The sequence below is a fragment of the Chromohalobacter sp. 48-RD10 genome, from assembly GCF_029889785.1.
Classification (GTDB): domain Bacteria; phylum Pseudomonadota; class Gammaproteobacteria; order Pseudomonadales; family Halomonadaceae; genus Chromohalobacter.
The window spans coordinates 172,185-229,455 of the sequence record NZ_JARANX010000004.1 but is presented as its reverse complement, the minus strand read 5'-3'; the positions used below and the strand labels follow the sequence as shown (position 1 = coordinate 229,455).

At 60.8% G+C, this 57,271-nt stretch carries 53 protein-coding genes (2 of these 53 only partly in view); 27 read left to right on the top strand and 26 right to left on the bottom strand.

The window, feature by feature from the left end; genetic code table 11:
• From OP496_RS07295 to OP496_RS07260, 8 genes are all read right to left on the bottom strand, one after another.
• A protein-coding gene (locus OP496_RS07295) for a DDE-type integrase/transposase/recombinase (protein ID WP_280562863.1) crosses the window boundary here: on the bottom strand, window positions 1-804 show its 5' portion. 63 nt of this gene lie to the left of the window's left edge; only the first 804 of its 867 coding nucleotides appear in the window; it begins with the start codon at window positions 802-804; its stop codon lies off the left edge, out of view.
• Between the two features lie 74 nt (window positions 805-878).
• Window positions 879-1,151 (bottom strand): DUF1153 domain-containing protein, encoded by a 273-nt coding sequence (locus OP496_RS07290; protein WP_280562861.1) that lies wholly within the window; start codon window positions 1,149-1,151, stop codon window positions 879-881.
• 179 nt (window positions 1,152-1,330) lie between these two features.
• Entirely contained in the window at window positions 1,331-1,783 is a 453-nt protein-coding gene (locus OP496_RS07285) for a hypothetical protein (RefSeq protein WP_280562859.1), read from the bottom strand.
• Window positions 1,784-2,107: 324 nt separating this feature from the next.
• Window positions 2,108-3,685, bottom strand: a complete 1,578-nt coding sequence (gene guaA / locus OP496_RS07280) for a glutamine-hydrolyzing GMP synthase (protein WP_280562857.1) — start codon at window positions 3,683-3,685, stop codon at window positions 2,108-2,110.
• Between the two features lie 171 nt (window positions 3,686-3,856).
• Window positions 3,857-5,326, bottom strand: coding sequence for an IMP dehydrogenase (gene guaB, locus OP496_RS07275; RefSeq protein WP_280562855.1), 1,470 nt, complete (start codon window positions 5,324-5,326; stop codon window positions 3,857-3,859).
• A gap of 73 nt (window positions 5,327-5,399) precedes the next feature.
• Window positions 5,400-6,491, bottom strand: coding sequence for an ABC transporter substrate-binding protein (locus tag OP496_RS07270; protein ID WP_280562853.1), 1,092 nt, complete (start codon window positions 6,489-6,491; stop codon window positions 5,400-5,402).
• Entirely contained in the window at window positions 6,491-7,897 is a 1,407-nt protein-coding gene (locus OP496_RS07265) for a sensor histidine kinase (RefSeq protein ID WP_280562852.1), read from the bottom strand. The genes OP496_RS07270 and OP496_RS07265 overlap by 1 nt, the downstream gene beginning before the upstream one ends.
• Window positions 7,894-8,562 (bottom strand): response regulator, encoded by a 669-nt coding sequence (locus OP496_RS07260; RefSeq protein ID WP_280562851.1) that lies wholly within the window; start codon window positions 8,560-8,562, stop codon window positions 7,894-7,896. The genes OP496_RS07265 and OP496_RS07260 overlap by 4 nt, the downstream gene beginning before the upstream one ends.
• Window positions 8,563-8,711: 149 nt before the next feature.
• Between OP496_RS07260 and OP496_RS07255 the strand changes: the two genes are divergently transcribed.
• From OP496_RS07255 to OP496_RS07235, 5 genes are all read left to right on the top strand, one after another.
• A complete protein-coding gene (locus OP496_RS07255; RefSeq protein WP_280562850.1) occupies window positions 8,712-9,701 on the top strand; it encodes a tripartite tricarboxylate transporter substrate binding protein in 990 nt (329 codons plus the stop codon).
• Window positions 9,698-10,147, top strand: coding sequence for a tripartite tricarboxylate transporter TctB family protein (locus tag OP496_RS07250; RefSeq protein WP_280562849.1), 450 nt, complete (start codon window positions 9,698-9,700; stop codon window positions 10,145-10,147). Before OP496_RS07255 ends, OP496_RS07250 begins: the two co-directional genes overlap by 4 nt.
• Before the next feature lie 12 nt (window positions 10,148-10,159).
• Window positions 10,160-11,662: a tripartite tricarboxylate transporter permease gene (locus tag OP496_RS07245; RefSeq protein ID WP_280562847.1), complete on the top strand. Its 1,503-nt coding sequence runs from the start codon at window positions 10,160-10,162 to the stop codon at window positions 11,660-11,662.
• Between the two features lie 153 nt (window positions 11,663-11,815).
• The gene (locus tag OP496_RS07240; protein WP_280562846.1) at window positions 11,816-12,355 is read left to right on the top strand and encodes a hypothetical protein; all 540 of its coding nucleotides are present in this window, start codon (window positions 11,816-11,818) and stop codon (window positions 12,353-12,355) included.
• Entirely contained in the window at window positions 12,345-13,274 is a 930-nt protein-coding gene (locus tag OP496_RS07235) for a nucleotidyl transferase AbiEii/AbiGii toxin family protein (protein ID WP_280562844.1), read from the top strand. Before OP496_RS07240 ends, OP496_RS07235 begins: the two co-directional genes overlap by 11 nt.
• 287 nt (window positions 13,275-13,561) lie before the next feature.
• Here OP496_RS07235 and OP496_RS07230 read toward each other — a convergent pair whose 3' ends face one another.
• Complete coding sequence (locus OP496_RS07230) at window positions 13,562-14,365, bottom strand: amidohydrolase family protein (protein ID WP_280562842.1); 804 nt, start codon at window positions 14,363-14,365, stop codon at window positions 13,562-13,564.
• Between the two features lie 88 nt (window positions 14,366-14,453).
• On the opposite strand from OP496_RS07230, the gene OP496_RS07225 reads away from it, so the two are divergent.
• The 5 genes from OP496_RS07225 to xseA all read left to right on the top strand — a co-directional run bounded on the left by OP496_RS07225 (window position 14,454) and on the right by xseA (window position 19,460).
• The gene (locus tag OP496_RS07225) at window positions 14,454-15,191 is read left to right on the top strand and encodes a GntR family transcriptional regulator (protein WP_280562840.1); all 738 of its coding nucleotides are present in this window, start codon (window positions 14,454-14,456) and stop codon (window positions 15,189-15,191) included.
• Window positions 15,192-15,252: 61 nt separating this feature from the next.
• A complete protein-coding gene (locus OP496_RS07220) occupies window positions 15,253-16,239 on the top strand; it encodes a TRAP transporter substrate-binding protein (RefSeq protein ID WP_280562839.1) in 987 nt (328 codons plus the stop codon).
• A 17-nt stretch (window positions 16,240-16,256) separates the two neighbouring features.
• Window positions 16,257-16,712: a TRAP transporter small permease gene (locus tag OP496_RS07215; protein ID WP_280562838.1), complete on the top strand. Its 456-nt coding sequence runs from the start codon at window positions 16,257-16,259 to the stop codon at window positions 16,710-16,712.
• On the top strand, window positions 16,712-17,971 hold the full coding sequence (locus OP496_RS07210; RefSeq protein ID WP_280562837.1) for a TRAP transporter large permease: 1,260 nt from the start codon (window positions 16,712-16,714) through the stop codon (window positions 17,969-17,971). The genes OP496_RS07215 and OP496_RS07210 overlap by 1 nt, the downstream gene beginning before the upstream one ends.
• Before the next feature lie 142 nt (window positions 17,972-18,113).
• Window positions 18,114-19,460 (top strand): exodeoxyribonuclease VII large subunit, encoded by a 1,347-nt coding sequence (xseA, locus tag OP496_RS07205; protein ID WP_280562836.1) that lies wholly within the window; start codon window positions 18,114-18,116, stop codon window positions 19,458-19,460.
• 9 nt (window positions 19,461-19,469) lie between these two features.
• Here xseA and glrR read toward each other — a convergent pair whose 3' ends face one another.
• The 6 genes from glrR to OP496_RS07175 all read right to left on the bottom strand — a co-directional run bounded on the left by glrR (window position 19,470) and on the right by OP496_RS07175 (window position 27,414).
• Complete coding sequence (gene glrR, locus OP496_RS07200) at window positions 19,470-20,870, bottom strand: two-component system response regulator GlrR (protein WP_280562835.1); 1,401 nt, start codon at window positions 20,868-20,870, stop codon at window positions 19,470-19,472.
• 28 nt (window positions 20,871-20,898) lie between these two features.
• Complete coding sequence (locus tag OP496_RS07195; RefSeq protein WP_280562834.1) at window positions 20,899-21,429, bottom strand: hypothetical protein; 531 nt, start codon at window positions 21,427-21,429, stop codon at window positions 20,899-20,901.
• Window positions 21,426-22,982 carry an ATP-binding protein gene (locus OP496_RS07190; protein ID WP_280562833.1) on the bottom strand — a complete coding sequence of 519 codons (1,557 nt, stop codon included), beginning with the start codon at window positions 22,980-22,982 and terminating at the stop codon, window positions 21,426-21,428. Before OP496_RS07190 ends, OP496_RS07195 begins: the two co-directional genes overlap by 4 nt.
• Before the next feature lie 896 nt (window positions 22,983-23,878).
• A complete protein-coding gene (argA, locus tag OP496_RS07185; RefSeq protein ID WP_280562832.1) occupies window positions 23,879-25,192 on the bottom strand; it encodes an amino-acid N-acetyltransferase in 1,314 nt (437 codons plus the stop codon).
• Between the two features lie 219 nt (window positions 25,193-25,411).
• Window positions 25,412-26,683 (bottom strand): inorganic phosphate transporter, encoded by a 1,272-nt coding sequence (locus OP496_RS07180; RefSeq protein ID WP_280562831.1) that lies wholly within the window; start codon window positions 26,681-26,683, stop codon window positions 25,412-25,414.
• A gap of 50 nt (window positions 26,684-26,733) precedes the next feature.
• Window positions 26,734-27,414 (bottom strand): TIGR00153 family protein, encoded by a 681-nt coding sequence (locus tag OP496_RS07175; RefSeq protein WP_280562830.1) that lies wholly within the window; start codon window positions 27,412-27,414, stop codon window positions 26,734-26,736.
• 118 nt (window positions 27,415-27,532) lie between these two features.
• Between OP496_RS07175 and OP496_RS07170 the strand changes: the two genes are divergently transcribed.
• From OP496_RS07170 to OP496_RS07160, 3 genes are all read left to right on the top strand, one after another.
• Complete coding sequence (locus tag OP496_RS07170; RefSeq protein ID WP_280562829.1) at window positions 27,533-28,381, top strand: CYTH domain-containing protein; 849 nt, start codon at window positions 27,533-27,535, stop codon at window positions 28,379-28,381.
• Window positions 28,382-28,402: 21 nt separating this feature from the next.
• Window positions 28,403-29,293 carry an ion transporter gene (locus tag OP496_RS07165; protein WP_280562828.1) on the top strand — a complete coding sequence of 297 codons (891 nt, stop codon included), beginning with the start codon at window positions 28,403-28,405 and terminating at the stop codon, window positions 29,291-29,293.
• A gap of 131 nt (window positions 29,294-29,424) precedes the next feature.
• Window positions 29,425-30,246: an HAD family acid phosphatase gene (locus OP496_RS07160; RefSeq protein ID WP_280562827.1), complete on the top strand. Its 822-nt coding sequence runs from the start codon at window positions 29,425-29,427 to the stop codon at window positions 30,244-30,246.
• Window positions 30,247-30,286: 40 nt separating this feature from the next.
• On the opposite strand, the gene OP496_RS07155 is transcribed toward OP496_RS07160, so the two are convergent.
• Together OP496_RS07155 and OP496_RS07150 are read right to left on the bottom strand one after the other, a co-directional pair.
• Window positions 30,287-30,907 (bottom strand): L-threonylcarbamoyladenylate synthase, encoded by a 621-nt coding sequence (locus OP496_RS07155; RefSeq protein WP_280562826.1) that lies wholly within the window; start codon window positions 30,905-30,907, stop codon window positions 30,287-30,289.
• A gap of 106 nt (window positions 30,908-31,013) precedes the next feature.
• Window positions 31,014-31,907, bottom strand: coding sequence for a PHP domain-containing protein (locus OP496_RS07150; RefSeq protein ID WP_280562825.1), 894 nt, complete (start codon window positions 31,905-31,907; stop codon window positions 31,014-31,016).
• 110 nt (window positions 31,908-32,017) lie between these two features.
• On the opposite strand from OP496_RS07150, the gene OP496_RS07145 reads away from it, so the two are divergent.
• The 5 genes from OP496_RS07145 to OP496_RS07125 all read left to right on the top strand — a co-directional run bounded on the left by OP496_RS07145 (window position 32,018) and on the right by OP496_RS07125 (window position 37,454).
• Complete coding sequence (locus OP496_RS07145) at window positions 32,018-32,587, top strand: septation protein A (RefSeq protein WP_280562824.1); 570 nt, start codon at window positions 32,018-32,020, stop codon at window positions 32,585-32,587.
• The gene (locus OP496_RS07140) at window positions 32,587-32,886 is read left to right on the top strand and encodes a YciI family protein (protein WP_280562823.1); all 300 of its coding nucleotides are present in this window, start codon (window positions 32,587-32,589) and stop codon (window positions 32,884-32,886) included. The genes OP496_RS07145 and OP496_RS07140 overlap by 1 nt, the downstream gene beginning before the upstream one ends.
• A gap of 157 nt (window positions 32,887-33,043) precedes the next feature.
• Window positions 33,044-35,134, top strand: coding sequence for a bifunctional tRNA (5-methylaminomethyl-2-thiouridine)(34)-methyltransferase MnmD/FAD-dependent 5-carboxymethylaminomethyl-2-thiouridine(34) oxidoreductase MnmC (gene mnmC, locus OP496_RS07135; RefSeq protein WP_280562822.1), 2,091 nt, complete (start codon window positions 33,044-33,046; stop codon window positions 35,132-35,134).
• Entirely contained in the window at window positions 35,131-37,188 is a 2,058-nt protein-coding gene (gene ligA / locus OP496_RS07130; protein ID WP_280562821.1) for an NAD-dependent DNA ligase LigA, read from the top strand. Before mnmC ends, ligA begins: the two co-directional genes overlap by 4 nt.
• A complete protein-coding gene (locus OP496_RS07125; RefSeq protein WP_280562820.1) occupies window positions 37,185-37,454 on the top strand; it encodes a YheU family protein in 270 nt (89 codons plus the stop codon). Before ligA ends, OP496_RS07125 begins: the two co-directional genes overlap by 4 nt.
• Window positions 37,455-37,580: 126 nt before the next feature.
• On the opposite strand, the gene OP496_RS07120 is transcribed toward OP496_RS07125, so the two are convergent.
• Window positions 37,581-38,897: a 2-hydroxycarboxylate transporter family protein gene (locus tag OP496_RS07120; RefSeq protein WP_280562819.1), complete on the bottom strand. Its 1,317-nt coding sequence runs from the start codon at window positions 38,895-38,897 to the stop codon at window positions 37,581-37,583.
• A 207-nt stretch (window positions 38,898-39,104) separates the two neighbouring features.
• Here OP496_RS07120 and dcuS point away from each other — a divergent pair, with 207 nt between their 5' ends.
• Both dcuS and OP496_RS07110 read left to right on the top strand, forming a co-directional pair.
• Entirely contained in the window at window positions 39,105-40,730 is a 1,626-nt protein-coding gene (dcuS, locus tag OP496_RS07115; protein ID WP_280562818.1) for a DcuS/MalK family sensor histidine kinase, read from the top strand.
• A 21-nt stretch (window positions 40,731-40,751) separates the two neighbouring features.
• A complete protein-coding gene (locus OP496_RS07110; protein WP_280562817.1) occupies window positions 40,752-41,492 on the top strand; it encodes a response regulator in 741 nt (246 codons plus the stop codon).
• 119 nt (window positions 41,493-41,611) lie between these two features.
• On the opposite strand, the gene zipA is transcribed toward OP496_RS07110, so the two are convergent.
• Both zipA and smc read right to left on the bottom strand, forming a co-directional pair.
• Window positions 41,612-42,904, bottom strand: coding sequence for a cell division protein ZipA (gene zipA / locus OP496_RS07105; protein WP_280562816.1), 1,293 nt, complete (start codon window positions 42,902-42,904; stop codon window positions 41,612-41,614).
• 195 nt (window positions 42,905-43,099) lie between these two features.
• A complete protein-coding gene (gene smc / locus OP496_RS07100; RefSeq protein WP_280562815.1) occupies window positions 43,100-46,594 on the bottom strand; it encodes a chromosome segregation protein SMC in 3,495 nt (1,164 codons plus the stop codon).
• Between the two features lie 183 nt (window positions 46,595-46,777).
• On the opposite strand from smc, the gene OP496_RS07095 reads away from it, so the two are divergent.
• From OP496_RS07095 to OP496_RS07080, 4 genes are all read left to right on the top strand, one after another.
• Window positions 46,778-47,251, top strand: coding sequence for a LexA family transcriptional regulator (locus tag OP496_RS07095; protein ID WP_280562814.1), 474 nt, complete (start codon window positions 46,778-46,780; stop codon window positions 47,249-47,251).
• A complete protein-coding gene (locus tag OP496_RS07090) occupies window positions 47,251-47,871 on the top strand; it encodes a YigZ family protein (protein WP_280562813.1) in 621 nt (206 codons plus the stop codon). Before OP496_RS07095 ends, OP496_RS07090 begins: the two co-directional genes overlap by 1 nt.
• A 78-nt stretch (window positions 47,872-47,949) precedes the next feature.
• Window positions 47,950-48,921: a tRNA-dihydrouridine synthase family protein gene (locus tag OP496_RS07085; protein WP_280562811.1), complete on the top strand. Its 972-nt coding sequence runs from the start codon at window positions 47,950-47,952 to the stop codon at window positions 48,919-48,921.
• Window positions 48,922-49,050: 129 nt separating this feature from the next.
• The gene (locus OP496_RS07080) at window positions 49,051-49,755 is read left to right on the top strand and encodes a phosphatase PAP2 family protein (protein ID WP_280562810.1); all 705 of its coding nucleotides are present in this window, start codon (window positions 49,051-49,053) and stop codon (window positions 49,753-49,755) included.
• 67 nt (window positions 49,756-49,822) lie between these two features.
• On the opposite strand, the gene OP496_RS07075 is transcribed toward OP496_RS07080, so the two are convergent.
• Both OP496_RS07075 and OP496_RS07070 read right to left on the bottom strand, forming a co-directional pair.
• Window positions 49,823-51,004 carry a GGDEF domain-containing protein gene (locus OP496_RS07075; RefSeq protein ID WP_280562809.1) on the bottom strand — a complete coding sequence of 394 codons (1,182 nt, stop codon included), beginning with the start codon at window positions 51,002-51,004 and terminating at the stop codon, window positions 49,823-49,825.
• A 241-nt stretch (window positions 51,005-51,245) separates the two neighbouring features.
• On the bottom strand, window positions 51,246-52,343 hold the full coding sequence (locus OP496_RS07070) for a GGDEF domain-containing protein (protein WP_280562808.1): 1,098 nt from the start codon (window positions 52,341-52,343) through the stop codon (window positions 51,246-51,248).
• Window positions 52,344-52,671: 328 nt separating this feature from the next.
• Between OP496_RS07070 and OP496_RS07065 the strand changes: the two genes are divergently transcribed.
• The gene (locus OP496_RS07065) at window positions 52,672-53,076 is read left to right on the top strand and encodes a DoxX family protein (RefSeq protein ID WP_280562807.1); all 405 of its coding nucleotides are present in this window, start codon (window positions 52,672-52,674) and stop codon (window positions 53,074-53,076) included.
• 30 nt (window positions 53,077-53,106) lie between these two features.
• Here OP496_RS07065 and OP496_RS07060 read toward each other — a convergent pair whose 3' ends face one another.
• Window positions 53,107-53,796 carry a uracil-DNA glycosylase family protein gene (locus OP496_RS07060; protein WP_280562806.1) on the bottom strand — a complete coding sequence of 230 codons (690 nt, stop codon included), beginning with the start codon at window positions 53,794-53,796 and terminating at the stop codon, window positions 53,107-53,109.
• A 93-nt stretch (window positions 53,797-53,889) separates the two neighbouring features.
• The gene (locus OP496_RS07055; protein ID WP_280562805.1) at window positions 53,890-54,330 is read right to left on the bottom strand and encodes a VOC family protein; all 441 of its coding nucleotides are present in this window, start codon (window positions 54,328-54,330) and stop codon (window positions 53,890-53,892) included.
• 116 nt (window positions 54,331-54,446) lie between these two features.
• On the opposite strand from OP496_RS07055, the gene OP496_RS07050 reads away from it, so the two are divergent.
• The gene (locus OP496_RS07050) at window positions 54,447-54,986 is read left to right on the top strand and encodes a DNA-3-methyladenine glycosylase I (protein ID WP_280562804.1); all 540 of its coding nucleotides are present in this window, start codon (window positions 54,447-54,449) and stop codon (window positions 54,984-54,986) included.
• Between the two features lie 43 nt (window positions 54,987-55,029).
• A complete protein-coding gene (locus OP496_RS07045; RefSeq protein ID WP_280562803.1) occupies window positions 55,030-56,103 on the top strand; it encodes a metal-dependent hydrolase in 1,074 nt (357 codons plus the stop codon).
• A 62-nt stretch (window positions 56,104-56,165) separates the two neighbouring features.
• Here the strand turns inward: OP496_RS07045 and OP496_RS07040 are convergent, their stop codons facing one another.
• On the bottom strand, window positions 56,166-56,780 hold the full coding sequence (locus OP496_RS07040) for an NAD(P)H-dependent oxidoreductase (RefSeq protein WP_280562802.1): 615 nt from the start codon (window positions 56,778-56,780) through the stop codon (window positions 56,166-56,168).
• A gap of 130 nt (window positions 56,781-56,910) precedes the next feature.
• On the bottom strand, window positions 56,911-57,271 hold the final stretch of the coding sequence (locus tag OP496_RS07035) for a C-type lysozyme, inhibitor (protein ID WP_280562801.1). 428 nt of this gene lie beyond the right edge of the window; 361 of the gene's 789 nt are visible here — the last part of the coding sequence; its start codon lies beyond the right edge, outside the window — the gene reads right to left on this strand; it ends in the stop codon at window positions 56,911-56,913.

The window sequence follows — 57,271 nt, the reverse complement described above, 5'->3', positions numbered from 1 at the left end:
GCCCTGTACCCTGGTTTCTGCACACCCTACGCCGTTAATGTGGGGTGTGCTCGGGGTGCCACGTAGTCCAGAGACTGATATGGCCGTTCTTCGTTGTAATACCGGATCCAGCGACTGATCACGACCCTGGCTTGGCCCAGCGACTCGAAGCGATGGAGCCAGATGCACTCCTCCTTCAAAAAGCGGAAAGCGCTCGACAAGCCCGTTCTGTTCCGATGTATACGGAGTCGTGAACGCCTGCGTGAGGCCATAGGCCTTCACCGTGACGGTGTGGTGACGACTGCTGAAAACGAGCCCGTTATCTGATCGAAAGGCCAACGGCTGCTGAACACGTCCCAGCGCCCCCAGCCGATAGATCCGTCCTTCCTCCAGCGCCACCTCAGCGGTCTTGCTGCTGCCATTGTCCGATAATCGCCAACCGAAGATCTCTCGTGTGCAACAGTCGATGATGCCCGCCAGGCTGGCTCGCCGATCCTTACAGCACCACACATGAGTCAGATCCATGGCCCAGCGCTCATCGGGTCGTGAAGTAATCGACGGCAAGCTTCTGGCGCGAGGTCGGAAGCCTTGCGGTCGCTTGCGCACCTGCCAGCCTTTGAGCTGCAGGATGCGCTGGATTGGCTTCCGGTTCTCACCCAGCACACACGCCAGCCGGCGATAGCCGTAGCTGGGAAAACGTTCCAGCGTCAGCTTCACCCGGACCGTCAGATCCGTATTCACGACACGCTGCCGCGCCTTGGGCCGGTCATACAGACTTCGCCGGGGAAAACCCAACCAGCGGCAAAGTTTGGCAAGTGATACCACCTGGCCTTCCTGGGCCATTTCCGCCTGCAGCGACCTTACGAGTTCTCGTCCTCGTCGAGCAGGCGACGCCACTTTTAAAGCGCGTAGATCTGCCGTTGGGCCTCGCCCAGCGCCTCCTTGGTTTCCCGCAGGTCGGACTCGTATTGCTCGCGGATATCCTTGGGGCGGGCCTTGAACCCGTTCTCCATGTTGCGCTGGGCTTCATCGATCCAGCCTTCGACCTCGGAGACGGTGAGGTCATGCTGTCGCGCGACCTCAGCGACCGTGGTCTTGCCTTTGAAGATGTCCATGACCACGGACGCTTTGCGCTTCGCGGTCCACCGCTTGATGGGGTTATCGTCGCTCATCCTGTTCTCCTGATGACTGCACTATAGCCTGTGCAGCTCTGGAGAGGAGACTTCAGGTAGCTTATTTCTGCTGACGTCAAAGTAAAAAACACACCATCTTTCTTTTTAAAATACTGGAAACTACAGGCGCTAGCATAAGAAGTGCAGACTTCCGGACTATAAGTAAGCATTCAAATGCTTCAAGAGGGAATATTAAAATCGCTCAACTCAAGGAAAAAATATGGCTTAAGTATTTCTAACTCAAAAACACTTAATTCACTCTTAGGTACCTGCGTAAAAGTGGAACGGTGGTTTGGTGCCCACCATTTTTCCGGTCCGTCGTAATAGTCCCACGAGCGACTTGCCTTGATAAGACGGTAAGGGCGGTCTAGCCAACCACTCTCCATTGATGTAAAAACGTTAGCAGGACCAGTAAACTGACCAAGCAAATAGATCCCTTCGTTGCCATTAGTTAAGTAAAAATAGTCACCAACTGGAGCATCCACAAATGCCTTACCTTGGCGAACGCTCGATTTTCCTTTAGCGGGCGTATCTTTATGAACATATACAAGTTTTTCATGCATGGCAGTGATCATATCTTCCGCTCCAAAATATTCCACACCATGCGAAATTTTCCAAAAAGTAGGTATCATGCTACCCTTCCCTTTTTAGCATTTATAAATTTAAAAACGTAACCACGCCTAAATATCAATCCAATATTTAATTTAAAATAAATTTTTACCTAAATTAAATAATCCTACGGAGCCTGTGGTCCAAGGCATACTACCATCCGGGCAAAAAATCCTATCCCTGCGACATTTTCCGCGTTGTTCTCTCCTTCTCTTTTCTATCAGCCATAGCCTCGTTAACTTAATCCAAATTAGCCTTAGCTTGGTAACGTTGTGCAACAAAAAAGCCTGCCGATCAAGGCAGGCTTTCGTATGAGGCAGGTAATGCGGCGGAGCTAATTGGTCAGCTCACTCCCACTCTATCGTCGCGGGCGGCTTGCTGCTGACGTCATACGTCACGCGGGAGACGCCGCTGATCTCGTTGATGATGCGGTTGGAGACCTTCTCCAGCAGCTCATACGGCAGGTGGGCCCATCTTGCGGTCATGAAGTCGATGGTTTCGACGGCGCGCAGGGCGATGACCCATTCGTAGCGGCGGCCGTCGCCGACGACGCCTACTGATTTGACCGGGAGGAAGACGGCGAAGGCTTGGCTGGTCTTGTGGTACCAGTCGAAGTTGTGCAGTTCTTCAATGAAGATGGCGTCGGCTTCACGCAGGATATCTGCGTACTCTTTCTTCACTTCGCCGAGAATGCGCACGCCGAGGCCCGGTCCCGGGAAGGGATGACGGTAGACCATGTCGTACGGCAGGCCGAGTTCGAGGCCGAGCTTGCGCACTTCGTCCTTGAACAGCTCGCGCAGCGGTTCGACCAGCTTGAGCTTCATGGTCTCGGGCAGGCCGCCGACGTTGTGGTGTGACTTGATCACGTGGGCCTTGCCGGTCTTGCTGGCGGCGGATTCGATCACGTCCGGGTAGATGGTGCCCTGGGCGAGAAAATCGACACCCTCGATCTTGGCGGCTTCACGGTCGAAGACATCGATAAAGGTGTTGCCGATGACCTTGCGCTTGGCCTCGGGGTCGTCCTCGCCTTCCAGCTTGGTGAGGAATTCGTCTTCGGCGTCGACGCGGATCACCCGCACGCCCATGTGTTCCCCGAAGGTTTCCATCACCTGGTCGCCTTCTTTCTTGCGCAGCAGGCCGTTGTCGACGAACACGCAGGTCAGTTGGTCGCCGATGGCCTTGTGCAGCAGCGCGGCGACCACGGAGGAGTCTACGCCGCCGGAGAGCCCCAGCAGCACGTGGCGGTCACCGACCTGTTCGCGTACGCGCTCACAGAGGTCTTCGACGATCTGCGCGGGGGTCCACAGCCGCTCGGCCTGGCAGATATCCAGCACGAAGTGCTCGAGAATGCGCTGGCCTTGCAGGGTATGGGTTACCTCGGGGTGGAACTGCACGCCGTAGAAGTGCTTCTCTTCCCAGGCCATGGCGGCAATCGGGCAACTCGGCGTGGAGGCGGTCACGGTGAAAGTCTCCGGCACCTGGCCGACCTTGTCGCCGTGGCTCATCCACACGTCGAGCAGCGCACGCCCGCTATCGTGATCGACATGATCCTTGATGCCCGAGAGCAGCGCGTTGTCGGCGTCGATACGCACCTGCGCATAGCCGAATTCCTGTTTCTGCGAGCCCTCGACTTTACCGCCCAGTTGCTCGGCCATGGCCTGCATGCCGTAGCAGATCCCCAGCACCGGCAATCCCATCTCGAACACGCATTGCGGGGCGCGCGGCGAGGCGAGTTCGGTGACGGATTCCGGTCCCCCGGCGAGGATAATGCCGTTGGGGTTGTACTCGCGGATCTCTTCTTCGCTGATATCGAAGGCGCGCACTTCGGAGTAGACCCCGATCTCGCGCACGCGGCGCGCGATGAGCTGGGTGTACTGGGAGCCAAAGTCGAGGATCAGGATCTTATGGGCGTGAATATCTTGCATGAAATGGGCACCGCCGTTGTGGGCTCAAACGTCGAGGCCTGGATCCTTGCCTCGAAAATCGAGAGGGAAGAATGAAGACGTAAGAGGCGGTATAGCCCGCCTCTTTTCTTCTCTCTTCCCTCTCATCTCTTCTTTCTTACCTCTTCTTTACTTCCCCCTTGAGCGAGCGCGTTAGCCCGCCCGGTAGTTGGGGGCCTCTTTCGTAATCTGCACATCATGCACGTGGGATTCGGCGAAGCCTGCGCCGGTGATCTTCACGAACTCCGGCATGGTGCGCATCTCGTCGATATCGTGGCAGCCGGTGTAGCCCATGGAGGCACGCAGCCCGCCCATCAGCTGGTGGACGATGGCGCTCATCACGCCCTTGTAGGGCACGCGGCCTTCGATGCCTTCCGGCACCAGCTTCTCGACGCCGGCGTTCTTGTCCTGGAAATAACGGTCGGACGAGCCCTGGGTCTGGGACATGGCCCCCATGGAGCCCATGCCGCGATAGGCTTTGTAGGTCCGGCCCTGGTAGAGCTCGATTTCGCCCGGTGCTTCCTCGGTGCCGGCCAGCAGCCCGCCGATCATCACCGTGCTGGCGCCGGCGGCAATGGCCTTGGAGAGGTCGCCGGAGAAGCGAATGCCGCCATCGGCAACCAGCGGGATGTCGAATGGCTTGAGCGCGTCGGCCACATCAGAAACAGCGGAGATTTGCGGCACCCCGACCCCGGCGACGATGCGCGTGGTGCAGATGGAACCGGGGCCGATGCCGACCTTGACGCCGTCCACGCCGGCTTCGGCGAGTGCCTTGGCGGCGGCGGCAGTGGCGATATTACCGGCAATCACCTGCACCTGCGGATAATGTTCCTTGACCCAGCGCACGCGCTCGATGACGCCCTGAGAATGGCCGTGTGCGGTGTCGACCACGACCACATCCACTCCCGCCTCAGCCATCGCAGTGATACGATCCGACGTTTCCGGCCCGGTGCCCACGGCGGCGCCGGCCAGCAAGCGGCCGTCGCTGTCCTTGGCGGCGTGCGGATAGGTGCGCGCCTTTTCGATGTCGCGAACGGTGACCAGGCCACGCAGGCGGAAATTATCATCGACCACGAGGATCTTCTCGATGCGGCTTTCCTGCAGCTTGGACTTGATGACATCCAGCGAAGTGCCTTCAGGCACGGTGACCAGCTTTTCACGCGGGGTCATGATTTCCGCCACGCTATCGCCCTTGTCCGGGCGGAAACGCATGTCGCGCCCGGTGACGATGCCCATCAGGGTGTCGCCTTCGACTACCGGGAACCCGGAATAGCCATACTCATCGGCCATCTCGAGCAGATCAGCCAGCTTCGCCTTGGGGCTGACGGTCACCGGGTCCTTGACGATCACACTCTCGTGCTTTTTCACCTTGCGCACTTCCGTCGCTTGCGCGGCGATGGTCATGCTCTTGTGAATGATCCCGATGCCACCTTCCTGCGCCATGGCAATCGCCAGGCGGGCTTCGGTCACGGTATCCATCGCGGAAGAAAGCAGCGGGATATTGAGGTAAAGGTCGCGTGTCAGGCGGGATCTGAGGCTGACATCCTTGGGCAGGACGTCGGAGTAGCCGGGGACGAGTAAGACATCATCGAACGTAAGAGCTTCTTGCGCTATACGTAGCATGTTGCGACACCTGTGGGGAAAGCGGGTGCGGGGAAAGATTAATCCGCCATTATAAACCCCTATCCCCTTCCTCTCAACGTTGAGGAAATTTGTCAATGTGAGATTCGCCGGATTGTTCGCCCTGGGACGGTTCGGGTCGCGACAAACGGTGGAACTCCCGCTGCCAGCGTTCCATGAACGACGCACGCCGCGAGGGATCGACGAAAGCAAGTAACGACGCGTTCAGCGGAATCGGGTACAGGCGCTCCCCGACCTGATCGCGCAGTCGCTGAGCTGTGTAGGGCCCCACGACATCCGAGCGCACGCTGAATAGCGGCGTCTCGCCGGCGATGACACGCTGCCCTTCGCGGCCCAGCAGAAAGTCGAGAAACGCACGGGCCGCTGCGGGGTGCGGAGCATCGCGATGAATGAACGCCATGCGCATCATGACCAGCGAATAGTCCTGCGGCACCTGCACGAAGACCTCGGGATGCGATTGCGCCCACACCATGGCGTACGAGCCCAGCAGGTTGTAGCCCAGCCAGTAGCGCCCCTCGCTGAGCCCTTCGAGCATGGACCGCGTATTGGCCTCGAGATTCGTACCGGTCGCGCCCATGGCGGTCACGAGGTCCCAGAACCGGGTGGTGTAGCGTGCATCCTGCTGAAAGAGCGAGTAACCAACGCCGCTACGCACGGGTGAATAGCTCGTCACCTTGTCGCGCAGCGTTTCGCGGTGCTGCGTGAGTAGCGTATGCAGGTCGGCATGGGTCTTGGGCGGCAACATATGGCGCGCCAGGTCCAGCCGGTATGCCATGACGATGGGCTCGAAAGTGAAGCCGAACACTTCATCGCGCCACTTGGCCCACTCCGGCCAAGCGCGTGCCTCCGGCGACTCGAGACGCTGGGCATAGCCTTCATTCACCCGTGACATCTGCCAGGGCATGGCGGAGCTGATGACGACATCGGGTGGGTTGTCCTCATCGGCGACACGGGCATCGACTTCAAGCGTCGAGTGATCGCGGAAGGTCAACTGGATGTTCGGATGGGCCGCCTCGAAGGCGTCCAGCAGGGGCGCCGCGACCTCTCTGTCGAGCGCGGCCTCGACGACGAGCGGGTTATCGGCCCAGGCGAGGCTCGGTGCCAATGCCCCCAAAAGCCAAACGAGCGCCACACGGCAAATCGGCATCACCCCTCCTCGTGTTGGGTGAAATAAGGAAAAAACAGGCGCACTATCAGCCCGCCCTTCTCGTCCGGCGACTCGACCTGCATCCGCGCTTCGTGACGACGCACGATCGAGTCCACGATGGCCAATCCCAGGCCGGAGCCCTCGGTGTCCTGACGACCACCGCGTTCGAAGGGATGGTGCAAGTACGCCAGTGTCTCGGATGACACACCAGGCCCGTCATCTTCGATATATACCTCCAGCGTCTGGGCATGACACACCGCGCCCAGGGTAATAACGCTGCCGGGAGGCGTATAACGCAACGCATTGTCGATCAAATTGCCTAACAATTCTCGCAAGGCCCATGTCTCGCCCTGGATGTATTGCGGTGATGCTGGAAGAGACGCCAAGCCAATGTCATGGGCTTGCGACACATCACGTTGCGCCCAGTCAAAAGCCGTTTCATGCAGTAGCGCCAGCGCATCGATACGCGCTGTGGCGCTTGCTTCCATGGCATGGCGCAGGCGCGCCAGACTCAATAGCTGGCTGGCTAGACGGCTGGTACGTCCCGCACTGCCATGCACCTCGGCTAGCGCCTGCCGCCAGGCGTCGGGGCTATCGCTTTGCAAGGCCAACTCGCTCGTGGTCTGTAATCCCGCGAGTGGGGTCTTGAGTTGATGGCTGGCATCGGCGGTGAAACGTAGCAGCGCTTCTCGGCCCTCGCGCTGTCGCGTGAAGAGCGAATCCAGCGTTTCTGCCATTTCACGCATTTCCTCGGGTACTCGCGTATCCAATGGGCGCATGTCGTCGGCATCGCGCTGGCGCAACTGGTGGCGTAGTCGTCGGATCGGCGAGAGGGCCACACGCATCGCCAGCAGCATCAGAATGCCTGCCAGTAGCACCATGATCACGAAACGCGTGACCGCATGCTCGAAGAGAACCTCCGTCAACGCTTTACGCCCCGACATCGTGTGGCCGACCCAGATCTGCACCGGATCCTGGGTTTCCCAGCCGGCGGAATCGAGCTCCCGTCCATAAAGACGCCACTGTGTGCCATGGTACGCGTCATTCAACCATGTCGGCTGTGAGGACACTCGGCGGCGCCAATCGGGAGAAATACTGAGATCCAGGTTACCCGACACCGTATGGCCGTCGGCATCCAGAACGGCGTAGAACACGCGCTCCTGGTGGCGCGTCGCCAGAATCTGCAACGCCGCCGAGGGGACTTCCACCACTGGCTGGCCACCTTCCCACCGTATGGCCTCGGCAATCGTCAAGGCAGCGGCTTCGAGCTGGCTGTCATAGGCACGTTCAGCCGCGCGCTGTGAGCTGAAATAGGCTTCGACCAGCAGCAATACGCCAAGCGCACTGACGGTCGCCAACAACCAGAAGGCCAACCGGGATTTCAGCGTGCCATCCACCTCGATCACGATGTTTCTTCCTCGAGCCGATATCCCAGGCCGCGAAACGTACGAATGCGCAATCCGCTGTCTTTAAGCCTTTTGCGCAGCCGGCTGATATAGACTTCCAACGCATTGGGGCCCACATCCCCATAACCGAACAGGCGATTTTCCAGCGCCTCACGGGGCGTGATGCTACCGGCATGCAGCAGCAATCCTTCCAACAACAGCAGTTCGCGACGCGGCAAGTCTAGAACCCGTTCATCAAGCGTAGCGACGCCCGAGGCGGCATCGAAGGCCAGCGGCCCGAACATCAGGCGATTGTCGGCGCGTTGTTGGCTTCGGCGCAGCAAAGCGCGTACCCGGGCTTCCAACTCGGCGAGCGAGAAGGGCTTGGCGAGATAATCGTCGGCGCCGAGATCCAACCCTTCCACGCGATCATCGATGCCGTCACGGGCCGTCAGGATCAATACAGGCGTGGTATCACCACGCTGGCGCAGCTCGGCCAGCAACGTCAGGCCGTTGCCGTCGGGCAATCCCAAATCCAGCAAGACCAAGTCGAAATGTCCGCCCTGCAAGGCTTCGCGTGCCTGCGCATGGTGCGTGAACACGTCGACGGTGTTGCCCAGCGGGGTGAGTGCTTGCTCCAGCGAGCGCGCAATCAAGGGGTCATCTTCGATAACCAGCAGGCGCATACGACCAATGTCTCATGTAGATGAACGTCAGGTGACAGGTTGATGAAAGGTTGACTCTCTAGCATCGGCATTCGTCATCCGTGGCGATGACATCGGCACCATTCTCGTCATTCCTAATGCAGCGCAAAACAAGAGAACAGGAGTTCGCCATGAAGATCAACAAGGGGCTTTCCACGTATGCCAGCATGCTGATGCTGGCGGGCGGTATCTTGGCCGCTAGTGGCGTGCAAGCGCAATCCGACGCGACCGAGTGCATCGCGCCTGCCAAGCCGGGTGGCGGCTATGACCTCACCTGCCGCCTGGCCGCCAACGGCCTGGAAAAGACCGGCACGATCGACAAGCCCATGGCCGTCAGTTACATGCCGGGCGGCATCGGGGCCGTGGCCTACAACCACGTCAACGGCGTGCGCGACGACGACCCCAATCTCATCGTTGCCGCCAGCACTGGCGCGGCCGTTAACTTGGCGCTGGGCAAGTTCGGCGAATACGACGCCGATGACGTCCGCTGGCTGGGCGCCCTGGGCGTCGACTATGGCGCCATCGTCGTCAACGCCGACGCACCTTGGCAGTCGCTCGACGAGCTGATGGAAGACCTCAAGGACAACCCAGGCGATATCGCTTTCGGCGCGGGCGGCACCGTCGGCAGTCAAGACTGGATGAAGGCCGCGCTCACCGCCAAGGCTGCCGACCTCTCGCCGCGCAAGCTCAAGTACGTCTCCTTCGAGGGCGGCGGCGAAGCCCTGGCGGCGTTGCTGGGCAATCACATCCAGGTCTTCACGGGCGACCTCTCGGAACTCCAGTCACAGCTGGAAAGCGGCAAGATCCGCGTGCTCGCCTCGCTGTCCGAAGAGCGCATGAGCGGTCCTTACGCCGACATTCCCACCGCCAAGGAACAAGGCTATGACGTTCAGTGGCCCATCTGGCGCGGCTATTACATGGGGCCCAACGTCAGCGACGAGGCCTACCAGAAGTGGGTAAAGCGTATGAAAGCGCTCTCCGAGTCGCAAAAGTTCGCTGAATTGCGTGAAGATCGTGGTCTCTTCCCGATGTCGCGCTTTGGAAACGAGTTCAATGACTACGTGCTGGAGCAGGTCGACCAGTTCGAATCCCTGGCTAAAGAAGTAGGGCTGAAGCAATGAAACTCGCCGCCGACCGGTTGTTGGGCATTGTCCTGATCGGTCTGGCGGCGTTCGTCGCCGTCCAGGCCATGCAACTGGAAGTGCCCTTCAGCTACGACCCCGTAGGCCCCCGCGCCTTTCCGCTGGGTCTTGCCATCATTCTAGCCGTGCTTTCCTGCGTTTTGATCGTAAAGCCTGGAAGCAACGAGACGTGGCCCGGTCGCCAGCTCGGCATGAAGTTACTGCTGGTGCTGGCCACGCTCTTGGTCTATGCCCTGCTCTTCACCAAGCTCGGTTTCATCATCACCTCGCTGCTGGCCGTCACGAGCTTGTCTCGCATCTTTGGTGCGTCATGGGGTAAGGCACTGCTGACAGGTGGGCTCATGGCCGTCGTCAGCTATTTCCTTTTTACGCATGCCTTGGGGATCTCGCTGCCTAGTGGTTACTGGGTCGAGCCCTTGCTATAACGGAGCCTCCTCATGTTCGATTTCCTGATCCATGGCTTCGATGTTGCTCTGAGTCCGCTGAACATCGGCTTGGCTGTGCTCGGGGCGCTTCTCGGCACGCTCTTCGGGTCGCTACCCGGTATCGGTCCGATCAACGGGATCGCGATTCTGATGCCGCTGGCCTATACGCTCGGCCTGCCCGCCGAGTCGGCGTTGATCCTGCTCGCCGCCATCTATACGGGGGCCGAGTACGGCGGGCGCATGTCGAGCATTCTGCTCAACGTGCCCGGCGATGCCGGGGCCGTGATGACCACGCTCGACGGCCACCCGCTGGCCAAGAAGGGGCTGGCCGGGCCGGCGCTCGGATTGTCTGCGATTAGCTCGTTCGTCGGCGCGACCATCGCCATCATCGGTCTGACGCTATTCGCGCCGCTGCTGGCGGAAGTCGCCGTGATGTTCGGGCCCGCCGAATTCTTCGCGCTGATGGTGTTCGCCTTCGCCTCCATGTCCGTGATGATGGGCAAGGATCCCATCAAGACCGCCATCGGCGCCGTCTTGGGGGTCTTGATCGGCACCGTGGGCGTCGATTCGAGCACCGGCGTGCTGCGCTATACCTTCGACCTGCCCGAGTTGTACGACGGCATCGACTTCGTGGTCATGATCATCGGCCTGTTCGCGATCAGCGAGATCCTCCTGATGCTGGAACACGCCAACCGCAAGGACGGCAACGACGGTCTCCCGCCACTGGGACGCGTCTTCGTCAGCCTCAAGGAAGTAGTGGCCTGCAAGTGGACGATGGGCCGCTCGGGCTTGATCGGTTTTATCATCGGCATCTTGCCAGGAACCGGTGCGTCGGTGGCCGGCGCGGTCGCCTATACCACGGAGAAGCGCCTGAGCGACAAGGACAATTCATTCGGAACGGGTAACATGCGCGGCCTGGCGGCGCCGGAGGCAGCCAACAACGCCTCAGCGGCGGGCTCGTTCGTTCCCATGCTGACGCTGGGGATTCCCGGCTCCGGCACGACGGCGGTGCTACTCGGCGCGTTGATGCTCTACAACATCACCCCCGGGCCCATGATGTTCAGTGAACGTCCGGAGGTCGCCGGTGGACTGATCGCCTCACTGTATATCGGCAATATCGTCTTGCTGGCGCTCAACCTGCCACTGGCCGGCGTCTTCGCCCGCGTGTTGACGATTCCACGCTGGGTGCTGGTTCCGGGCATCGCGATTCTGGCCTTCGTCGGCGTTTTCCAGCTTCATTCCAATCTCGCAGCCATTTACCTGATGCTCATTATTGGCATCTTCGGCTACTTGCTGCGCAAACTGGGCTTCTCGCTGGCCCCCGTCATCCTGGGCTATGTCCTCGGGGGATTGATGGAGCAAAACCTGCGGCGCGCGCTCTCCATCAGCGGCGGCGACCTCGGCATCCTGTGGCAATCCGGCATTTCGCTCGGCCTCTGGATCGCAGCATTTGCTTTGCTGGTGCTGCCCTGGCTGCTACCCAAGCTGTTGCAAGCCAAGACCCGCAAGGCCTGAAACGTCGGGGTCTGACACGGCAAGACCTGAACCGACTGGCCCCGTGCCGCCCTCTCGGGCGCACGGGGCAACGATATTCTGTACAACAGGCGCTACTTGCCACTCCTCAAGTCTACACATAAACTATCTATAAATAGCATTTGTGTAGACTTGATGAATCAGATCACCGCCCGTGAGCGTCTCGACTACTGGGACCGCCAACACCGATCTTTATTTACTCTCTCGGACCTAGCCAAGATCTTTCCCGAAGACAGTCCTAAGACGCTTCAGGAGGGAGTCAATCGACTACGTCGACATGGCATGCTCGAGGCAGTCAGCCGCGGCGTGTATATCTACAAGCTGTCACGCAACTATGATCCCGATCTTCTCGAACGAATCGCCAAGGCCATGCGCCGTGGCGAGTACAGCTATGTCAGCCTCGAGTCCGCACTCTCGGAATATGGTGCGATCTCACAAATCCCTGTCGATCGGCTGACGATCATGACCACAGGCCGCAAGGGAGAATATCGAACCCCTTATGGCACCATTGAGTTCACCCATACCAAACGATCCGTACCCCAATTACTTGATCGGATGCGCGACGTCGGGCGCCCCTTGCGGCTAGCAACGCCCCAAGTCGCCTGGGCCGACCTCAAGCGTGTCGGGCGCAATACCCACCTTGTCGATGAAGCGAGCCTGCCGAATGCACACTGAACGCGCCAACTTCGATGAACTGGTCGCGCGCGCGATGGCGCAACCCGGCCGAACCGCTATGCGCCCAGTCATCGAGAAAGAACTACTGCATCTCGACATCCTGTTCGCACTCGAACGAGAACGGCTTCTGGATCGGCTTACCTTTCAAGGAGGAACGTCGCTTCGCTTGTGCCAGGGCTCGCCACGCTTCAGCGAAGACTTGGATTTTGCCGGCGGTTGGGATTTCAGCAGCCAGTATCTGTCCCGTATCCGCGAGTGCATCGAGGATTATGTCAGCAATCGCTATCAGCTCGAGGTTAGCGTCAAGGAACCGAAGGAGCTGCGCGAAGAGCCTGGCTACCGGGACATTCGCATCGACAAATGGCAGGTTTCCGTCTTGACGGCGCCAGCTCGAAAGGATGTTCCCAAGCAGCGTATCAAACTGGAAGTGGCCAGCCTCCCGGCGTATACACGGGAAGCGCATTCGCTCCAGGTCCACTACCCTTTTTTACCCGATGGCTACGATGACTTGCTGGTCGTGACGAAAAACCTAGAGGAAGTCATGGCGGATAAGCTGATTTCACTGGTCAACACGACAAAATATGTGCGGCACCGTGACATCTGGGACCTGGCATGGCTCAAGCAGCAAGGGGCATCTCCCAACGTCGAGCTCGTCAAGCGCAAGATTCAAGACTACACCGTTGAGCATTACCCTGACCGAGCCAGGGACATGCAAGCACATCTGGCCGGCATTGTGTCGGGTACGGCGTTTCAGGGTGAGATGACCCGCTTCCTGCCCACCGAGACCATCGAGCGCACGATAAGAAATCCCCACTTTGCTGACTTTCTAGCTCGCGAGATCACAGCGATGCTGGATCAAGCAATCCTTGCACTCGAGGGCCCGGCGCCAGGATCGCCCAGCCCGGAATTCACCCTCTAGGAAACATTGCTCGCAGAAGCCGTCTATCAATTGGCAGAGATGCCTAAGCGCGGCTTCCACGGTTCCGCTCTGTAGCTTGCCCTTGTGGGAGGCGTACCAAGATACAAGGTATTCCCGATGGCGGCGGCAAGGCGGCTCCCGGGCACATTCATCGCGAACAAGTTCTCTCCCACAACATTCGGGCCAATCTGCTGGCCTATGACCAAAAGGTAGCGCTCCCTTGCCCCCAGATGGCGCAGTGATTCCAAGCGGAGCGTTGCTGGTCCTCAAAAGGCTCAGAGCGTGCTCTAAAGCCGTAACTCGCCATCGAAGCCGTAGAACCTTCGCGGCGTCTCGCCCATGACCGTGGTCAGGTCAGCGTCGGGGATCCAGCGCTCGGCATCGTGCAGGGCCTTCTCGAAGCTGTAGAGATGTTCATGCTCCGTCCAGGGCCAGTCGCTGCCCCACATCAGCCGGTGCGGCCCCAGTTCTTCCAGCAATCGCTTGCTCACATCGACAAGGTCGTCGCTACGGCCGCGATAGGGCGCTGAACACTTGACCCAGTAACGCTGATCGCCGGTTCCCGCACAGAGTTGGTCGATAACGGGATCCCGCCAGGCGTTGGCCTGGGGACGACCAAAGTGGTCGATCACCAGGTCCAGATCCCAATTCTGCAGCACATCGAGAATCGCCATCAGGGTGCCGCCCTCCGCCTGGACCTCCACGTGCCAGCCGCGCAACTCAAGCCGCGAGAAAAGCTGATGCCATTCCTTTGCCTTGAGCTCATCGACGTTCCGCCCGATCCAGTTGAGGCGTGTGCCCCGAATACCAAGCGTCGTCATCTCGTCGAGAGTGGCATCCGCAACCTGCGGGTCCACCACCGCCACCCCCTTGAGCCGATCCGGATACCGTCGCAGGCAGTCCATGAGGTAGTCGTTGTGGGTGCCAAGAAAGCTTGGCTGAACCAGCACGCCCTTCGCGATCCCGAAGCGGTCCAGCAAATCGAGATACGTCTCCAACGGAGCCTCGTAGTGAGGCCGATGCCGGGGATTTCTAGCGGCCTGGCAATGGTGGGTGAAGACGTGGGCATGGGTATCAATGATTCTAGACATTGGTCGAATCCGGGTTGTGCTCATAGGCTTAGCGTGTCATAGATATCTACACTTATATAAGACCATAAGTACACTAGAGTATATATCAATGCAAGCCAACGCCCAGCAAGACGAAACTCGCAGCCCGCGCTACTACCGCATCTACGAGGCGCTGCTGAACGAGATCAAGCATGGCGCCCTCAAGCCAGGCGATGTACTGCCATCGGAAATGAGCATTGCAAAATCGCATGGCGTGGCGCCAGGCACCGCCCGCAAGGCAATCGACATGCTGGTCGATCGCGGCTGGGTGGAGCGCCAGCATGGCAAAGGCACCTTCGTGCGCCGTGCTGACTTCAGCCACTCACTGGCTCGCTTCTTTCGCCTGACGGACCACGAAGGCGTGCCACTGCACCCGAAAAGCGAACTCCTCGGCATTCGTACATGCGAGGGGCCGGCCGGCATTTGCCGCCAGCTCGAGATTCCCAACAAAAGCGAGCTGATCGAAATCGAGAGGATTCGCCGCGTCGATTCTGCGCCGCTTTTGCACGAGGTGATCTACTTGCCGAGCAAACGCTTCGCCCCCTTGCTCAGCCTACCCACCGAGGAGTGGGGCGATTTGCTCTACCCCCTGTATGAAGAACTCTGTGGCGAGGTGGTCTTTCGCGCTACCGACACTCTTTCCGCAGGCCCGGCACCAGAGGGCCCGGCACATTATCTGGAACAGGCGCCAGGATCGCAGGTAATAGAAATCACGCGTCTGGCCAGGGGCTATGACGAACGACCGCTGGAGTGGCGACTAAGCCGAGGTCGACTCGATCTATTCCATTACAGCTTCGATATCCGATAGGAGGTGAGGGCCACCTCTCTTCTCCTGAAACACCAAACTGACTCCCTCAAGGAGCTACGCCATGATCAACAACAAGACAGTAACACTGACCAGTTTCGCCGGCATGGGGCTGCTCGCCATGAGCCTGAATGCTCACGCTGCTCAAGAAGTCCGCATCGCAACGCATGTGTCAGCAGAGTCGCCACTGGCCAAGCAGATGGAAATGTTCGCGGAACGCATCGAGGAAAAACTCCCCGGAGAGTTCGACTTCGAGCTCTATCCGAATGGCCAGCTCGGTAAGGAATCGGCGCTTATCGATAATTTACAACTCGGTACCATCGAAATGGTCAATGTTGCCTCCGGTGTCTTGAAGGTGGACGACAAGCTGGGCTTCTTCGATCTTCCATGGTTGTTTCAGGATCGCGAGAACGTTCAGCGCGCCATGGCAGCTGGGCTGGAACAAGAACTGTCCGACACCGTAGAGGACAACATGAGCGCCAAGGTGGTAGGCGTTTATGAAAACGGCTTCCGCCACATCATCAACTCTCGCCACCCTATCGAGACACCCGCCGACCTGGATGGCATGAAGATACGCATCTCCGGTGGCGACTTCCGCCAGCAGATCTTCGCCTCGTTGGGGGCCGTACCAGCCAAGGTCGCCTGGGGTGAGACCTTTACCGCCATGCAAACCAGCGTGGTCGACGGCGCCGAAGCCGCGACCTACGGCTTCTATGGACAGAAAATGTACGAGGTGCAGGATTATCTATCATTGACCCGCCACGTTTACACACCGTCGTTTCTCCTGGCCTCTCCTGGGTTCTGGGACTCGCTGACTGAAGAGCAGCAGGCAGTCTTCGCCGAGGTCGCCGACGACATGCGCGACGACGCCTATGCGCAAGCCGCCGAGCTCGAGCAAACGAATCTCGATGCCATGCGCGATTCCCTGGAAGTCAATGATGTCGACTTGGCGCCGTTCCGCGACAAGGTCGAATCCGTCTACGAGAACTACGTGAACGAGTATGGCGATGACTGGCTCCAGATCGTGCGCCAGACCGCTGAATCGTCATAATCGCTGGAGTCAAAACGATGCTGAAATATTTGGATCGTTTGGTCGAAACCGTCGTGGGGGCGCTGGTGGCCTTCACCACGATCGCCGTGTGCTTGAACGTCTTTTTCCGCTACGTGCTTGGCTCCGGGCTGGTGTGGGCCGATGAAGTGCCGGGGTTCCTGCTGGTATGGATCGCCTTCCTGGGGGCTTATATCGCGGCAAGAGATCAAGGGCATATCGCCTTTGACATGCTGATTGAGGCTTTCCCTCCTCTGCTTAAACGCATCGTACAAGTCGTCGGGGAAACGGCGGTCATCGGGTTTTTCGTGCTGCTCGGCATCAAATCATGGCAGATGATCGACCGCGTTGGAGGGCGGTCCATTGAGACCCTACCCATCGCGCAGGGTGTATTCATGAGTGTACTCCCCATCGCCAGCACCCTGATGGTGATCGCATTGAGCGTTCGCCTTTTCCAACGTTGGAGGAATTACTGATGGCTTGGGGCGTAGTCGCAATGCTGTTCGGCATCATTCTATTGGGTGTGCCGGTAGGATTTGCCTTGATGATCACCGCGACGATCTCGATGTGGATCGCGGACATCAACTTGCTGATGATTCCCGTGCAGACCTTTTCGGGTACCAACTCGCTGGTACTACTAGCAATCCCACTATTCATCCTCATGGGCGAGCTAATGAGCGCGACCAGCATCGCCCAGCGCCTGATCGATTTTGCGGCATCCTTGGTGGGATGGATGCGTGGTGGTCTGAGCCATATTAACGTCGTTACCTCGATGTTCATGGCGGAGATGAGTGGTTCGGCGGTGGCCGACGCGGCCGTGATGTCCAAGATCTTCGTACCGCAGATGGAAAAGCGCGGTTATCCAAAAGGGTTCGCCGCCTCCATTACGGCCGTCTCGGCAACGCTGGGCATCATCATCCCGCCGTCGATTCCCATGGTGCTTTACGGCGTGACCACAAACACCTCGATTCGCGACCTGTTCATCGCCGGCATAGTGCCGGGCTTGCTGTTGGCAACGACCTTCATGGTGACCTCCTGGCTGTTCGCCCGTCGTGAGCACCATCCCCGCGAAGGAAATTTTGAGCTCAAGGCGCTCGGCACCGCCTTCAAGGGGGCATTGATTCCGCTGGCGATCCCGGTAATCGTCGTCGGCGGTCTGATCGCCGGCATCTATACGCCGACCGAGGCGGCGGGCATTGGAGTGATGATCGCCTTGCTATTCGGCCTACTCGTGACACGCGACCTCGACTACCGGATCATCTGGCAACTGATGGTGACGACGGCACGCCAGACGGCTGTGGTCATGATGATTGTCGCCGGTTCAGCCATTCTGGGGCAGTACCTCGCCAACGAGCAGCTCCCCCAGCAGATCGCCAGCGCCCTCGGCGGCATCACCGACAGTTACATCCTCAACCTGCTGATCATCAATGTCTTCGTATTGCTGCTGGGCATGTTCCTGCATGCCAGCGCGGCGATCATCGTCGTCGTGCCACTGCTGCTTCCCATGGCGACCGACTTGGGTATTGATCCAGTGCATTTTGGCGTCATCGTCTGCCTCAATTTAGGCATCGGACAGCAGACGCCGCCCGTGGCGAGCGTGCTACTAACCGTGTGCTCGACCACCGGCATGAAGATCGAGCAGGTCATGGGCTACTGCAAATGGTTCTTACTGGCCATGTTTTCGGTTTTGCTGTTCGTGACATTTACGCCTATGACGGCGCTATGGTTCCGTTGATCTTCTCCACCATGCCTTCTTTTCGCCCGCCTTCCAGGCGGGCGCCTTGCCTGCCAATCAACGAACCCTAGATAGTCGACATCGGGGTACAAGCGACAAGCGTGTTAGTCTAAGCGGCGTTCCAATCAAGGATGCCGTCGCCATGTCCGCCCCAGCCCCCACTGCCCTCAGCGTCAGTGAACTCAACCGCCAGGCCCGTTTGATGCTGGAGCGCGGCTTCGGCGAGTGTTGGGTGGAGGGGGAGATTTCGGGCGTGGCGCGGCCGGCGTCGGGGCATATCTACTTCACGCTCAAGGATGACCGCGCGCAGTTGCGCTGCGCGTTCTTCCGCAACCGGGCGCGCTTGATGAGTGCGACGCTCAAGGATGGCGACCGGCTGCGGGTGCGCGGGCGCGTGTCGGTGTTCGAGCCGCGTGGCGATTATCAACTGATCGTCGAGGCGGTGCAGGCATCGGGGGAAGGCGAGCTGCTGGCGGCGTTCGAGCGGCTCAAGGCGAAGCTCTCCGCCGAGGGGGTCTTCACCAACGCGCGGCCGCTGCCGAGTCCGCCGCGCCATCTGGCCATCATCACCTCGCCCACCGGGGCAGCGATTCGTGACGTCCTGGCGGTGTTACGCCGCCGTTGGCCGGCGTTGGAGGTGACGATCTTGCCGGTGCCGGTCCAAGGCCGCGAGGCGTCACCGGCGATCATTCGCGCCATCGCCCAGGCCAATCAGCGCGCCCAGACGCCGCAAGACACCGTCGATGCCCTGCTCATCACGCGCGGCGGTGGCAGTCTGGAGGATCTGTGGGCGTTCAATGACGAGCACCTGGCGCGGGCGATACATCATTCCCGGCTGCCGGTGATGTCGGCGGTGGGGCATGAGGTCGATGTCACGCTGGCGGATTTCGCCGCCGACGAGCGCGCCCCCACGCCCTCCGCCGCCGCCGAACGCCTGGCGCCCGACTGGCGCGAGCGCCAGGCCCAGTTGCAAGCCGCCGAACGCGGCCTGACACGCGCCATAAAGGCGCGGCTGGAACGCGACGGCCAACGTCTCGATCATGCTCGAGCGCGGCTGCGTCATCCCGGTGAGCGCCTGACCGAGCAACGTCGGCGCCTGGAGAGCTGGGAAACGCGCCTACGCCTGGCCATGCGGCGGCGGCTCGACCGCGAGCATCAACACCACGAGACGCTGACACGCCGCGTGGAACGCCAGGACCCACGCCTTGCCATCGCTTCGCTACAGCAACGCCTGACGACCCTGGAACGTCAACTACATGCCGCCCTGCCTCGCCGCCTCGATCAATCCCGGGAGCGGCTCGAAGCGCTGACGCGTGAGCTCAATGCGGTCAGCCCGCTGGCGGTATTGGGGCGCGGTTATGCGATTCTCGAGGACGACGAGCGCCATATCGTGCGCAATGCCCACGACACCCAACCCGGCCAGGCCCTCACCGCACGGCTCGGCGAGGGACGGTTGAAGCTCGAGGTAAAGCGACGTTTCAAGCGTTGAGGACACGCCTCAACGCTGGGCGCGGCGCGACTGGGCGTCGTCGTTCTGCGCCGATTGCGGTTGGGTGCTGGGCTTGAAGCTGCTGGGTTCCAGTTCGTGGCGTGCCAGCAGCTTGTAGAAGTCGGTACGGTTGCGCCCGGCGATGCGCGCGGCCTGGGTGACGTTGCCTTCGGTGATCTTGAGCACCTTGACGAGATAGCTGCGCTCGAAGCCCGCGCGCGCCTCGTTGAACGACGGCAAGGCGTTTTCCTCGGCCGCCAGCGCCTGCGCCACCAACGCCTCGGGAATGATCGGCGAGCTGGTCAGCGCCACGCACTGCTCGACGACGTTGACCAGTTGACGCACGTTACCCGGCCAGGCGCTGGAGGCCAGCAGGTTGAGCGCTTCCGACGAGAATCCCTTGACGAAGGGCTTGTGGCGCTCGGCGGCTTGCCCCACCAGATACTTGGCCAGCAACGGCACGTCCTCGGCACGTTCCTTGAGCGCCGGCAACTTGAGGTTGACGACGTTGAGGCGGTAGTAGAGATCCTCGCGGAAGTCGCCCTCATGCATCGCGCGGTCGAGATCGCGGTGCGTGGCGGAAATGATACGCACGTCGATGGGCACAGAGGTAGTCGAGCCCAGCGGACGAATCTGACGTTCCTGCAGCGCACGCAGCAACTTGACCTGCAAGGTCAGCGGCATGTCGCCGATTTCGTCGAGGAACAAGCTGCCCCCATCGGCGGCAAGAAACAGCCCGTCGTGCTGGCTGACCGCGCCGGTAAAGGCGCCCTTGGCATGGCCGAACAGCTCGCTTTCCAGCAATTGCTCGGGCAGTGCGCCGCAGTTGATCGCAACGAACGGCTTGTCGGCGCGACCACTGGCCCGGTGGATGGCGCTGGCGAGCAGTTCCTTGCCCGAGCCGGAAGCCCCGGTAATCAGCACGCTGACATCGGACGCCGCCACCATACGCGCCTGCTCGAGAATACGCTCCATCTGGGGGCTGCGGGTAATGATCTCGGCGCGCCAGGCATCGTCGCCGACGCCAGGCGTACCCGGCGTCTGCGACAGGGCTTCATCGATGGCGGCGAATAGTTCATCGCGGTCCACCGGCTTGGTGAGAAAACTGAACACGCCCTGGCGCGTAGCACTCACGGCATCGGGAATCGAGCCATGCGCGGTAAGAATGATCACCGGCATGCCCGGCGCACGGCGCTGCAATTCACGAAACAGCGCCATGCCGTCCATTTCATCCATGCGCAAGTCGGAAAGTACCAGGTCGGGGCGGTCTTCGGCCAGACTCTCCAACGCCTGCCGCCCACTTTCGGCAGTGGTCACACGGTAACCTCGGCTTTCCAGGCGCATGCCCAAAAGCTTGAGGAGGCTGGGGTCATCATCGACCAGCAGAATATGGGCGGCGGCGTGCTTCACGAATCTCTCCTTGGTAACCGTCGCGACATCATGGCGATTGTTCATGGCGCGAGTTGATGCTCTGTTCGATGGCCGTCAGGGCGTCGAGTTTCTCGGCGAGCTCATCGCGCTCGCGTCCCAGCGCCTGGCGGCGCGATTCGCTCTTGGCGAGATCGCTGGCCAAGTCTCGGCGTGTCTCGAGCTCGTTGAGCCATTGCCGCAGCAGGGGCTGCAAGCGGCTCGGCGCCGCCGAGATATCGGCCTTGTAAAGCTCGGATGCCTGTTCCCAGCCGTCGCGTTCCCCCCATGCCAGTACCACGGCGCGGGCCAGCTTGAGGTGCGGCATATCACCCTGGAGACGCGACAACATGGTGCCGCGCCACTCGCTGTCACCGCGTTGTGAGGCGAGGCCGAAGTCGATCCAGTCATCCACCAGGCAGACATTATCGGCCAGCTTGGGGATGTCGTCATTGCAGGAAGTGACCGGGGCTGCCGGAGCGGACGTCTCTTGCGTCATCCACTGGCACCCGGTCAGCAGCGAGCCAGCGCATAACGCCGCTAGCAGCATCCGGATGTTCATGCGTTCGAGTTCCTTGCGTTTAGCGCCGGCGTCGTCGTGGCCGGCGTCGTTATGGAAGCGTCGTCGCCATCGGCTCCTTCTTCCGGCGACGTCACCTCGGGCAATGTCAGTCGGAAGCAAACCGGGAAGGTGTCATCCTCGACCAACTCCAAGCGTCCATCTTGAACCTTGGCGCAATCGGCGGCCACCGACAAGCCGATACCCGACCCCTTGAGGGTACCCTGGCGGCGCATGCGGCCCTGATAAAACGCTTCGAAAAGATGCGCACAGTCGCTGTCGTCGATAGGCTCGCCGGTGTTGGCGACTTCGACCACCAGCCATGACGCATGTTGCCAGGCACGTAGTGCCAGCTGGCCACCATCCTCACCGTAGGCGATAGCATTGGATATCAGATTGTCGAGAACGCTGGCGGTACGCTCGCGATCGGCTTGCCAGGGCAAGGGCGTGTGCCGAGGCCAATCGACATGCATGCCCTTCTTGTCAAGCGCCAAACGATGCTTGGCGAGCACCTCCTGGATCACCGTGACCAAGTCGAAACGCACCACCTTGAGTCCCCGGCTGTGCTGCAACAGATTATAGTCGAGCAACTGCTCGATCAGGGTTTGGAGTTCCTGACCGCTGACATCGATCAAGCCCACGATTTCCCGCTGACGCTCGCTGAGTTCGCCGACCACGCCGTCGGAAAGTAGCGCCGTACCCTCGCGCACACTGGCCAGCGGGGTCTTCAGTTCGTGGGACATATGGCGCAGAAACTGCTGCTTCTGCGCCTCGAGTTCGGTGAGGCGTCCGGATAGCCAAGTCAGCCGCTCGCCGAGCCTGACCAGTTCCGCCGGCCCCTGGATATGCTGCGGCGAGGCCGGTTCCATACCGCCGCCCAGACTGAAGATTCGCCTCTCGAGCTGACGTATGGGACGGGTGATCAGCCAGGTGAAGACCAGCATCAGCCCCAGACTGACCGAGACCAGCGCCGCCGTCTGCATCCACAGCTGACCACGTACGGTGCTGGCACGCTCACGAATGTTCTCGATACGCTCATCGATCACCTGATTGGTGGCCTGGCGCACATTATCGGTCCGCTGGGAAAAGTCGTCGAACGCCGCCAGCTGCTCGCGAAACTCGTCGATTGGCTGGTCCGGCAACGCCTTGAGCTCGCTCACTTGCTCACGCAGACGCGGGATATCGGGATCGTCGGGCAGCAAGGGGGCGTGCTCGTCGAGCAGTTCCGCGTAGCGTTGGGCCTTCTCGGTATAGATGCTGAGCAATCCTTCCTGCTCGAGCACTGCGTACTGACGCGCGCTGCGCTCCATTTCCAATGCTAGATTGCTCAACGTACGGGCACGGCGGGTTTGCTCCACCGCTTGGCGCGCGCTGACATCGGCCAGCGACGAGAGCTCGGAGAGTGCTTGGCCGGCCTGAAACATGAGCACAGCGATTGGCAGCATCACCATCACAAAGGCGAGCATTACCAACTGCAGTAACGAACGAGGACGCCAGCGGCGGGAGACCTGAGTGGTCATGAGCGCGATTCTGTGCAGAAAGAGAGTGGATGCCATGTCAGCTTATCCGCATAGGATAACAGAGTTACGTACGTATGCCGGTTTTCGCATCGCCGCACCGATCGAAAGCGAGTAGGACGTCCCATCCAGCAATGAGCACCCGACGCATCCGCTAGACACACCACGGCGGCCCACAAGACGCGCAAAAAAATGGGCCGGAAGGTCCGGCCCAAGGTACGCAGGGAACTGAAGGGTCAAATGAACACTCTCGAACATCCACCTGGCTGAATTCTCGAAAGTGATCGAAGGGCTCGAAAGCCCACGAAGCCATGAGGTCCATACATTGCCAGGAAAAGGCCCTCATGTTGGCGGCGCAGCCGCCACTTCGTTTGGTGTGCCGCGTCGCCAACGCGGCGCGGCAAAATTAGCCCCCGAAGGGGTGGCATCCATGCCTGGGCATCCTTGCCCTTCTGGTACCTTTCCATGCCCGTAGGCGGTACCCGTCTCATCGCAACCTAAGTCACACATCGCGTGGAGCAGACGCTGATCAATCTAGCCGGGACATTACGCACAGGGTTGTAGTCGAAACGCCCTGGCTTGATCGATCGAGAAACGGCTCGAGCCGTATTGAACCGTTTCCCGTTGCTCACCCTATATATTGCGATAGCCGTGCCAATTTTTAAAAAAATATTTTAAAACAACAAGTTAAAAACATATTCTATAGGCCAAAACCGTACGACAGGCTATGACACCGAGAATCGCGGGCATTTTGACGCTCATAATGTCGCCAACTACCAACGCTCTTTCGCCCTCATAATAAAAAAACAATAAAAACAGCTACTTATTACGTCTCTTTTTGGAGACACCGCACCAGGTGGGAGCGACACTGCATGTCGCCGGACGAGGAAGTCTCGGTGCCGCCTTGCCATTGAGCGGCGGCACAGGGCAGGCGCTCAACCGAGGGGTTTGAGCAACACCTTGGATTGGCGCGCATGGTTATAGGAATCGCGCCTCAGGTGCGGCAACACTTCCAGACCATCGAGGCGAAAGCCGTGCTCGAGAAACCAGTGCGTGGTGTGGGTGGTGAGGGCAAACAAGGCGCTGTAGCCACGCCGACGGGATTCACGCTCGACCTCGGCCAATAGCAGATCGCCGCGCGCGCCGCCACGATAATCGCCATGCACGGCGACACACGCCAGTTCTCCCATGCCCGCCTCGGGGTAGGCATGCATGGCACTGCAACCGATGATCATGCCGTCGCGCTCGATCACCCAGTAGTCGTCGATCTGATGTTCGAGCCGCTCCCGTGAGCGCGCCACGAGCATGCCGCGCTCTTCCAGCGGGCGCAGCAATTCGAGCAGGCCGCCCACGTCTTCCAGCGTTGCGCGACGCAACTGCTCGTAGCGATGCTGCGTGATCATGGTCCCCACCCCATCGCGGGTAAACAGCTCGCCGAGCAAGGCGTCGCGATCGTGCCACGTCAGCAGGTGGGTGCGGGCCACGCCATGGCGCGCTGCTTCGCACGCCGCGCCCAGGTGGCGCGCCAGCTCGCTGCCCGGCGCGGCCTGACGCCGTAACGGCTCGGCCTCCAGCGGGGTAAGCTGGCGCTGCAGCATGCCGCTAGCATCGTGCAGTCCCGCCGCGTCGCCAAGCAGAATCAGCTTATCGGCACCCAGCCCCATGGCGACGTGCTGGGCGACATCGGCCGCATCGAGATCGAACACCTCACCGGTGCTCGAGTATCCCAGCGGGGGCACTACGACCAGCGCTTCCTGACGCAGTAGTCCAGCGATAGCATCGCTGCGCACCCGACGCACTTCGCCGCTGTGATGAAAATCGATGCCATCGCGTACACCCAGCGGTTTGGCAGTCACCAAATTGCCGGAAACCACCGTTAGCTCGACGCCATGCAGCGGCGTGTTGGGCAGTCCCAGCGACAGCCGTGCCTCGATCTTGAGCCGCAACTCGGCAGAAATGCGCTCGACATGACGCATGATCGACTCGTCGGCCACCCAACGCCCTTCGATCCGGCGCGGCTCGATCCCCGCCTCGCTCAGCGTCTCACCCACCTGCGGACGAATACCAAAGACCATCACCAGGCGGACGCCCAGGGTATGCAGCAACGCCAGGTCCTGAAGCAGCGGCTCCCATCGCTCGGATGCCAATGCCTCGCCTTCGAGGAGCACCACGAACGTACGCCCACGGTGCGCGTTGATATACGGAGACGATTTACGAAACCAATCGGCGAAGGGAAAGCGAGTATCCAAGGCCGCACTCCGGCAGCAGGTGAACGGGAAATCCTGACTATAACAGAGCGACGAAAACGGCGGCACCACTGTCGTGGCACCGCCGCTTCGGGCTTCGGGCTTCGGGCTTCGGGCTTCGGGCTTCGGGCTTCGGGCTTCGGGCTTCGGGCTTCGGCAACATTTTAGCTCGTAGCTCGTAGCTCGTGGCTCGCAGCTCGTGGCTCGTTGGCCCGTAGCTCGTCAGCCGAAGAAGCCCTTGAACATGAAGAAGAACATGATCGACAGCAACGCCCCGGCCGGCAGCGTAATCACCCAGGACAACACGATAGTGCCTAGCACACGCAGGTTGAGCGCCGTAATCCCGCGGGCCAGACCGACCCCGAGCACCGCACCGACCAGCGTCTGCGTCGTGGAGACCGGCAAACCGGTTCCGGAAGCCAGCACCACAGTCGTCGCCGCTGCCAGGGTCGCCGCGAAACCGCGACTCGGCGTCAGTTCAGTGATCCCCGTGCCCACCGTGGCGATGACTTTGTGGCCATAGGTAATCAAGCCGACGACGATACCGCCGCCGCCCAGCACCAGCACCCACCACGGCAATGCGGCGGCACCACCGACGTCACCGTTCGACTCGACGACGCTGATGACCGCCGCCAGCGGTCCCACGGCGTTGGCGACATCGTTGGAGCCATGCGCGAATGCCATGGCGCAAGCAGTGAACATCATCAGCACGCCGAACACACGTTCGACGCTATTGAAATCGAACGCCGAGTTGCCGCGCTTGCGTTTGGCGCGATCGACGCGATTTTCCATCAGGATTCCGATGACCATTACCACCAGGCCAATCCCGATCGCGATCAACAGGCTATCGCCAAAGCTCATTTCCAGCCCGATATGAGAGAGTCCCTTGACCAGGGTGACCATTGCCACGATGAAGCCGACCAGGAAGATATAACCGGGCACATAGCGTTTGGCGGCGGCGAAGGGATCGCGATTCTCGAAGATCAAAAGCTGCACCGACTTGAACAGCACGAAGGCGATGGACCCCGCCAGCAGGGGCGACACCACCCAGCTCGCCGCGATCTGACCGACCTTGGTCCAGCCGACAGAGTCGATCCCCAGCCCGGCGATGGCGAAACCGACGATGGCCCCGACGATGGAGTGCGTCGTGGATACCGGCCAGCCGCGCATGGAGGCAATAAACAGCCACACGCCCGCCGCCAGCAACGAGGCCAGCATGCCGTAGATCAGCAACTGCGGGTCATCGGAAAGCAAGCTAGGATCGATGATGCCCTTGCGAATGGTGTCGGTGACCTGTCCCCCGGCCAGCCACGCCCCGAGAAATTCGAATACCACGGCGATGAGAATCGCCTGACGGATGGTGATGGCCTTGGACCCCACGGAGGTTCCCATGGCATTGGCCACATCATTGGCCCCTACCCCCCAGGCCATGAAGAAACCGAAAATGCAGGCGAGAATAATGAAGACATCGCCGTACTGCGCAATGATGGACATAGGCAAGTTCTATCTGGCTGGCGTGAGACGGAAAATCACACGGCCCGCATTCAGCGGGCCGTGAGAATTTGGAGACGACTGCCGACGCGCTCGGCGCGATCGGACAATTCACCGATCCATTCGATGATCTGATAGAGAAAGACCACATCGACCGGCGGTAACTCGGTCTCCAACTGGAAGAGCTGGCGACGAATAAGCACCTGCTGATCGTCAGCTTGATGCTCGAGGTTATGAAGTTCGCGGATAAAGTCTTGCATGAGATCGCCGACGTTACGCCCGAAGCCGGAGTCGAGCAGCTCCTGGAGCTCTTCGAGCGCCCTGCGCGCTTGTCCCACGGTGGCGATCGCGGTTTCGAAATAGGCGCGCATCGAGGTTGCCAGCGACTCCGGCACCTGCATCTGGCGGCCCAGCATGATGCCGGTGATATCTCGCGCCTTGTTGGCGATCTTATCCTGTACGCTGATCAACTCCAGCAGGTCGGAACGCGAGACCGGCAGGAACATGCTGTTGGGCAAGTTGAGACGCAATTCAGTCTTGAGGGTATCGGCTTCATGCTCGAGCTCAGTGATCGCTTCTCGATGCGTGGCGGCGTCGTCCCAGTTGCCCGCCTGCGTGGCATCGAAAAACGGCAGGAGTCGCTCGGCGCATTCGCTTGTCTTGACGATATGCGCGAGCAAGGGCTCGAAAGGCGAGCGCCCGAACAACGCCGAAAACGGATTGGAAGTCACCATAATGTCAGATTCGATGCGTTGGAAATGGCGGCGTCAGTATAGTGACTGCACCCCTTCGCGTCATGGAAAATTCACCATCTTGTCATCAACGTACTGTCATCAACACACAAGGTCAGGCATGGCTCAGGAAATCGAACTCAAGCTCGCCCTCGGCGCTAGCGGCCCGAATGCGCTGCGCCAGCATCCGCGACTCGCGCACCACAACCCGCAGCGTGAGTGGCTCGCCAATACCTACTACGATACGCCAGAGCGCGCCTTGGAGCGCGCGCGTATCGCCTTGCGCATTCGCCGTACACCAGACGGCTACCTGCAGACGCTCAAGACTGCGGGCAGCGGCCAGGGCGGTCTGCACGCACGCGGCGAATGGGAATGGCCGATCGATGGCGAAGAACTGGACGTCGACGGCATCCGCCAGCATGCGCCGAACACCATCGACGAAGAAGACCTCGCCCGACTCGCCCCGCGTTTCACCACCGACTTCACCCGCGAGCGCTGGGACGTCATCGAGGCGGACGCCACTATCGAGGTCGCGCTGGATATCGGCACTATCCATGCCGGCGATCAGCAAGTGCCGATTCGTGAACTTGAACTCGAACTCAAGACAGGCAGCGCCGATGCACTGTGGCAATTGGCGGCTTCTCTCTCGGACGGCGTGGCACTCCGCCCCGCCAACGCCAGCAAGGCCCAACGCGGCGCCGCCCTGCATGACGGCTGGACGCTCCCCGACAATGCCGCAGACGCTCAGAGTCACTGGAACGCAGCGCTCGAGGCGCTGGATGCCTGGCAGGACACGGGACACACGGACTACCGTCATCGAGCCGGCAGCCAGCTGGAGGCGCTTGGCGGCAGCGCCGCTCAACGCCTGGCGAGCGCCTTGCGCGACGCCGACGACGCACGTCCCGATACCTGGCTCACCCCCGAGATGAGCCGCGACTGGCTCGCTGCCTGGCACTACGCCATCGCCTGACGCAACGCAGGAGACCGTCCCTTGACGCTGCCTTTCGAACCCGCCAACAGCGGCCTACGCAGGACACTGTTCCACCTCATCTTCGAGTCCGACACAAGGGCCGCGAAGATCTTCGACATCGTTCTCATCACGCTGATTCTACTCAGTGTGGCGGTAGTCTTCGTGGACAGCGTGCCGAGCCTTCACGCCCGCTTTGGCGGAGCGTTCTATTTGCTCGAATGGGGCTTTACGCTGCTCTTCACATTGGAGCTGGCGGTACGGCTTTACTGCCTGGAACGCCCGCTACGCTACTTGAAGAGCTTCTATGGCGTCATCGATTTGCTCTCCATCCTGCCCACCTGGCTCAGCCTGCTGATACCTGGCGCCCAGTCGCTGCTCGTGGTGCGCGTACTACGTGCACTACGCGTCTTTCGCGTGTTGCGGCTGATGGAGTTCGTCGGCGAAGGCCGCATGCTGACGCAGGCACTTACGCGCAGCTATCGCAAGATCATGCTGTTTCTGTTCACGGTGCTGTTGATCATCACTATCTTCGGCGCGCTGATCTACATGATCGAGCCGCCGGAGGCCGGCTTCAGCAGCATGCCACGCGCGATGTACTGGGCCATCGTCACGCTGACCACGGTGGGTTATGGCGACATCACGCCCATCACCCCGCTCGGACAGTTCATCTCGGCATGCATGATGATTATGGGGTACTCGATCATCGCCGTGCCCACCGGCGTCTTCTCGGCGGAGGTGATCCGCTCGATCCGCGAAGAACGCTACTCCGAAGAAGCCTGTCCCGGTTGCGGCCACGAAGGGCACGAACGCGACGCCAAGTATTGCCGCAAATGCGGCACCTGGCTCGACGAAGATACCGAGGATCCCAACGCCCCTTCCCCTCAGGAGGCACCCGAAGACGAGAAAACGTAATAACCACTAGGTGCTGGGGTATCGCTCAAGCTTGTCGTTGTTGATTAAACGACCGATAAAAGTTAATGATAGAAAAGCACGAAAACGATAATTATCAAATCTCACGCTAGGGCGAACCACAAGGAGACCCCATGTCGACTCGATATCATCACAGCTCTCACACCTTCACGGCCGGTGGATCATACCGTTGGCTGCTCGCGGGTGTCCTGGCCATGAGTCTTGGTGGCAATGCCTATGCCGACGACGATACCACCGAAACTGCCGACTCCTCATCGTCATGCGCTCCACAAAAGTACGCTATGGCGCTTCGCTATCAGCAGCAGTCAGCGGAGATTCAGGCACTCCAGCGTCAAAGCTACGCCTTGGCCACCGCGAGGCTGAAACAAATGCTTGCCGAGCATCCTGACGCTGATGATCTCGCCATCATGACCGACCTCGACGAAACGGTGATCGATAACTCAGCGCTGCTGGTACGCGATATGCAGGCATGCCACGACTTCACTGGCTGGGATACCTGGAAGGTATGGGAGCGCGAGGGTAATCCACGCTTGATCCCCGGTGCGCGTGATTTTCTCGACTACGCCGACTCCAATGACGTGACGATCTTTTACGTGTCCGATCGCTACCAGGAAAACAAGGGCGCAACTGTCGAGACACTCGAGTCGCTACAGCTCCCTCAAGTCAGCGACTCTCAGGTCCGGCTACTAGGTCCCAGCAAGGCTAAGCGCCGCCAAGCTATTGAAAGCGATTACGATCTGATCATGCAGTTGGGCGACTCATTGGCCGACTTTTCCCAAGATTATCACCATGCCGATCTCGCGACCCAGAAAGATCTGGCCAGCGACGACGCCGCACACTTTGGCGATGACTGGATCATGTTCCCCAACGCTAGCTATGGCAGTTGGAGCGATGCAGAACTCAAGGCCTGGGACGCACCGCTAGAGACACCGTAAGCTGCACCAGCGGGGCCGACTCGACCCCGCACAAGCGCGTTCAGACGAAGGGCGCGACATCCCCGCGCCCTTCGCGAACGATCGTCGGCGGTATCTCGCGCAGATCGACCACCGTGGTCGGCTCCAGGTAACAGGCGCCGCCGTCGATGACGGCATCGAGATGCGCGCCGAAACGTTCGCGGATCTCCTCGGGATCGGTCATGGGTAGATCGTCGTCGACGGGGATCAGCGTCACGCTCATCAACGGCTCGCCCAGCGCCGCGAGCAACGCATGGCTGATGCGATGATCCGGCACGCGCACGCCGATGGAGCGCCGTTTGGGATGCAACAGCAGACGCGGCACCTCGTTGGTGGCGTTGAGAATGAAGGTATACGGCCCCGGCGTATGCGCCTTGAGCAGGCGGAACACGTCATTATCAACCTTGGCATAAGTGCCGATCTGAGACAGGTCGGAACACACCAGCGTGAAGTTATGCTTGTCATCCAGCGAGCGCAGCCACTTGATCTTCTCGATAGCTTTCTTCTCGCCCAGGCAACAACCGAGCGCATAGCCGGAATCCGTCGGATAGGCGATCACGCCGCCACCGCGCAACAACGAGATCGTCTGATCGATGAGACGTTTCTGCGGGTTGTCGGGATGAATCTGAAAGAACTGGGTCATGCCTGCCTCCTTGGGCCGGATGAACGAACCGGAAGAACCGAGGACCGAACGTGCGGCGTAGTGAAGGCGCTGGGCCGCACGACGTGCCTCGTCCCCAGCAATAACCTTACGCGGCGAATCTCGCAAGCTTCGGATGACGCCACACCGGCGTCACCGAGCAACGTGGCGGCACACTCATCACGCCCGGCGCCAACGGCCCACCCGGATAGTGAAAATCACTGCCCTGCGACCCCATGAGGTCGCGCGCTTCGAGCTGACGGGCCAGGTCGCGCCCCACATCGGCGTTCTGGTGGCCGCTGATCAATTCGGCGGCTTCCCCGCCGGCCTCGCGAAAGCTGTCCAGCAGTTGGCTGCGCTTGCGATGCGTGAGGCGATAGCGCAGCGGATGCGCCAGTACCGCGATGCCCTGACTATCGCGAATCCAGTCGACTACTTCACTGAGATACGGCCAATGGGTCTTCACGTCACCGGGCTTGCCGGCGCCCAGATACTTCTTGAAGGCCGTCGGCATGTCCGGCACCAGTTCTGCGGCCACCAGGGCCTTGGCGAAATCCGGCCGCCCCAGGGGTCGCTCGCTGCCGGCCTGTTCGCGGGCACGCGCCAGGGCGTCGTCGAGGCCGATTTTCTCGAGGCGCCGGGCGATTTCCTCGGCGCGTGTCACACGGGCCTGCGCCTGCGCCTCGAGCCCGGGTACCAGGGCGCCACTGGCCCCCTCGGGCAACAACGCCACCACGTGAATGCCGATACCGCGCCACAAGGTGGATAACTCGCTCCCCGCCAGGCAACGCATCCCCAGGCTTTCAGCATGACGCTGGGCCTCGGCAACACCGGCCACGGTGTCATGATCGGTCAGGGAAAATCGCGTGACGCCCTTGGCGTGGCAGGCGTCGGTCAACGCTTGTGGCGATAGCGCACCATCGGAGGCGGTGGAATGCATGTGCAAGTCGAGGCCAAGATCGGCATCGAAGGTATCGGGCAAGGGGGGTAAGGGTTGGCTCATGGGCATGACGCGGTGCGGCGTCTTTGTCAGAATAGGTCCGCTATAGTGCTCGCCTGCGCTGCGCTGGGTCAATTCCCGTGCCGCGCCGGCAACTCACAGGATGCTCGCCGATGAAAATGTTCCTGGATTTCCTGCCCATCGTGTTGTTTTTCGCGGTGTATCACTTCAGCGGCAATATTCTGCTCGCGACGCTGGTGCTGATTCCCGCCACGCTGCTGCAGGTCGCCTTCATGTGGTGGCGCTACCGCCGTGTGGAAAAGATGCAGCTGGTGACTCTAGTACTGGTCGTCGTCATGGGCGGGGCGACTGTGCTGTTTCACAACGCGGCGTTCATCCAATGGAAGCCGACCGTGGTCAACTGGCTGTTCGCCTTCGCGTTTCTGGTCGCACCGCTGTTCGGTGGCAAGACCCTCGTGGAGCGCATGATGGGCAAGGCCATTACGCTTCCCGCCGCCATCTGGCGCCGCCTCAACCTCGCCTGGGCGCTCTTCTTCATTGCGCTGGGCGCGATCAATGTGTATGTCTTCAAGACCTACGACGAGGCCACATGGGTCAACTTCAAGCTGTTCGGCATGCTGGGGCTGACCCTGGTGTTCGTGATCGGCCAGGGCATTTATCTGGCCCGTCACATACCCCGTGATACGCTTTCGCAAAACGACCACCAGAAGGATGACGTCTGATGCTTTACTCGATTGTTAGCGACGATGTGCAAGACAGCCTCGAACGCCGCAAGGCGGCGCGTCCCGATCATCTGGCGCGTCTCGAGAAACTCCGCGACGAAGGGCGCCTGGTGCTTGCCGGCCCCAACCCCGCCGTGGATACCAACGACCCGGGCGAAGCCGGTTTCACCGGCAGCGTGGTGATCGCCGAGTTCGACAGCCAGCAAGATGCCCAAACCTGGGCCGACGCCGATCCCTTCGTGATCGCCGGCGTCTACGCCAAGGTCACGGTAAAGCCCTTCAAGAAGGCGTTGCCGTAACATCGCTTATCCACACCCGGATGCCTGAGCCTTTATGCACACCAGGTGTGGATAACACTGTTAAGAGACGGCGGACGCCTTTCTCTCTAGCGGTCATCACGCCGCCTTGTCGATTTCGCTCAATTTTTAAACAGTTTTCACGCCTTTGCCGAGAGCCATGTCGCCCCCTCTCTCTTCCTTGCCGCCGCTGACCGCGCTGAGCGCACCCGACCTGGAATGGCACGCCGACGATATCGGCAATGCGCCTTATTCCAGCGTCTACGACGATGTGTATTTCTCACGTCACGACGGCCGCGCCGAGACCACGCATGTCTTTCTCGATGGCAATCGCCTGCCTGAGCGCTTTACCGAGTGGCGGGAGGCGCGTCCCTTCGTAATCGGCGAAACCGGCTTTGGTACCGGCCTCAACATGCTCTGCGCCTGGACGTGTTTCGAGCAATACGCCCCCGACGAAGCACGGCTGCACCTTGTCTCCACCGAGAAGTATCCTTTGCCGCGCGAGGCTCTGGCACGGGCATTGGCGATCTGGTCCGATCTCGCCGCGCATGCCCGCCCGCTAATCGACCAATGGCCTGAACCGCTCAGCGGCGTACACCGGCTATGGCTTTCCGAGCGCGTCACCCTGGATCTGCACTTCGGCGACGCCGCCGAGCGCTTGTCGCGTCTCGACGGCCGTGTGGACGCCTGGTTCCTGGATGGTTTCTCGCCGGCCAACAATCCGGACATGTGGCAAGCGGCGCTTTACGAGGCCATGGCCACCGTCAGTCGCCCGGGAGCAACCTTCGCTACCTTCACCTGCGCCGGCGTGGTCAAGCGCGGCCTGCGCGGTGCCGGTTTCGCCTGGCGCAAGGCGCCGGGATACGGAAGCAAGCGCGAGATGCTGTGCGGTGAAATTGCCGAGCCGCCGCGCGATACGCGCCGCGCAGCGACGCCTTGGTACACACCGCCCGAAGTACCCCCTGCGCGACATGTGGTGGTCATCGGCGCGGGACTCGCCGGCACCAGCGTGGCCGCCGCCCTGGCGCGGCGCGGTGTTCACGTCACGCTGCTCGAACGCGACCACATCGGTGCGGGCGCTTCCGGCAATCGCCAGGGGGCGCTTTACGTCAAGTTGGCCGCCGAGACCAATTCGCAAAGCCGCGTCTACCTCGCCGGTTTGCTGCATACCCAGCGCTGGCTGACGACGCTCGACCCCGAGTGTGACCAGCTGTGGAGCGACTGTGGCGTGCTGCAACTCGCCCCCGACGCCAAGGAGGCCAAACGGCAGCAGCGCTTTCTCGAGCACCACAGATTGCCCGAGAGCGTGGTCCAAGGCGTCGACCGGACCGCCGCGAGCCGCGCCGCCGAGACGCCGCTTGACGCCTCGGGACTGGCCTATCCACAGGCTGGCTGGGTGCGTCCCGATGCGCTCTGCCACCACCTGGCCGCCCACCCGGGGGTTACCTTCCATCAGGGCGAGGCACGCACGCTCGAGCGCGACGCGGAGGACGCTGGATGGCGCATCGCGCTGGCCGACGGCACGGCGCTCGAGGCCAATCAAGTGGTCGTCGCCACTGCCCACGAGGCCCCTGCGCTGGGGCCACTGGCCGGGCTCCCGCTCCAGCCCATTCGTGGCCAGCTCACCCACTTGCCGGTGCCGCCGCAGGCCCCCGACTTGGCGAGTGTGGTCTGCGCGGGAGGCTATGTCTCCCCGGCCCTGGCCGGCGTGCTCAGTCTGGGGGCGACGTTTGCCCCCGGCGATACCGATACCACGCCGCGCGCGGCTGACCACGCCCGCAATCTGGCCGAATTCGAGGCCACCCTGCCCGCCTTCGCCGAAGCGCTACGCGCAGCCGGCGCCACGCTCGACCCCGCCGCCTGCGAGGCGCGCGTCAGCCTGCGCGCCGCCAGCCCGGACAAATCGCCCTATGCGGGCCCAGTGCCTATGCGCAACGCCTGGCTCGATGACTACGCCGTGCTCGGCCGTGATGCGCGCCGCGTCCCCGACACACCGGGGCAACATCATCCCGGCCTGTGGGTCAGTGCCGCACATGGCTCGCGAGGACTGGCCAGCGCGCCGCTATGTGCCGAGGTCATCGCCTCGCGGCTGTGCGACGAACCGCTACCGCTGGAGCGCGAGCTCGCCGACCACCTTCATCCTGGGCGGCGATTGATTGCCGATATCATCCGCGGAAACGCTACACTATCGACATCACCATCCGTGAGCGACGACACGCCGACGTCACCGAACACCACCGAGACGCCATGAGCCAGATTTCTTCAGCGACCCGTGAACGGGCCGCCAGCCTGCGCCAGCAGTTGGAAGACGCCAACCATCAGTACTATGTCGAGGACGATCCGCAGATTACCGACGCGGACTACGACGCCCTGCTGCGCGAGCTTCAGTCACTGGAGGCCGAGCATCCCGAGCTGGTGACGCCCGACTCGCCCACTCAGCGTGTCGGCGCACCGCCCGACAACGGTTTCCCTGAAATTCGGCATGCTGTGCCGATGTTGTCGCTTGATAACGCTCTGAACGAAGACGAATTAATCGCGTTCGGTAGTCGCATAGCAAAGGCACTCGAAAGCGAAGCCGAATCTGTGACCTTCTGCTGCGAACCCAAGCTTGATGGCCTCGCGGTCTCGTTGGTCTATGAAAATGGCTATTTGATCTACGGCGCCACACGCGGCGATGGCTACACCGGAGAAGATATCACCACGAACCTTCGAACGTTGTGTTCAATTCCACTCAAACTACGCGGTAAGGATTGGCCGGCGCTGCTAGAAGTGCGTGGCGAAGTCTATATGCGCCACTCTGGCTTCGAGAAACTTAACGAAAAGGCGCTAGAGAGTGGCGACAAGGTTTTTGCAAACCCTCGTAACGCTGCTGCTGGCAGCTTACGCCAACTCGATCCCTCAATAACGAATAAGCGTCCATTAGAATTCTGCGCCTATCAGGTGGCGCGAATCGAGATGCAGCGCATCGACCACAGCCTTGTAGAAACCCACTCAGGCCGGATGGGGTTGCTGAGAAACTGGGGAATCCCAACCAGCCCCGAGCTAGCGATTGTTGAAGGTATCGATAGTGTCATCAATTTCTGTCGCCGACTCGGCGAGCAGCGGGATAAGCTCGATTACGATATTGACGGCGCCGTAATCAAAATCGACAGCCTGCTCGATCAGCGCGAATTAGGATTCCTTTCCCGCGCACCACGCTGGGCAATTGCTTTCAAGTATCCCGCGCAAGAGCAAGAAACTCGACTACTGGATGTCGAGTTTCAAGTCGGTCGTACCGGTAAATTGACACCCGTTGCGAAGTTAGATCCCGTCCAAGTCGCTGGGGTGGTGGTCTCGAGTGTGACATTGCACAACATGGATCAGATCGCACGTTTAGAGCTCAAGATTGGCGACATGGTCAGAGTCTACCGAGCCGGCGACGTCATCCCCAAAGTTGTCAAAGTCATCAAAGAGAAGCGCCCCGAGGAAACGAAGGCTATATCTCTGCCCGATGTCTGCCCTGCTTGTGGTTCCAAGATAGAAAAGCTCGACAATGAAGTCGATGCCCGCTGCTCGGGAGGGCTCTTCTGCCCCGCGCAGCGCAAGGAGGCGTTGAGACACTTCGCCAGTCGCCGGGCGCTGGATATCGACGGCCTGGGCGAAAAGCTGATCGATCTGCTGGTCGAACGCGACTGGGTCCAGACACCGGCGGATCTTTTCCGCCTCGAAGCGGCCGCACTGGCTGAATTGCCGCGCCTGGCGGAGAAGTCCGCCAACAATCTAATCAATGCCCTGCAAACCGCCAAACGTACGACACTGGCGCGCTTCATCTATGCCATCGGCATTCGCGAAGTGGGCGAAGCCACCGCCGCTAACCTGGCGCGCCATTTCGGTACGCTCCAGGCATTGCGCGAGGCCACGCTAGAAGCGCTGGAAGCGATCGAGGACGTAGGCCCAGTGGTCGCCCGGCATATCCACACCTTCTTCCGTCAGGCGCACAACCAGGAGACCCTGGACGATCTGATCAAAGTCGGCCTCACTTGGGACGAACAAGCCATCAGCGCACGTCCCCAGCCTCTCACCGGGCAGACCTGGGTGCTTACCGGCACCCTCGAAGGCATGACGCGCGATGATGGCAAGGCGCGCTTGCAGGCGCTGGGCGCCAAGGTCTCAGGCAGTGTCTCCAAGAAGACCGCCGCGCTCGTCGCCGGCGAGGCGGCGGGCAGCAAGCTCGACAAGGCGCGCGAGCTCGATGTGGAAGTGCTCGACGAAGACACCTTCCTGCAACGACTCGCCGCGTGGGAAAACGCGGAGGAAAACCAATGAACGGACGTTTCATCGAAGTGCCCTACCGCATGCTGCCAGCCGACACGCTGGATGCATTGCTAGAGGGCTTCGTCACCCGCGAAGGCTACGACACCACCGATGAAGGCGAAGGCATGCCGGCCTGGGTGCGCGAGCTCAAAGGCCAGCTCGAGCGCGGTGAGTTACTGATCGCCCATGACCTGCAGACGGAGACCACCGAGGTCATGACGCTGGCCCAGTGGCGTTCGTTCGGACGTCAGCTCGCCGACGACGAGGAAGAAGGCTAGGCATTGCCTGACCTTCGTTCGTCGACTTTTCAGACAGTGCCTAAGTCGCTTTCCGACGTATCCCGCGTAAAACGCAAACGGCGCCCTCAGGGGCGCCGTTAAGCGTTTTGCTGTGTGAACAACGTGCTAAGTAAAGAATATCGGCACGAGGATGCTCGAGATCAACAGGATCAAGGCGCCACCCAGGCGCGAGGAAATCTGCGCGAAGGGCATCAGCTGCATACGCTTGGCGGCGGAGAGTACCGCAACATCGCCGGTGCCACCCATGTTGGCCATGCACAGCCCCGCGGTGATCGCCGACTCGACGGGATAGAAGCCGACCAGTTTACCGACCAGCCCAGCGCCGAAGGCGGCACCGGCCACCACGGCGAGCACGATCATCACATAGGTCGGCGTGATGGCATCGATCACCTGGCCGAGATCGGTATAGGCAATACCGATCCCGAACAGCAGCGCGAAGGTCCAGTTCTTGGCGACGAACTGAAACCACTGCGATGCAGACTCGTTGATGCTTTCCGGCACCACGTTGGCGATCTTGAGCACGGCGACCAGGATGATCATCAGCGCATAGGGATGCAGCGGGATAAAGCCACCCAGAATCTGCCCGGCGGTGAAGAACGTCAGCGCGGCGACGACACCGATGCCCAATTTGGAAAGATCGAAAGTGCTCTTGCGCTCCTCGATTTCCACGCCCGGCATCATCTGCCCGTTGCCTGTCAGTTTGGGGAAGCGGTTGGCCAGGCCGTTGAGAAGGCCCGCGATGATGATCGCGAAGACGTTACCCAACGCCAGTGCCGGCACCAGAATCGAGATGTAGTAGCTTGCCGGCTGACCGAGCAGCTGCTCGTAGATCTGGCTCATGGGCACCGCGCCCGCGCCCATTCCACCACCGAGAATCGGCAGGGTGATCACCACCAGGGCATCCTGCATCGAGAAGCCCATCACGGCGCCGACGATCACCGCAAACAAGCCCGCGAAAAATACCGCGCAAAGCAAGGGCAGCGCATAACGCGATCCGACCTTGACCAGCACCTTGGAATCCATGCCCAGGATGCTGCCGGTGATCAAGGCGGCGATGTAGAAGTTAAGAAAGCCACCGCTTTTCATGAAGGTGGTGACATTGTCGGTGATACCGGCAGGTAACCAGCCGACATAAACCAGCGCGGCCGCACCGAAGATGGCCAGGATCGCGCCACCGCCCAGGTAGGTCTTGATGATCGGTAGACGATCACCGATGAAGCCCAGGAGTTCACCGAGTATCATCATCACCAGCAAGGCGCCGATCATGCCGCTGGGCAACGTGTCGGTGAACATGGCCACGACCATGACGGCGAAAGCGATGAAGAAGACCGGCAACGGCAGACCGAAGATGCGCAACGTACCCAGCGCGCTCGAAGCGTGCTGGGTATCGTCCAGGCTTTGTGTAGCGGCACTGGTATTCATTGGCGTGCTCCCATGTGTTGGAATCCACCCGGACGGGCGGAGAACGTGAACGCCGCCGAGGATAAGCCGCACGTGCCGTGAACCAAGCTTTGCCAACTTATTAAAGCGTTTTGAAATTATTGAAAACGACGGCCTTGTATCCGGCATAGCACGCCACGCTTGGATATTACACCAAGGTCGAAAACCACCCCATAGGGCCCGATACGCATGCCCCGCTTGCCGACCATTCGTCTCAGTGTGTTGATCTCGCTACTCGTGGCCTCGACGGTGATCGTCACGCTGGGCGTGGCATTGTGGATGTTCGATGCCACCCTGCGCGACACACAGGAAGACGCCCAGGCGGCCCGCGTCACTGATATCGCCCAGGTCGTGGCGTCGCGACAGCGTGTCATCAACGTGCTGAAGGAAGCAGGAGGCCAGCGCGATTTCGCCGCCGATAACAACCTACAACGGGAGATCGACGCATTGCGCCAGCGCCTGGATGTGGATTTCATCGTGGTGATGAATCCCCATGCCATTCGCCTCACGCACCCCGACCCGACGCGTATCGGCAAGCATTTCCAGGGCGGTGACGAAGGTCCGGCACTGCAGGGCGAGCATTATGCCTCGCGGGCCAAGGGAACCCTGGGCGTCAGCATTCGCGGCTTCGCACCGGTACGTAATGCTGCCAGCGAGGTAATCGGCGCCGTCTCGGTCGGGGTGACACTGGATACGCTGGGCGCCCGCCTGGCCGACAACCGCCTGCACATGATGCTGGGCATCGCACTTCTCATGATTCTCGGCAGCCTTGGTGCCAGCTGGCTGGCACGTTACATCAAGCGTGTGCTGATGGGGCTCGAGCCGTACCAGATCACGCGCTTGGTGGAAGAACGCCAGGCGATTCTCGGCTCGGTACACGAAGGTATTCTCGCGGTGGATGTCGCCGGGCATATTACCCTGACTAACACCGCCGCCCGCTCGCTGCTCAATCAAGCGGGCCTTGAAGTACCAGCGCTGGGCACGCCAATCACCGACTACCTGCCACAGAGCGGGCTGCCGGATGTGCTGCTAAACGGTGAAGCTTCGCTCGACCAAGAAATCTTCATCAACGGCCAGGCACTGCTCGCCAACCGCATGCCGATTCACCACCAGGGTCAGGTCATCGGCGCGGTGGCGACCTTCCGCGACAAGAGCGAAGTACGCCTGCTCGCCGAGGAATTGACCGGCGTCCGACGTTACGCCGAAGCCCTACGTGCGGCGACACATGAGTTCAAGAACAAGCTGCATGTCATGCTCGGCCTGGTGCAAGTGGAGGAATACCCCACATTGCAGCGCTATCTGCGCGACGTGGCAGATCACCATGTCGCACCGGGTGCGGCGTTGGTCGAAGGCATCGGCGAACCGGTGTTGGCGGGCTTTCTACTGGGTAAACAGAGCGAGGCCCGCGAGCGCGACATTACCTTGACGGTAGACGTCGAGGAAGCCATCCCCGCACCGCAAGACCCCGCCATGATTCACACGCTGGTCATCGTGCTGGGCAACCTGCTGGAGAACGCCTTCGACGCCGTCGACGCGCAACACGAGCGCCACGTCACGCTCACCATGGGCGTCGACGCCGCCCTGCTATCGCTGCATGTGCAGGACACCGGCCCCGGCATCCCCGAGGCCATGCAGGCGCACGTCTTCGCCACAGGCACCTCGTCCAAGGGACGCCAGCGCGGCCTTGGACTGGCAATGGTGCGCGAGCATGTCGAAGCGCATGACGGTACCCTGGCGCTATATTCCGAACCAGGGCGCGGCACGTTGATCGAAGTCGCCCTACCCTATGCTGTTTCGTCCACCACCGAGAATTGAGCGAGCAATGGGAACGCCGGCATGAGCGATACGCCACTGCAAGTACTCATCGTCGAGGATGATCCCATGGTCATGCGCCTCAACGTCGAATACCTCAACCGACTCGATGACGTCGCGCTGGTCGCGCAATGCGGCGATATTCCCAGTACCCTGGACGTACTGGAGAGCGATACCGTCGACGTCATCCTGCTCGACGTCTACCTGCGCGGTCGTAACGGGCTGGAAATCGTTCGTTACCTGCAACGGCTGGGGCGCGACATCGACGTCATCCTGATCACCGCCGCCAGCGAGACTGAGACAGTGCGCGCCGCACGGCGCCTCGGCGTGCGCGACTATCTGGTCAAACCCTTCGAGTTCGAGCGCTTCAAGGTCGCCGTCGATGCCTGCCGACGCGTGCGCGCCACGCTGGAGCGCCTACCCGAACAAGCCGACCAACGCGACCTCGACCGGCTCTTCCAGCCCGCCAGGCCACGCCAGACGCGTAGCGATGGCCTGCCCAAGGGGCTGACGACGCCCTCGTTGGCGCAAATCGCCCAGGCCATCCTGAGCCTCGACACGGAAACCTTCACCACCGAAAGCCTGATCCCGGCCACTGGCATGTCCCGCGTCTCGGTGCGCAAGTATTTAAAGTACCTGACCGAGCACGGCTATCTCGGTGAGTCCTTCCACTATGGACAGGTGGGACGCCCCTCGTTCACCTACCGCTGTCTGGATACCAGCGCTCTACAAGGGCTCCTCACGGCTAGTCGCACGACACCCTGATATCGGCCCTCGTCGTGCATAAAAAAACGAGGCCCCGAGGGGCCCCGCTGGTTTTCAAGAGCAGCCGTCTTCAAGAACAAGCATCGCGAGAACAGGCAAGAATCGCGATGCTAACGCTCTCAATTCGCCTGATAGCGGTGCAGGCGATGGCGGCGCTCGAATTCCTGCACGCGCTGCCGAGCGAATTCCACCGTCTGCGCCGTCATCACGCTGCGGTTTTCGTCCTTCAGCTCGCCGCTGAGATTGCGTACCAGCACCATGGCGGTTTCAAACATGGCCTCGAACGCCGCCGCGCTATCATTCGCGCTGGGTAGCGGCATCAAGAACGTCACCCCCGGCGTCGTGAACTCGTCCATGTCATCGAGATCGAACACGCCTGGTTTGAGCACGTTGACCATAGTGAACTGCAAGGCGCTTTCGTCGGATTCTGTCTCGAAACGGTGGAAAACACCCATTTCATAGCAGTAACGCAGCCCGCAAGCTAGCATCAGTTTAAGCAAGTCCGGGCCCTGGAAACCCGTCTCGTCGCGTGACAGGACGCTGATGACGATGACTTCTTCGGCGTCGGACAAGGCCTCGCGTGCGCGATCGGCATGCACTGGATTACGCTTGGCACGCTCTACCGCCGGGTGATCGGTGACCACCTCGCGGTGCGCCGTATGTTCCTCGGCACGCGCTGGTTCCTCGGCAGGTGCCTGTTGCGGGGGTACCTCGGCCGCTTCGTCCGTGGCACGAGCCGCCGGTGGCTCATCAGGCGTTGCCCGCCGCGTAGGCGCTTCCTCACGCCGACGCTGCGACGTTTCGTCCATTGCCGGACGCGCCGCATCGGCGCGAGCTGAGTCAAGCGCGGGCTCTCGATCCGATGATGATTCAAGCGTCGGCTCGTGATGCGGATACTCATCATCGGACAGATGCTCGTCATCATGGTTACGGGACGCCGTGAGGCGCTGGGCCGAGGCACTCATACGCTGAGCCCCTGCACGCACGGCATCCTTCATGCCTCTCATGCCGGAACGCTTGCCCTCCTGAGCCTCATCATCCCGATGCGCATTGTCCCCATGAGCATTGCCTCGGCCACGCTTGAGCACGCTAGGCTCGAGCTCTTCCTCGGGAATTCGCTCTTGACGCAAGGGCGATTCCGGCCGTACCGGTTCACGCTCCTCACTACGATCGAAGGTGGCATCGCGCACGACTCGCGCACCTCCATTGGGCAATTCCCGCCGGACCTCAGCCTCACGGGCCGCTTTTTCCGGATCTTCTTCCTCGGCGTCCCTGCCCTCGGATACCCGACTATGCGCTGCCTGGTCGAGGCGCGGGACGCGGCGCTGGCGTTGGAGCCGACGCACACCGTCGATCACGATGGTCGTCACCAGCACCAGCCCCAAGATGATTAGCCACTCTCTTAGTTCCATGGGTCTTCTTGCCTGTTCGCTATTGGCGCCATAATTAAAACTCTTTCGTGAAGAAGCATAGCGCGATTAACAAAAAAGGGGCCACTTTTTTTGAATGTCAAGTAGTACCCTTAGCTCAGAGCAATCACCCTTCAATATCCCTGTCGAGGCTCACAATAGTGTTGGTAACCCTTTTGGCGATTTTCTGCAAGTCGTTCATGCGTCCACCAGGGTCGCCGCCTCGTCAATTCCTACCGATACCAGCCGGGATACCCCGGCTTCCTGCATGGTCACGCCCATCAATCGTTCGGCCGCTTCCATGGCAATCTTATTGTGTGTGATGTAAATGAACTGAACACTCTCGGACATTTCCTTCACCAGCTTGGCGTAACGTCCCACGTTGGCATCATCCAACGGTGCATCGACTTCGTCGAGCATACAGAATGGTGCCGGGTTGAGCTGAAAGATAGCAAATATCAGCGACAATGCCGTCAGTGCTTTTTCACCCCCCGATAGAAGATGAATAGTGGTGTTTTTCTTGCCCGGTGGGCGCGCCATGATGGCCACCCCCGTCTCCAGCAAATCGTCGCCGGTTAGCGTCAACCATGCGGCCCCACCGCCGAAGACCTTGGGAAAAAGTTCGCCGAAGCCGGCATTGACCTGATCGAAAGTCTGCTTGAAACGCGTCCGCGTTTCCTGATCGATACGTCGAATCGCCTTTTCCAGGGTCTCGATGGCTTCGCTCAGTTCGGCATGCTGGGCCTCGAGATAGTCGCGACGCTCGGCCTGTTGATCGTATTCCTCGATGGCCGCCAGATTGATGGCGCCGAGGCGGCGGATCTTATCGCCGAGCTCGTCGAGCTGGGTCTGCCACGCGGATTCGGTCGCGTTGGGATCGAGCCCTTCACGCAACGCGTCGACATCGTGCCCGAGTTCTTCGAGGTGTGCATCCTGTGTATCGGCTTTCAACGTCAGGGCTTGTACCTGCATGCGCGCTTCTTCGAGCTTGCCGCGTAGACCGTCGAGGTTGCGCTCGTGTTGCTGACGCGAGGCCTCGGTGTCACGCAGCGTCTCGGCCAATTGATGTGCACGATCGCGCGAGGCGTTGAGCGTCGCTTCCTCGCGACTGCGCCGGTCGAGTAATTCGTCGAGCCGTTCCCGCGTTTCCTCTTCCGGCTCACTCAGGGTGGCGCGCTGCTCTTCAAGCATGGCGAGCTTTTCGGCCAGACGCTCACGCTGATCGCGCGAGCGCGCATACTGCTGATCGAGCCCCGAGCGCTCCGTCTCCAAACGCTGACGCTCCATCGCCAGATGTTGCTGGCGCTCGCGCGCAGGCGCTACCTGCTGGCGTAGCGATTGGGCTTTTTCCCGTGCTTCGCGACGCTGATTCTCCAATCTCTCGCGGGTCTGGCTATTGGCGTCCACATCGCTCATCGCCGCCTGCCAGCGCTCACGCGTTTCCTCGAGTTCCAGGCGCCGCTCGGCATGCCGCTCGACGAGCTGCGCCACATCGTCATCGAGCTCACGGGAGCGCGCGTCGAGCTGCTCCAGACGGCTCGCCAGCCCGGCCTCGCGCGAAGCCAGTTGCTGCCGACGCTGCCCAAGGTCGCGTTCTTGAAGACGCAGCGATTCGAGTTCCGCCGCCGAGTTTTCCACCGCTTCACGCGCGGTCTGCAACGTTTCCTCGAGCGTCTCGAGCGACGCCTCGAGCGCCGCAATATCAGCCTGCAACGTCTCGCGTCGACGGCGCTGAACCAGCACGCCATCCTCGGATACCGACTCGCCACGCCGGCGTACCCAATCCGGGCCCAGCCACAGCCCACCAGGGGTGACCACACTCTCGCCTGCCGCCAAACGCGCGCGCGTCGCCCAGGCGGCATCTTCATCGGCGGCGCAGTGAATGGCGTTGAGCCAAGTGCCCAGCGCCCCGGCGCCGTCGACCTGCTCCCTCAAGGTGCCGGCAACAGGCGCCACGTCATCGCCACTCAGCAAGGCCAACTCAGCAGGTGGAGCGTCGGCGACGACCTCGGCCATGGCGGACGACGTCGCGAGGCGCGCCTTGAGCCACGGCGCCAAGGCCCAGGCTACGACCGTCTCCCAGGGCGCGGCGACCTCCAGCCGTTCGGCCAGACGCGGCGCCTCAGCCAGGTCATGGCGCGCGAGGTGCGACTCCAGGGCGGCATCGTCATCGGTCAACGCGGCATCGAGCAAGGCCTCCACCGACGCCAGCTCGCCCTGCAGACGACTCAGCTGCGAATGCTGTGTATCGCGCTGAGCGGCCGCGTCGTCGAGGCGTGTCTGAACGTCCTCGCGCTGTTGCTGCAGGTGCTCGCGCTGGCTTTCCAGCGCTTCCTGATCGAGGTCCTGCGCTTCGAGTTGTTCGCGCAGTTCACCGCGCTCGCCGCGCAACGCCTCGACGTCGGGCAACTCCTGGCGTTGCTGGCGGCGTTTGCCGATCTGGTCGTCCAATTCGGCGATGGTATTTTCGAGGCGACGCACGTCGTCTTGGGCTCGCTCGGCCCCGTGCGCCACGTCACGATCGCTTTCGTTGAAACGCTCCCACTCTTGTTGCGCTGTGGCGGCTTCTTCGTCGGCGGCGTCCAGCGACTCCTGCAGCATGTCCAGCGTTTCCTGGGCCTCTTCAAGCTCGGGGACGATACTTTCTAGGCGCTCGTCCAGGGCCCCGCGACGCTCGTCGTCCTGAGCCCCCAACTGTTCGAGTTCGCTCAGTTCGCGGCGCGCATCTTCGATATCCTGCGCCAACTGCTGATCGCGCGAACGGGCATGCTCGATGGACTGCTCGATGCGCGCGATAGCGGCACCGGTCTCATAGAAGCGGGCCTGATGGGTCTCCAGTTCGGCGGCGACCTCATCGTGCGCCAGACGCGATTCTTCCAGACGACTTTCGCATTGGCGCTGCCCGAGGATCTCTTGCTCGACCTGGGTTTCCAGCTCACGAACGTGCTGTTCCTGGGTATGTTGCTGGGTTCGAAACGCCTGCGTGCGCAGTAGGGCCAGCTCGCCTTTGAGGCGATATTCCTCGTCTTTAAGGGTCTGGTAGCGCCGCGCGGCATCGGCCTGACGCTTCAAACGTTCGAGCTGCTTGTCGAGCTCTTCGCGAATGTCGTCGAGGCGGTCGAGGTTCTCCTGAGTGCGGCGCAGGCGATTTTCGGTTTCGCGACGGCGTTCCTTGTACTTGGAAACGCCCGCCGCTTCCTCCAGTGTCGAGCGCAGATCCTCGGGGCGCGCCTCGACCAAGCGCGTGATCATGCCCTGCCCGATGATAGCGTAGGAACGCGGCCCCAGCCCCGTGCCCAGAAACAGATCGGAAATATCGCGGCGTCGACACTTCTGTCCATTGAAGAAGTAGTTCGATTGGCTGTCGCGGGTAACCTGACGCTTGACGGAGATTTCGGCGTACTGGGAATAGGCACCGCCAATGGTCCCGTCGCTGTTGTCGAAGACCAATTCGATGGATGCCTGCCCCACCGGCGAGCGTCCGGTGGAGCCATTGAAGATGACATCGGTCATCGACTCGCCGCGCAATGTCTTGGCAGAGGATTCGCCCATCACCCAACGCACGGCGTCGATGATATTCGACTTGCCGCAGCCATTGGGGCCGACGATGGCGGTCATGTTGCCGGCGAACGGCACATTGACCGCATCGACGAACGATTTGAAGCCGACCAGTTTGATGGACGTAAGGCGCATGCGCTGCCGGAATTCCCCCAGGAGTATGTCGCGACCCGATGCTCGAGCCATGCATGAGAGCCCGCAGTCTATCCGAGGCGCGGGCGTGGCCCAAGCCCCATCATTAACGCCACGCCGCTAGCGGGATTTGCCGCCTCGCTTCGCCTTGCTATGATGCCGAAGGATCATCCGAGGGAGAGGGTCATGTCGCACGTTACGCCGCACTATCTGCAGCGCCTGCCGAACCTGCCACTATCGGACGCCGCCTGGGAAGAGATCGACGCCACCGATTTCGTCGAGATTCCCTTGCTGGGCGTGGTTGCCGCCGGGCTGCCCATGGAGGCTTGCCTCGACGACGAGGCCATTCACGTGCCGTCGCGCATGGTACGACGCAATACCTATGCCTTGCGCGTGCGCGGCAATTCGATGATCGACAGCAACATCTTCGATGGCGACATCATCATCATCGAGCGCTTCGAGTCAGCCGAGAACGGCGAAACCGCCGTGGTACAGATCAATAACCAGGAAGTCACGCTCAAGCGGCTTTACATCGAGAAATCCGGCGTGCGCCTGCAACCCGCCAACGATGACATGGCGCCCATCTATCTCAAGAACGACGACGTACAAGTGCTGGGTCTGGTGATGGGCGTGATGCGTCACGCGACCACGAGTCACTGATGCGCTACGCGATTCCCGACCTCGCATCCGGCGAGTATCGCGACCACGAGATCGAAATCGAGAAAAGCCGCTTCATTACCTGGACGGCCTTCATCCCCGATATCGCCAGTTTCGACGCGTTGCTGGCGCAAGCGCGGGCTGCTCATCCCAACGCTAGCCATCACTGCACGGCCTATATCGCTGGCGCGCCCGGCGAGCAGAATGCCATCGGCTTTTCCGACGATGGCGAGCCCGGCGGCACCGCGGGGCGGCCCATGTATCAGGCACTGGAAGGCTCGGGTTTGGGACAGATCGGCTGCGTGGTGATTCGTTACTTCGGCGGCACCAAGCTGGGCACCGGTGGCTTGATCCGCGCCTATACACAGGCGGTCATCCAGGCACTCGAGGGTCTACCCCGGCGCCCCTTCATCGAGCGTCGAACACTACGGATACGCATTGATTTTGCCGGCGAGGCCGTTGCCCGCGAGTGGCTCACCACGCAGGACGCCCTCATCGAAAGCGCTGATTACGACGCCGATGGCGTGACACTCGACATCGCATGGCCCCGCGAGCGCGACAGTGACTTGAGCGATCTGACCTCGCGCCTCAAGGGGCGGCTCACGTCGCTAGAACCTTCCTGACACCAGACGACACCGACGTTGGCGTTGTCGTACCCATACGCGAAATTTTGCAATGACACCCAGAGTAATGACGACGACATGATGCAAGTGGCCAGCGGGCGCATCGGCCTGGCCCCGATGGAAGGCGTGATCGATGTAGTCACGCGGGATTTGTTGAGCGCCGACGGTGCGCTCGACTGGACGGTGACCGAATTCGTGCGCGTGGTCGACGCGCGTCTGCCGGCCCGAGTGTTCCTGCGTCACTGTCCCGAGCTCGAACAGGCCGCTTGCGCGACTTCAAGCGACACACCGGTCCACCTGCAGCTACTCGGCTCCGATCCCGATGCCCTGGCGGCAAACGCGGTACACGCCCAGGCGCTCGGCGCCCGCCAGGTCGATCTCAACTTCGGCTGCCCGGCCAAGACTGTCAATCGCCATGATGGGGGCGCCTCGCTGCTGCGCGACCCACAGCGCGTCTACAGCGTCGTGCGTGCCGTACATGAGGCACTGACGCCCCTGGGGATCGACGTGACTGCCAAGATCCGCCTGGGATTTGACGACAAACAAGTGGCACTTGCCTGTGCCGAGGCCGCCGAAGCCGGAGGTGCGGCACACCTGGTGGTGCATGCCCGAACCCGTCGCGAAGGGTATCGACCGCCCGCGCATTGGGAATGGATCGGACGCATTCGCGCCCGGCTGACGATACCGGTCATCGCCAACGGCGATATATGGACACTGGAAGACTATTGGAAGGCGCGTACGCTGTCAGGCTGCACGGACGTGATGCTCGGGCGCGGTATGCTCGCCGACCCCTGGTTGGCGCGGCGCATCAAGCATTGGCAGCGTACCGGCGAGCACTTGACGGAGACGCCCTGGGCGGCGCGTGCCGAAATGCTGACGGCCTATGCTCAGCGTATGCGCATGCACCTGCCGGAAAAGATCGTGGTCTCGCTGCTCAAGCAGTGGCTCAACCAGATGCGTGGGCGTGACGACGAAGCTGCCAGACGCTTCACCGCCCTGCGACGCCGTACCGAGTTGACGAGTTTCCTCACTGGACTGAAGGCTCCGTAAACGCCAAGCCGATTTCAACGGTGCGCGCCACAGCCGTAGCAAAGAGATAAAGCGATAAGAAACACTGTTCACGAACAATATAAAGACGTAAAATATCGCTCTACAACTTGCTACTGAAGCACTATTGTCATGAATATCGCCCGTATTATCCTATTTAACTTGATGGGCATTGCCCTGATCACAAGCTGGTGGATTCCTCAGTTCACACTTTGGTCCACGCTCGATGACGGTGTTTTTTGGTTATTCAACCACACCTTGACGGCCGACAACCCCCATTGGACAACCATTATAGCTGCGCTTAACAATCGCAAGTTCGACTTGCTGATCATATGCTGCATGCTGGGGACCATGGGCTATGCCTGCTATCGTGATCGAAATGGGGGTTGGCGCCGTTGGCTCGGTATCGGATTTACCATGCTGCTCACAGCGGGAATCATCAATGAACTAGTCCGCCATATCATTACCTATGGTCACCCGAGTCCCACCAAAGTCTTTGACAACGTCAACTTGGTCTCGCAGTTCGTCACCTTTGCTACCAAGGACCAAGCGGGCAATAGCTTCCCTGGTGACCACGGCATCATGGCGATGATCTTTGCGGGCTTCATGCTGACCTTCGGTGACCGCCTCACCCGTATCGCCAGTATTCTTTTGGTGCTGGCCGCTACGGCACCTCGCATCATGGTCGGCGCTCACTGGTTTAGCGACATCTTCGTCGGCTCCCTGTCCATTGCCCTGCTATTGCTGCCATGGGTTTTGTGCACGCCCATCGCCAAGCGCAGCGCGCAATGCCTGCATCAAGGCCTTGAGCGACTCCTGCCCCGCCGTCATCACTAACCGTCACGCTTAGATATCGCTGGGTCTCCATCTCGTGCGCTTCAACATTTATCATTGCATGCGCGTCTCACGCCTTGACCGCTGAATCGTCATGTCGCCGAGGCGGTTCGAAGGGACACGCCTCGGCGCCTTCGACGACACACCGGGTCGGTATGGGGAACAATCTGTCAAAAGTTTCCCAAACCATGACACGATCGCGCCCTGCGCCTTTGGCGGCATACAACCGCCGATCGGCCAAGGCGGTCATGGCGCTTAGCGTCGCCGCCTCCTCCTGAATGGCGAGACCCTGGCTGACGGTCATCCCGAGCGACTTGTCGGGCAGCACCAATGGCTGATCGCGCACGATGGTCGCGATGCGCTCGGCGACCGCCATGGCAGCAACACGCGACGTTCCCGGGAGCAGCAGCATGAATTCCTCACCGCCGTAACGCCCCAGCATATCGCCGTCGCGCAACCCCTGGCGCAGGCAATTCACGAGATGACAGAGCGCTGCGTCTCCCGCGGCATGCCCATGTAGATCATTGAACCGCTTGAAATGATCGACATCCAGCAACACCACGGCGAAAGGCCGCTTGGCGCGCTGCCAGCGCTCGGCAATGGCGACGATCGCGCGACGATTGAGAGCACCAGTCAGCATGTCGTGTAGCGCTTCACGGCGATACGCACGTTCGAGCCGTTCGGTCACGCCTTCCAGCCCCATCAGCACACCAGCGAATAGCGTTCCGGTCAGCACTAGATTGACCCACAACAGCCACGTCGACGTCGCGGAGGGCAGCGCGACTTGGCCCTCCCCCCGGTGCATGCTCATCAACAACGCGCCAGTCACGCCCAGCAGCAACAGCGACAATACGATCTTGTAGCTGCGCGGGATCGCACTGATATGCAGCACCAGTAGTGCCAGGCCCACGTAGAATTCGAAGCCGACGCCGGCGCCGTAGAGGCGAATAGCCTCGCCAATCAGCAGCAGCATCATGCCCCACAGCAAGGCCGCGCCCCAGGCCATATAGCCCCGATGATGCAGCCCGCGCGCGCCGAGCGTCATCAAGATGCTGCATAGAACGATCAATATCGGCCCGGGGCGTCCTAGCCAGACGAAAAGCGGCAGCATCAAGCCGGCATAGGCCACCAACGCCATGGCATACAGATGGGCAAAGGTATCGAAATAACGGCGGTATTCCGGCGGCAGAGGGCAAGACGGAGGCAACGCGGCGCCTCGGCCCCCCCAGAGGCGATAGGTACGTAGCGGCATGATGAATGAATCCCTTTTTATTGCGTTAGGCCACGTCATGCGACGGGCCTCCCCCTGCATCGATTCCCTAGCAAGGTTAGCCATATTCGGCGCATCAAAAGGACGATTCGTGTATGAATTTAGCCGCTTTGCAGCATGAAATTCGTCAAACGCCAAATAAGCAAAATGCCATGTTGCCGCTTCGTTGCGCTAGGATATCCGTATGAGACGAAACGATATCCGCACGGCGTTTCCAGGCATGTCACAACGCCGCCGCCGGCCCGATGATTTCCAGGTCACTCATGACCAATTGATCGCGTCCGGCCGACTTGGCGCGATACAAGCGGCGATCGGCCATGTCGATGAGCGCTTGCAATGATGTGGCTTCCTGAGCCGCGGCCATGCCCATGGAGAACGTTACCGGGAGGGTTAACGCTTCCATCCGACACGGCTGGTCGACCAGGCATCGACGAATGCGCGATGCGACCGAGAGCACCTCATCTCGCGTGCTGTCGGGGAATACGATCAAGAATTCCTCGCCGCCTACGCGCCCGAGACGGTCGTTTTCGCGCAAGGCGCTTCGCACTATATACGCCAGGTGACGCAAGACTTCGTCGCCTGCAGTATGACCATGGGTATCATTGACCTGCTTGAAGTGGTCGGCATCGAGCAGCAGCAGCGTGAAATTCCGCTCCTGCTGCCACAGCATGTCGGCTTCATGAAAGATGGCGCGCCGGTTGAGCACTGTGGTGAGATAATCATGGGTGGCGTCGCGTCGAAAATGGTGCTCGCAACGCTCGGTGATGGCATGCAGCCGCCACAGAATCAGCCCCAGAATCAAAAAGACCATGACCAGATTGGTCATGCGGATGTCCTCGCGGAAATCGGCTGTTTCAAGCATCCAAGGAGTGGAGTGCGGTGCCATCAACAACGTAGCCAGCGCCACGCTACCGATCGTGGTACTCATCACGATCTTGTAACGGGCCGCCATATCGCTGATCAACATCTCGCAAAGCAGCAAAAAAAAGTAATATTCGAAGCCAGCATCGGCACCGATCAGCCATACGCTCAGCGTGATCAACACCAGCGTGGCGGCCAGCTTGACGGTCATCGCCTGAGTCAGTTGCAAGCGCCGGTGCAGCATCAACGCTGCCGTATTGGTCACCACGCAGGCGAGGTTCAAAATAATCAGCAGCGGGATCTGCAAGCCGATCAGCACGCATGCAAACAACAAATGCCCCAGGCTTGCGAGCACGAAGGTCTGCGCTACCACCTCATAGCTGCGTCGATGCTCCAGCGGCAACGCCCCCGGCGCACTGCACGACCATCCCCAGAGCCGCTGTAAGGCCCTTGAAGTCATCTGGGATATCCCTTTTTACCCGCGTACCGTTGCGTGATTCGCAACGTAGCGTCCTCGCCTCTGCCCCTTTTCAGTGGGCCTCAGGGCAAGGATCGTTATATGTCTTCACCGGATGACGGTCTTACCCGCCAGTGTCGGTGCCAATATCTGCAAGATCCGCTTCCAGCGGTATTTCTAAGAAAGCTTAGTTAATGCACGCTAAAGTGCCAGCAAAACGTAAATAAATGTTAAGAAGTGGCGTTACTGGTGAGCGACGCGCGAACATGCGAAAGTTCACACGCCTTGCCCGGCTGGATGCCGGTTTCAAACGATGAAGGATATCGAGCCTATGCAACGACTGCTGCATCATGACGACCTGGGAAAACTGATTCTGCGCCTGGCCGTGGGTGGGCTGATTCTGCTACACGGCGTCGACAAGCTCTTGTCACCCACCAGCATTACCGACATCGGCAACATGCTCGACGCCATGGGCGTCCCGATCTTCCTCGCGTATGGGGTGCTCATCGGTGAGATCGTTGCGCCGTTGATGGCCATCCTGGGTTGGCAGGCGCGCATCGGCGGCCTGTTGATGGGCGGCGACATGCTGGTGGCGTTTATCCTCGTCCACCACGACGAATTGCTGACGCTCAACGCGCAAGGTGGCTGGACGCTGGAATTACAGGGCATTTTTCTGTGCGGTGCCCTGGCGATCATGTTCATGGGCAGCGGGCGTTTGGCGATGCACCCCGACTAATTCAGCGCCTTATACCACTCCGCACACCACTCAGTGGGCACGCTCCAGAGCAGCGAGGCGTGCCTCTAGCAGTGCCGGAAAACGCTTGAACCAAGTTTGGTTGAGAGGAGAAGGGTGCGGCAGCGGCGCCAGTTGGAACTCGGCACTACGCCCATCGGGGAGTGACAGCAGGGTGGTATGCAGCGCCTCGAAACGGTCCTCGCGAGCCCAGAAAGTCTCCAGTTCACGCTTGATCTCACGCGACTGACCGATGGCGAACCACAAGAACGCCTCACGCCCCAGGGTAATCAGAGTGCGGCCTTGCCAGTGCGCGATCAAAAGCTCCGCCATCAAGGGCTGAAAGCGCTTCTTGACCGCCATCGACCACGCCTTGTTGCCGGTCGGCTTGTAGGGCACGGTATTGGCCCAAAAATAACGCCGCCCCACGGCGAGTGAGGCTTCGAAATCGGGCAGCGCCTCCCCGTGCAGATGCTTGTACAGCCCGGCGCGCACCTTCTGGCCACCGCTGCCTACGAAGGGCGCGCCATGCACGACCTCCTGACGACCGGGGTCGCGTCCGAAAAATCCCACCGGTGCGTCGCGTGGGCCCAAGCCGATGATCGGCTCCAGCGGGTCACGCCGGTTGGCGAGGTAGACATCGCGATCGATGCTGTCGAGCGTGTCGGCTTCACGGCGGAATGCATCGCGTAACGCCGAGGGAAGGGTCACGTCCTGTGACATCCTGGGTGTCCTTTCAAGTTCATGGGGGTTTTCCGGCCTGCGGCGATAGCCGCGTCCCACCCAGCGCGGGAACGGGACGCGACGCGTGGCGGCTTACCAGCTGCCGGTATTTTCCATCGACGCCCACGGTTCCTGAGCGGGCAACGCATCGCCCTTTTGCAACAACTCCACGGAGATATCGTCCGGCGAGCGAACGAAAGCCATGTGACCATCGCGCGGCGGGCGATTGATGGTCACGCCGTTGTCCATCAGGTACTGGCACAGGGCGTAGATATCATCGACACGATACGCCAGGTGACCAAAGTTACGACCGCCGGTATACGTTTCCGGGTCCCAGTTGTAGGTGAGCTCGACCTCCGGAGCCTTTTGCTCGCGCGAACGTTCCTCGTCCTCCGGCGCGGCGAGGAATACCAGCGTGAAACGACCCTTTTCGTTCTCCTTGCGTCGCACTTCCTTGAGGCCCAGCAGGTCACAGTAGAAACGCAGCGAGGCGTCGAGATCGGCGACACGGACCATCGTGTGCAGGTACTGCATGGTAGTCTCCTCATGATGTTATGCAGGCTAAACGTCTATGGTAAACCAGCCCGCCGGTCACGGCGAATTCATCACCGGCAGGGCGATTCGTCAACACTCCGCGAGGCACACTTTCCATGAGTACGTATTGCGACCACGCTCCCGGTCATCCCTTTCATGGCCCCTACCATGACCACGAGTACGGATTTCCCGTGCGCGACGACGACCGGCTCTTCGAGCGCTTGATCCTGGAAATCAACCAGGCTGGGCTCTCCTGGCTGACGGTACTCAAGAAGCGCGAGGCGTTCTCAATGGCCTTCGATGACTTTGCCGTGGCACGCGTCGCCGCCTACGACGATACGCAAAGGGCGCGTCTGCTCTCGGATGCAGGTATCATCCGCAATCGGCGCAAAGTCGACGCCGCGATTCACAATGCCAATGTCGTGCTCGCCTTGCAGGCGTCTCACGGTAGCTTCGCCGCCTGGCTCGACGCGCATCATCCGCTCGCATTGTCGGAATGGGTGAAGCTATTCAAACGCACCTTCCGCTTCACCGGTCCCGAGATCGTCAACGAATTTTTGATGAGTACCGGCTACCTGCCGGGAGCCCATCGCGAGGACTGTCCGACCCAACACCGGGTACGCGCACAACGGCCACCGTGGCTGAACACCGAATGAACGCCCACCAGAAACACGCCGCCGCTAGGGGAGATCACAGCGCATGGATTCACTGACGCAGGCCTGCCTCGGTGCCGCCATCGGCGGCACTGTGCTGGGCCGCCGTCTAGGACGCAAGGCCGTCATCGCCGGTGCTGTGCTCGGCACATTGCCCGATCTCGACGTAGTCATCGACTATGGCGACGCCGTGGCCGAATACACCTATCACCGGGGATTCAGCCATTCCCTTTGGGTACTCGGCACCCTCGCCTTCCTGCTGACCGTACTGGCCCGAGCAGGCGAGCGTTGGCGTCAAATTTCGCCGCCCATCGGCACATGGCGCTGGGGTCTGCTGTTTGGCGGCTGCCTGCTGACACATCCAATGCTGGATGCCTTCACCACCTATGGCACCCAACTCTGGTGGCCGATGACGACGCCACCAGTGAGTTGGCACAGCATTTTCATCATCGACCCGCTTTTTACGCTGCCATTGCTGGTGGGCGTGGCCGCCGCACTGATCAAGGGCTATTCGCCGCGCCTGCTGGGCTGGGGACTAACGCTCGCTTGTTTTTATCTGACGTTCGCGGTCGCCGCACAGAACACCGTGAACGCACGCATCGGACCGAGTCTCGCCAGCCAAGGGCTCGAAGACGCCGCGCGTCTGGTCCAGCCAACGCCTTTCAACATCCTGCTCTGGCGTGTCACGGTCGTCCAAGACGACGCCTACTACGAAGGCGTCGTGAGCCTCTTCGATGGCCACACGCCGATGGCGCTGACCCGCCTGCCACGTGGCGGCGCATGGCAGGACGCCGCGTTGGCGACGGCGGCCGGGCAGCGTCTTGCGTGGTTCGCCGGGCCTTTCTTGCGCTATCGCACCGCGGAACGCCAGGGCACCACCCAGTTGATCGCCACCGACCTGCGTCTAGGCACGCCCGGCTACCACATGTTCAATTTCACGCTTGCCGAGCGCGACGCCGAGGGCTGGCATCCTATAGACAGTGAACGTATTGTCGGCGCGCGCCCCGATGAGAAAGCCTTCGCCTCGCTGTTTAGCCGTGTGTTCGTGCCGCAGGCCGACACCTGCTTGTCACTGGACGAGCGCCAGATCCAGTGCCTCATGCCAGGCATATCGCCCTGACACAAATAAGGCGGCTCATCTTGAGCCGCCTTCTGCTTTGTTTGCGGGCACTGCGTCACGCGTCAGAGACGTTCCGCGGTGTAATTCGCCACGGCCTGACGCGCTTCACCCATGGCCTGCTCACGTACTGCCTCGCCCATGTTGAGACCTTCCGCGTAGATCCAGTCGATGTCGCGAATGCCGACCAAGCCCAGCAGACTGCTGACGTGGCCGGTCTGAGTATCCATCTCAGTGCCGACGTACTGACCGCCACGCGCCGCGAGCACCAGGGCGCGCTTCCCTTCGATCAGCCCCACCGGGCCGTGCTCTGTATACTTGAACGTCTTGCCGGCCCGCAGAACACGGTCGAACCACGCCTTGAGCTGGCTGGGAATGCCAAGATTGTAAAGCGGCACCGCCAACACGATCAGGTCGTGTGCCAACACCTCTTCGACCAGCGTATCGGAACGCTCGGCCAATTCCTGCTGGGCCGCATCACGCTCAGCGGGAGCGGTCATCCAACTGGCCATTTCGGCGCCGTCGAGGTGCGGAAGGTCGAGCGTCACGACATCGCGCTCGGTGAGCTGGATATCATCGCGCGCGCCAAGCTGCGCCTTGAAATGCGTCGCCAGCGCACGTGACTGGCCATGTTCACCGAGGATAGAAGCAGTCACCAGCAGAATATTGCGAACGGCCATGCGGAATTCCTCTCATTGGGTTCAGGGCATGTGATGCGAATAGACGTATTATTCGTTGCCCTGTTTGAAAAGAAAAACGCAAAAAAGCCCATGAAGCGTTCGATATCATGAAACGGTTTTCACCTACGGCTCAGCGTGTTCGCTCGACGCCCTGCCCGCAGCCGACCCAGGTACGCCCCGCCTCCTCGACACGCACCTGAACGGGATACGGTTTGCCACTCATGCTGTCGAAACAGGCCCGCGCCTTGAGCTCGACGATCACCGGCGCGTCGGCGTCGCCAGCCTCGAGCGTCATGGCAGCCTGATGACCGTTATCGAGCCGCGTAACCCGATAATCCAGCGTGCGCTTTTGTTCGCCGTATTGCGTGACCAGCCTGAGTTGAGGCGTCTCGCGGTCGAGTTCGAGCGTCCATCCAGGCTCGTTACCCTGCCCCTTGAAAATCGCATTCGGGGCGTCGGCGCGCGTGATCGCATCGCGACGCGCATCTTGC

Excerpts from the sequence above, each read along its gene's own strand:
- OP496_RS07290 (WP_280562861.1), bottom strand. The coding sequence starts at position 1,151 with ATGAGCGACGATAACCCCATCAAGCGGTGGACCGCGAAGCGCAAAGCG.
- OP496_RS07285 (WP_280562859.1), bottom strand. The coding sequence starts at position 1,783 with ATGATACCTACTTTTTGGAAAATTTCGCATGGTGTGGAATATTTTGGA.
- guaA (WP_280562857.1), bottom strand. The coding sequence starts at position 3,685 with ATGCAAGATATTCACGCCCATAAGATCCTGATCCTCGACTTTGGCTCC.
- guaB (WP_280562855.1), bottom strand. The coding sequence starts at position 5,326 with ATGCTACGTATAGCGCAAGAAGCTCTTACGTTCGATGATGTCTTACTC.
- OP496_RS07270 (WP_280562853.1), bottom strand. The coding sequence starts at position 6,491 with ATGCCGATTTGCCGTGTGGCGCTCGTTTGGCTTTTGGGGGCATTGGCA.
- OP496_RS07260 (WP_280562851.1), bottom strand. The coding sequence starts at position 8,562 with ATGCGCCTGCTGGTTATCGAAGATGACCCCTTGATTGCGCGCTCGCTG.
- OP496_RS07255 (WP_280562850.1), top strand. The coding sequence starts at position 8,712 with ATGAAGATCAACAAGGGGCTTTCCACGTATGCCAGCATGCTGATGCTG.
- OP496_RS07250 (WP_280562849.1), top strand. The coding sequence starts at position 9,698 with ATGAAACTCGCCGCCGACCGGTTGTTGGGCATTGTCCTGATCGGTCTG.
- OP496_RS07245 (WP_280562847.1), top strand. The coding sequence starts at position 10,160 with ATGTTCGATTTCCTGATCCATGGCTTCGATGTTGCTCTGAGTCCGCTG.
- OP496_RS07240 (WP_280562846.1), top strand. The coding sequence starts at position 11,816 with ATGAATCAGATCACCGCCCGTGAGCGTCTCGACTACTGGGACCGCCAA.
- OP496_RS07235 (WP_280562844.1), top strand. The coding sequence starts at position 12,345 with ATGCACACTGAACGCGCCAACTTCGATGAACTGGTCGCGCGCGCGATG.
- OP496_RS07230 (WP_280562842.1), bottom strand. The coding sequence starts at position 14,365 with ATGTCTAGAATCATTGATACCCATGCCCACGTCTTCACCCACCATTGC.
- OP496_RS07225 (WP_280562840.1), top strand. The coding sequence starts at position 14,454 with ATGCAAGCCAACGCCCAGCAAGACGAAACTCGCAGCCCGCGCTACTAC.
- OP496_RS07220 (WP_280562839.1), top strand. The coding sequence starts at position 15,253 with ATGATCAACAACAAGACAGTAACACTGACCAGTTTCGCCGGCATGGGG.
- OP496_RS07215 (WP_280562838.1), top strand. The coding sequence starts at position 16,257 with ATGCTGAAATATTTGGATCGTTTGGTCGAAACCGTCGTGGGGGCGCTG.
- OP496_RS07210 (WP_280562837.1), top strand. The coding sequence starts at position 16,712 with ATGGCTTGGGGCGTAGTCGCAATGCTGTTCGGCATCATTCTATTGGGT.
- xseA (WP_280562836.1), top strand. The coding sequence starts at position 18,114 with ATGTCCGCCCCAGCCCCCACTGCCCTCAGCGTCAGTGAACTCAACCGC.
- OP496_RS07195 (WP_280562834.1), bottom strand. The coding sequence starts at position 21,429 with ATGAACATCCGGATGCTGCTAGCGGCGTTATGCGCTGGCTCGCTGCTG.
- OP496_RS07190 (WP_280562833.1), bottom strand. The coding sequence starts at position 22,982 with ATGGCATCCACTCTCTTTCTGCACAGAATCGCGCTCATGACCACTCAG.
- OP496_RS07180 (WP_280562831.1), bottom strand. The coding sequence starts at position 26,683 with ATGTCCATCATTGCGCAGTACGGCGATGTCTTCATTATTCTCGCCTGC.
- OP496_RS07175 (WP_280562830.1), bottom strand. The coding sequence starts at position 27,414 with ATGGTGACTTCCAATCCGTTTTCGGCGTTGTTCGGGCGCTCGCCTTTC.
- OP496_RS07170 (WP_280562829.1), top strand. The coding sequence starts at position 27,533 with ATGGCTCAGGAAATCGAACTCAAGCTCGCCCTCGGCGCTAGCGGCCCG.
- OP496_RS07160 (WP_280562827.1), top strand. The coding sequence starts at position 29,425 with ATGTCGACTCGATATCATCACAGCTCTCACACCTTCACGGCCGGTGGA.
- OP496_RS07155 (WP_280562826.1), bottom strand. The coding sequence starts at position 30,907 with ATGACCCAGTTCTTTCAGATTCATCCCGACAACCCGCAGAAACGTCTC.
- OP496_RS07150 (WP_280562825.1), bottom strand. The coding sequence starts at position 31,907 with ATGAGCCAACCCTTACCCCCCTTGCCCGATACCTTCGATGCCGATCTT.
- OP496_RS07145 (WP_280562824.1), top strand. The coding sequence starts at position 32,018 with ATGAAAATGTTCCTGGATTTCCTGCCCATCGTGTTGTTTTTCGCGGTG.
- OP496_RS07140 (WP_280562823.1), top strand. The coding sequence starts at position 32,587 with ATGCTTTACTCGATTGTTAGCGACGATGTGCAAGACAGCCTCGAACGC.
- mnmC (WP_280562822.1), top strand. The coding sequence starts at position 33,044 with ATGTCGCCCCCTCTCTCTTCCTTGCCGCCGCTGACCGCGCTGAGCGCA.
- ligA (WP_280562821.1), top strand. The coding sequence starts at position 35,131 with ATGAGCCAGATTTCTTCAGCGACCCGTGAACGGGCCGCCAGCCTGCGC.
- OP496_RS07125 (WP_280562820.1), top strand. The coding sequence starts at position 37,185 with ATGAACGGACGTTTCATCGAAGTGCCCTACCGCATGCTGCCAGCCGAC.
- OP496_RS07120 (WP_280562819.1), bottom strand. The coding sequence starts at position 38,897 with ATGAATACCAGTGCCGCTACACAAAGCCTGGACGATACCCAGCACGCT.
- dcuS (WP_280562818.1), top strand. The coding sequence starts at position 39,105 with ATGCCCCGCTTGCCGACCATTCGTCTCAGTGTGTTGATCTCGCTACTC.
- OP496_RS07110 (WP_280562817.1), top strand. The coding sequence starts at position 40,752 with ATGAGCGATACGCCACTGCAAGTACTCATCGTCGAGGATGATCCCATG.
- zipA (WP_280562816.1), bottom strand. The coding sequence starts at position 42,904 with ATGGAACTAAGAGAGTGGCTAATCATCTTGGGGCTGGTGCTGGTGACG.
- smc (WP_280562815.1), bottom strand. The coding sequence starts at position 46,594 with ATGCGCCTTACGTCCATCAAACTGGTCGGCTTCAAATCGTTCGTCGAT.
- OP496_RS07095 (WP_280562814.1), top strand. The coding sequence starts at position 46,778 with ATGTCGCACGTTACGCCGCACTATCTGCAGCGCCTGCCGAACCTGCCA.
- OP496_RS07090 (WP_280562813.1), top strand. The coding sequence starts at position 47,251 with ATGCGCTACGCGATTCCCGACCTCGCATCCGGCGAGTATCGCGACCAC.
- OP496_RS07085 (WP_280562811.1), top strand. The coding sequence starts at position 47,950 with ATGATGCAAGTGGCCAGCGGGCGCATCGGCCTGGCCCCGATGGAAGGC.
- OP496_RS07080 (WP_280562810.1), top strand. The coding sequence starts at position 49,051 with ATGAATATCGCCCGTATTATCCTATTTAACTTGATGGGCATTGCCCTG.
- OP496_RS07075 (WP_280562809.1), bottom strand. The coding sequence starts at position 51,004 with ATGCCGCTACGTACCTATCGCCTCTGGGGGGGCCGAGGCGCCGCGTTG.
- OP496_RS07070 (WP_280562808.1), bottom strand. The coding sequence starts at position 52,343 with ATGACTTCAAGGGCCTTACAGCGGCTCTGGGGATGGTCGTGCAGTGCG.
- OP496_RS07065 (WP_280562807.1), top strand. The coding sequence starts at position 52,672 with ATGCAACGACTGCTGCATCATGACGACCTGGGAAAACTGATTCTGCGC.
- OP496_RS07060 (WP_280562806.1), bottom strand. The coding sequence starts at position 53,796 with ATGTCACAGGACGTGACCCTTCCCTCGGCGTTACGCGATGCATTCCGC.
- OP496_RS07055 (WP_280562805.1), bottom strand. The coding sequence starts at position 54,330 with ATGCAGTACCTGCACACGATGGTCCGTGTCGCCGATCTCGACGCCTCG.
- OP496_RS07050 (WP_280562804.1), top strand. The coding sequence starts at position 54,447 with ATGAGTACGTATTGCGACCACGCTCCCGGTCATCCCTTTCATGGCCCC.
- OP496_RS07045 (WP_280562803.1), top strand. The coding sequence starts at position 55,030 with ATGGATTCACTGACGCAGGCCTGCCTCGGTGCCGCCATCGGCGGCACT.
- OP496_RS07040 (WP_280562802.1), bottom strand. The coding sequence starts at position 56,780 with ATGGCCGTTCGCAATATTCTGCTGGTGACTGCTTCTATCCTCGGTGAA.